General features: G+C 40.7%; 56 protein-coding genes and 1 pseudogene (1 of these 57 only partly in view). 42 read left to right on the top strand and 15 right to left on the bottom strand.

Annotated features, from left to right (window positions below; all coding sequences use genetic code 11):
• Window positions 1–672: 672 nt before the first annotated feature.
• The 7 genes from FW757_RS14770 (at window position 673) to FW757_RS14740 (ending at window position 6,761) form a co-directional block, all read left to right on the top strand.
• Window positions 673–1,443, top strand: a complete 771-nt coding sequence (locus FW757_RS14770; protein ID WP_182784849.1) for a DUF3450 domain-containing protein — start codon at window positions 673–675, stop codon at window positions 1,441–1,443.
• A gap of 6 nt (window positions 1,444–1,449) precedes the next feature.
• Window positions 1,450–2,814 (top strand): MotA/TolQ/ExbB proton channel family protein, encoded by a 1,365-nt coding sequence (locus tag FW757_RS14765; protein WP_182794500.1) that lies wholly within the window; start codon window positions 1,450–1,452, stop codon window positions 2,812–2,814.
• Window positions 2,814–3,338 carry a MotA/TolQ/ExbB proton channel family protein gene (locus tag FW757_RS14760; protein WP_145241564.1) on the top strand — a complete coding sequence of 175 codons (525 nt, stop codon included), beginning with the start codon at window positions 2,814–2,816 and terminating at the stop codon, window positions 3,336–3,338. Before FW757_RS14765 ends, FW757_RS14760 begins: the two co-directional genes overlap by 1 nt.
• Window positions 3,339–3,352: 14 nt before the next feature.
• Complete coding sequence (locus FW757_RS14755; RefSeq protein WP_054205753.1) at window positions 3,353–3,757, top strand: ExbD/TolR family protein; 405 nt, start codon at window positions 3,353–3,355, stop codon at window positions 3,755–3,757.
• Window positions 3,757–4,374, top strand: coding sequence for an energy transducer TonB (locus FW757_RS14750; RefSeq protein ID WP_149982894.1), 618 nt, complete (start codon window positions 3,757–3,759; stop codon window positions 4,372–4,374). Before FW757_RS14755 ends, FW757_RS14750 begins: the two co-directional genes overlap by 1 nt.
• Window positions 4,375–4,385: 11 nt before the next feature.
• Complete coding sequence (locus FW757_RS14745; RefSeq protein ID WP_182717928.1) at window positions 4,386–5,645, top strand: hypothetical protein; 1,260 nt, start codon at window positions 4,386–4,388, stop codon at window positions 5,643–5,645.
• A 66-nt stretch (window positions 5,646–5,711) separates the two neighbouring features.
• On the top strand, window positions 5,712–6,761 hold the full coding sequence (locus tag FW757_RS14740) for a hypothetical protein (protein WP_182767892.1): 1,050 nt from the start codon (window positions 5,712–5,714) through the stop codon (window positions 6,759–6,761).
• A gap of 16 nt (window positions 6,762–6,777) precedes the next feature.
• On the opposite strand, the gene FW757_RS14735 is transcribed toward FW757_RS14740, so the two are convergent.
• On the bottom strand, window positions 6,778–7,122 hold the full coding sequence (locus FW757_RS14735; protein ID WP_149982897.1) for a TraR/DksA family transcriptional regulator: 345 nt from the start codon (window positions 7,120–7,122) through the stop codon (window positions 6,778–6,780).
• A 71-nt stretch (window positions 7,123–7,193) separates the two neighbouring features.
• Window positions 7,194–8,150 carry a tRNA-dihydrouridine synthase gene (locus tag FW757_RS14730; protein WP_149982898.1) on the bottom strand — a complete coding sequence of 319 codons (957 nt, stop codon included), beginning with the start codon at window positions 8,148–8,150 and terminating at the stop codon, window positions 7,194–7,196.
• Window positions 8,151–8,364: 214 nt separating this feature from the next.
• Here FW757_RS14730 and FW757_RS14725 point away from each other — a divergent pair, with 214 nt between their 5' ends.
• The 9 genes from FW757_RS14725 to FW757_RS14685 all read left to right on the top strand — a co-directional run bounded on the left by FW757_RS14725 (window position 8,365) and on the right by FW757_RS14685 (window position 16,884).
• The gene (locus FW757_RS14725) at window positions 8,365–8,871 is read left to right on the top strand and encodes an HvfA family oxazolone/thioamide-modified RiPP metallophore (RefSeq protein ID WP_182830598.1); all 507 of its coding nucleotides are present in this window, start codon (window positions 8,365–8,367) and stop codon (window positions 8,869–8,871) included.
• Window positions 8,872–8,958: 87 nt separating this feature from the next.
• Entirely contained in the window at window positions 8,959–9,813 is an 855-nt protein-coding gene (locus tag FW757_RS14720) for an HvfB family MNIO-type RiPP peptide maturase (protein ID WP_446441367.1), read from the top strand.
• Between the two features lies 1 nt (window position 9,814).
• Window positions 9,815–10,564 (top strand): HvfC family RiPP maturation protein, encoded by a 750-nt coding sequence (locus tag FW757_RS14715; protein ID WP_446441366.1) that lies wholly within the window; start codon window positions 9,815–9,817, stop codon window positions 10,562–10,564.
• A 73-nt stretch (window positions 10,565–10,637) separates the two neighbouring features.
• A complete protein-coding gene (locus FW757_RS14710) occupies window positions 10,638–10,760 on the top strand; it encodes a hypothetical protein (RefSeq protein ID WP_257325665.1) in 123 nt (40 codons plus the stop codon).
• Window positions 10,761–10,897: 137 nt separating this feature from the next.
• Window positions 10,898–11,443 carry an adenine phosphoribosyltransferase gene (gene apt, locus FW757_RS14705; protein WP_149982901.1) on the top strand — a complete coding sequence of 182 codons (546 nt, stop codon included), beginning with the start codon at window positions 10,898–10,900 and terminating at the stop codon, window positions 11,441–11,443.
• Between the two features lie 3 nt (window positions 11,444–11,446).
• Window positions 11,447–13,813: a DNA polymerase III subunit gamma/tau gene (dnaX, locus tag FW757_RS14700; protein WP_446441365.1), complete on the top strand. Its 2,367-nt coding sequence runs from the start codon at window positions 11,447–11,449 to the stop codon at window positions 13,811–13,813.
• Window positions 13,814–13,868: 55 nt separating this feature from the next.
• Window positions 13,869–14,195, top strand: coding sequence for a YbaB/EbfC family nucleoid-associated protein (locus FW757_RS14695; protein WP_149982903.1), 327 nt, complete (start codon window positions 13,869–13,871; stop codon window positions 14,193–14,195).
• A gap of 8 nt (window positions 14,196–14,203) precedes the next feature.
• Window positions 14,204–14,812 carry a recombination mediator RecR gene (gene recR / locus FW757_RS14690; protein WP_149982904.1) on the top strand — a complete coding sequence of 203 codons (609 nt, stop codon included), beginning with the start codon at window positions 14,204–14,206 and terminating at the stop codon, window positions 14,810–14,812.
• A gap of 170 nt (window positions 14,813–14,982) precedes the next feature.
• Window positions 14,983–16,884 carry an MFS transporter gene (locus FW757_RS14685; protein WP_182717932.1) on the top strand — a complete coding sequence of 634 codons (1,902 nt, stop codon included), beginning with the start codon at window positions 14,983–14,985 and terminating at the stop codon, window positions 16,882–16,884.
• A gap of 92 nt (window positions 16,885–16,976) precedes the next feature.
• Here FW757_RS14685 and FW757_RS14680 read toward each other — a convergent pair whose 3' ends face one another.
• The gene (locus FW757_RS14680) at window positions 16,977–17,594 is read right to left on the bottom strand and encodes a LysE family translocator (RefSeq protein WP_182717982.1); all 618 of its coding nucleotides are present in this window, start codon (window positions 17,592–17,594) and stop codon (window positions 16,977–16,979) included.
• Window positions 17,595–17,900: 306 nt separating this feature from the next.
• Here FW757_RS14680 and FW757_RS14675 point away from each other — a divergent pair, with 306 nt between their 5' ends.
• The 5 genes from FW757_RS14675 to ihfA all read left to right on the top strand — a co-directional run bounded on the left by FW757_RS14675 (window position 17,901) and on the right by ihfA (window position 23,497).
• Window positions 17,901–18,956, top strand: a complete 1,056-nt coding sequence (locus FW757_RS14675) for a DUF2066 domain-containing protein (protein ID WP_182717933.1) — start codon at window positions 17,901–17,903, stop codon at window positions 18,954–18,956.
• Entirely contained in the window at window positions 18,956–19,666 is a 711-nt protein-coding gene (gene hda, locus FW757_RS14670) for a DnaA inactivator Hda (protein WP_179959227.1), read from the top strand. The genes FW757_RS14675 and hda overlap by 1 nt, the downstream gene beginning before the upstream one ends.
• A gap of 151 nt (window positions 19,667–19,817) precedes the next feature.
• Entirely contained in the window at window positions 19,818–20,798 is a 981-nt protein-coding gene (gene pheS / locus FW757_RS14665; protein WP_182767895.1) for a phenylalanine--tRNA ligase subunit alpha, read from the top strand.
• Window positions 20,799–20,813: 15 nt separating this feature from the next.
• Complete coding sequence (pheT, locus tag FW757_RS14660) at window positions 20,814–23,201, top strand: phenylalanine--tRNA ligase subunit beta (RefSeq protein ID WP_182717934.1); 2,388 nt, start codon at window positions 20,814–20,816, stop codon at window positions 23,199–23,201.
• A gap of 2 nt (window positions 23,202–23,203) precedes the next feature.
• Window positions 23,204–23,497 carry an integration host factor subunit alpha gene (gene ihfA, locus FW757_RS14655; RefSeq protein ID WP_016707763.1) on the top strand — a complete coding sequence of 98 codons (294 nt, stop codon included), beginning with the start codon at window positions 23,204–23,206 and terminating at the stop codon, window positions 23,495–23,497.
• Between the two features lie 58 nt (window positions 23,498–23,555).
• Here ihfA and FW757_RS14650 read toward each other — a convergent pair whose 3' ends face one another.
• Window positions 23,556–24,356 (bottom strand): DUF2989 domain-containing protein, encoded by an 801-nt coding sequence (locus tag FW757_RS14650; protein ID WP_182740011.1) that lies wholly within the window; start codon window positions 24,354–24,356, stop codon window positions 23,556–23,558.
• A gap of 176 nt (window positions 24,357–24,532) precedes the next feature.
• Here FW757_RS14650 and FW757_RS14645 point away from each other — a divergent pair, with 176 nt between their 5' ends.
• The 10 genes from FW757_RS14645 to FW757_RS14600 all read left to right on the top strand — a co-directional run bounded on the left by FW757_RS14645 (window position 24,533) and on the right by FW757_RS14600 (window position 36,779).
• A complete protein-coding gene (locus FW757_RS14645) occupies window positions 24,533–25,975 on the top strand; it encodes a glyceraldehyde-3-phosphate dehydrogenase (RefSeq protein ID WP_145241596.1) in 1,443 nt (480 codons plus the stop codon).
• Window positions 25,976–26,184: 209 nt separating this feature from the next.
• Window positions 26,185–27,315 carry a M14 family metallopeptidase gene (locus FW757_RS14640; protein ID WP_149982910.1) on the top strand — a complete coding sequence of 377 codons (1,131 nt, stop codon included), beginning with the start codon at window positions 26,185–26,187 and terminating at the stop codon, window positions 27,313–27,315.
• Between the two features lie 369 nt (window positions 27,316–27,684).
• Window positions 27,685–29,190, top strand: coding sequence for an alanine/glycine:cation symporter family protein (locus tag FW757_RS14635; protein WP_182717936.1), 1,506 nt, complete (start codon window positions 27,685–27,687; stop codon window positions 29,188–29,190).
• Between the two features lie 181 nt (window positions 29,191–29,371).
• Window positions 29,372–29,698: a hypothetical protein gene (locus FW757_RS14630; protein WP_149982912.1), complete on the top strand. Its 327-nt coding sequence runs from the start codon at window positions 29,372–29,374 to the stop codon at window positions 29,696–29,698.
• Window position 29,699: 1 nt separating this feature from the next.
• The gene (locus tag FW757_RS14625; RefSeq protein ID WP_016707757.1) at window positions 29,700–29,981 is read left to right on the top strand and encodes a YeaC family protein; all 282 of its coding nucleotides are present in this window, start codon (window positions 29,700–29,702) and stop codon (window positions 29,979–29,981) included.
• Window positions 29,971–32,655 (top strand): DUF349 domain-containing protein, encoded by a 2,685-nt coding sequence (locus FW757_RS14620; RefSeq protein ID WP_182740009.1) that lies wholly within the window; start codon window positions 29,971–29,973, stop codon window positions 32,653–32,655. The genes FW757_RS14625 and FW757_RS14620 overlap by 11 nt, the downstream gene beginning before the upstream one ends.
• Window positions 32,656–32,750: 95 nt before the next feature.
• Entirely contained in the window at window positions 32,751–33,305 is a 555-nt protein-coding gene (locus tag FW757_RS14615; protein WP_182717938.1) for a DUF1439 domain-containing protein, read from the top strand.
• A 253-nt stretch (window positions 33,306–33,558) separates the two neighbouring features.
• Window positions 33,559–34,329: a hypothetical protein gene (locus FW757_RS14610; RefSeq protein ID WP_182784861.1), complete on the top strand. Its 771-nt coding sequence runs from the start codon at window positions 33,559–33,561 to the stop codon at window positions 34,327–34,329.
• A gap of 307 nt (window positions 34,330–34,636) precedes the next feature.
• Window positions 34,637–34,939: an H-NS family nucleoid-associated regulatory protein gene (locus FW757_RS14605; RefSeq protein ID WP_182784863.1), complete on the top strand. Its 303-nt coding sequence runs from the start codon at window positions 34,637–34,639 to the stop codon at window positions 34,937–34,939.
• An 82-nt stretch (window positions 34,940–35,021) separates the two neighbouring features.
• Complete coding sequence (locus FW757_RS14600; protein WP_182784865.1) at window positions 35,022–36,779, top strand: DEAD/DEAH box helicase; 1,758 nt, start codon at window positions 35,022–35,024, stop codon at window positions 36,777–36,779.
• A gap of 21 nt (window positions 36,780–36,800) precedes the next feature.
• On the opposite strand, the gene FW757_RS14595 is transcribed toward FW757_RS14600, so the two are convergent.
• Window positions 36,801–37,136, bottom strand: a complete 336-nt coding sequence (locus FW757_RS14595) for a ribonuclease E inhibitor RraB (protein ID WP_182717941.1) — start codon at window positions 37,134–37,136, stop codon at window positions 36,801–36,803.
• 174 nt (window positions 37,137–37,310) lie between these two features.
• Here FW757_RS14595 and FW757_RS14590 point away from each other — a divergent pair, with 174 nt between their 5' ends.
• The 3 genes from FW757_RS14590 to FW757_RS14580 all read left to right on the top strand — a co-directional run bounded on the left by FW757_RS14590 (window position 37,311) and on the right by FW757_RS14580 (window position 43,900).
• The gene (locus FW757_RS14590; RefSeq protein ID WP_404936145.1) at window positions 37,311–39,026 is read left to right on the top strand and encodes an autotransporter assembly complex protein TamA; all 1,716 of its coding nucleotides are present in this window, start codon (window positions 37,311–37,313) and stop codon (window positions 39,024–39,026) included.
• The gene (tamB, locus tag FW757_RS14585) at window positions 39,026–42,712 is read left to right on the top strand and encodes an autotransporter assembly complex protein TamB (RefSeq protein ID WP_182784867.1); all 3,687 of its coding nucleotides are present in this window, start codon (window positions 39,026–39,028) and stop codon (window positions 42,710–42,712) included. The genes FW757_RS14590 and tamB overlap by 1 nt, the downstream gene beginning before the upstream one ends.
• Before the next feature lie 306 nt (window positions 42,713–43,018).
• Complete coding sequence (locus FW757_RS14580) at window positions 43,019–43,900, top strand: peptidylprolyl isomerase (protein ID WP_182717944.1); 882 nt, start codon at window positions 43,019–43,021, stop codon at window positions 43,898–43,900.
• 54 nt (window positions 43,901–43,954) lie between these two features.
• Here FW757_RS14580 and queF read toward each other — a convergent pair whose 3' ends face one another.
• Window positions 43,955–44,800, bottom strand: a complete 846-nt coding sequence (queF, locus tag FW757_RS14575) for an NADPH-dependent 7-cyano-7-deazaguanine reductase QueF (RefSeq protein ID WP_182717945.1) — start codon at window positions 44,798–44,800, stop codon at window positions 43,955–43,957.
• A gap of 59 nt (window positions 44,801–44,859) precedes the next feature.
• Between queF and syd the strand changes: the two genes are divergently transcribed.
• Entirely contained in the window at window positions 44,860–45,399 is a 540-nt protein-coding gene (gene syd, locus FW757_RS14570; protein WP_182731911.1) for a SecY-interacting protein, read from the top strand.
• 39 nt (window positions 45,400–45,438) lie between these two features.
• On the opposite strand, the gene FW757_RS14565 is transcribed toward syd, so the two are convergent.
• The 3 genes from FW757_RS14565 to FW757_RS14555 form a co-directional block, all read right to left on the bottom strand.
• The gene (locus FW757_RS14565) at window positions 45,439–46,212 is read right to left on the bottom strand and encodes a Zn-ribbon-containing protein (RefSeq protein ID WP_149982924.1); all 774 of its coding nucleotides are present in this window, start codon (window positions 46,210–46,212) and stop codon (window positions 45,439–45,441) included.
• A 17-nt stretch (window positions 46,213–46,229) separates the two neighbouring features.
• Window positions 46,230–46,493: a hypothetical protein gene (locus FW757_RS14560; RefSeq protein ID WP_182784871.1), complete on the bottom strand. Its 264-nt coding sequence runs from the start codon at window positions 46,491–46,493 to the stop codon at window positions 46,230–46,232.
• Between the two features lie 89 nt (window positions 46,494–46,582).
• Window positions 46,583–46,816: a DUF2789 domain-containing protein gene (locus FW757_RS14555; protein WP_145241632.1), complete on the bottom strand. Its 234-nt coding sequence runs from the start codon at window positions 46,814–46,816 to the stop codon at window positions 46,583–46,585.
• Window positions 46,817–46,969: 153 nt separating this feature from the next.
• Between FW757_RS14555 and FW757_RS14550 the strand changes: the two genes are divergently transcribed.
• Window positions 46,970–47,617 (top strand): GNAT family N-acetyltransferase, encoded by a 648-nt coding sequence (locus tag FW757_RS14550; RefSeq protein WP_145241634.1) that lies wholly within the window; start codon window positions 46,970–46,972, stop codon window positions 47,615–47,617.
• Between the two features lie 692 nt (window positions 47,618–48,309).
• Here the strand turns inward: FW757_RS14550 and FW757_RS14545 are convergent.
• Window positions 48,310–48,609: a DUF3301 domain-containing protein gene (locus FW757_RS14545; protein WP_169019573.1), complete on the bottom strand. Its 300-nt coding sequence runs from the start codon at window positions 48,607–48,609 to the stop codon at window positions 48,310–48,312.
• The gene (locus FW757_RS14540; protein WP_182784873.1) at window positions 48,610–49,638 is read right to left on the bottom strand and encodes a DUF3549 family protein; all 1,029 of its coding nucleotides are present in this window, start codon (window positions 49,636–49,638) and stop codon (window positions 48,610–48,612) included. It lies immediately after the preceding gene.
• Window positions 49,639–49,741: 103 nt separating this feature from the next.
• Here FW757_RS14540 and FW757_RS14535 point away from each other — a divergent pair.
• The 3 genes and pseudogenes from FW757_RS14535 to FW757_RS14525 all read left to right on the top strand — a co-directional run.
• A pseudogene (locus FW757_RS14535) lies at window positions 49,742–50,029 on the top strand (YqcC family protein); the annotation flags it as partial.
• Between the two features lie 30 nt (window positions 50,030–50,059).
• Window positions 50,060–50,824: a tRNA pseudouridine(65) synthase TruC gene (truC, locus tag FW757_RS14530; protein ID WP_310736236.1), complete on the top strand. Its 765-nt coding sequence runs from the start codon at window positions 50,060–50,062 to the stop codon at window positions 50,822–50,824.
• The gene (locus FW757_RS14525; protein ID WP_149982930.1) at window positions 50,824–51,273 is read left to right on the top strand and encodes a flavodoxin; all 450 of its coding nucleotides are present in this window, start codon (window positions 50,824–50,826) and stop codon (window positions 51,271–51,273) included. The genes truC and FW757_RS14525 overlap by 1 nt, the downstream gene beginning before the upstream one ends.
• A 50-nt stretch (window positions 51,274–51,323) precedes the next feature.
• Here the strand turns inward: FW757_RS14525 and FW757_RS14520 are convergent, their stop codons facing one another.
• Together FW757_RS14520 and gloB are read right to left on the bottom strand one after the other, a co-directional pair.
• The gene (locus tag FW757_RS14520; RefSeq protein WP_149982931.1) at window positions 51,324–52,907 is read right to left on the bottom strand and encodes a lytic transglycosylase; all 1,584 of its coding nucleotides are present in this window, start codon (window positions 52,905–52,907) and stop codon (window positions 51,324–51,326) included.
• 135 nt (window positions 52,908–53,042) lie between these two features.
• Window positions 53,043–53,828: a hydroxyacylglutathione hydrolase gene (gene gloB, locus FW757_RS14515; protein WP_446441364.1), complete on the bottom strand. Its 786-nt coding sequence runs from the start codon at window positions 53,826–53,828 to the stop codon at window positions 53,043–53,045.
• Window positions 53,829–53,880: 52 nt separating this feature from the next.
• Between gloB and FW757_RS14510 the strand changes: the two genes are divergently transcribed.
• Window positions 53,881–54,639 (top strand): class I SAM-dependent methyltransferase, encoded by a 759-nt coding sequence (locus FW757_RS14510; protein ID WP_145241649.1) that lies wholly within the window; start codon window positions 53,881–53,883, stop codon window positions 54,637–54,639.
• Here FW757_RS14510 and FW757_RS14505 read toward each other — a convergent pair.
• Both FW757_RS14505 and rnhA read right to left on the bottom strand, forming a co-directional pair.
• Entirely contained in the window at window positions 54,610–55,473 is an 864-nt protein-coding gene (locus FW757_RS14505) for an MBL fold metallo-hydrolase (protein ID WP_149982933.1), read from the bottom strand. The two genes, FW757_RS14510 and FW757_RS14505, sit on opposite strands and share 30 nt — an antisense overlap.
• An 85-nt stretch (window positions 55,474–55,558) precedes the next feature.
• Window positions 55,559–56,026 (bottom strand): ribonuclease HI, encoded by a 468-nt coding sequence (gene rnhA, locus FW757_RS14500; RefSeq protein ID WP_145241653.1) that lies wholly within the window; start codon window positions 56,024–56,026, stop codon window positions 55,559–55,561.
• Between the two features lie 68 nt (window positions 56,027–56,094).
• Between rnhA and dnaQ the strand changes: the two genes are divergently transcribed.
• Together dnaQ and FW757_RS14490 are read left to right on the top strand one after the other, a co-directional pair.
• Window positions 56,095–56,808 carry a DNA polymerase III subunit epsilon gene (gene dnaQ / locus FW757_RS14495; protein WP_149982934.1) on the top strand — a complete coding sequence of 238 codons (714 nt, stop codon included), beginning with the start codon at window positions 56,095–56,097 and terminating at the stop codon, window positions 56,806–56,808.
• A gap of 41 nt (window positions 56,809–56,849) precedes the next feature.
• On the top strand, window positions 56,850–57,671 hold the 5' portion of the coding sequence (locus FW757_RS14490) for a TIGR03503 family protein (protein ID WP_404675522.1). It continues 522 nt past the right edge of the window; 822 of the gene's 1,344 nt are visible here — the first part of the coding sequence; it begins with the start codon at window positions 56,850–56,852; its stop codon lies beyond the right edge, outside the window.

Genomic DNA, 57,671 nt, shown 5'->3' with positions numbered 1-57,671 from the left:
AACACCAATAAAGATGATGTTTTTAATTAAATTAGTATTTAATTAGATAGTGCTATTTTGCCTCTGATTGCTCATACATAAGTTCGGCACGTTAGTAATCGGTATAAATAGGAACAGGGGATATCGCCTCAACATGTTTAATGTGATTATTTCTAATATCTTGATAACACTGGCAGTGACTCTTTGAGTCTTACAGAGAAAACGGGTATTACTTTAGGCCTTAATCATACGCCACGCTTTCCTTTAAAAGGTCCAGTTGCTAATTTTTATATGCGATATATCCTAGGTTTGGCTGCATAAAAAGGCTTTTTTACTGAATGATTACGCTTATTCGAAATAATTATGAACTTTTTTTAACCCTCTTAGATTACACATAAAATGTTACATTTATGTTTTGTATTTCATGGCTGACGGTAGAACTGTTGTTAGGTAGCGGCTTTCATCCCAGCTGAAAACTCAGTGGTGTTGCATTTATGTTAATCCTTTGTTTTTTGTGTTTTAGTTTGCAATGATTGAATTAATTTATTTCGATCTAATTCCAAACATCAAGTTGACAGCATGCATTGCATTTAGCATTATTGGAGGGTTGATATCTATTAAAAGATATCAGGGTTGTCTCCTTCGGGAGGTAATTAAATTATAAAAGTAACATTACTTAATTGGTTGGGAACTATGTCTGTTAAAATCAGAAAGAGTCTTGTAGCAACTGCGTTGGTTGGCGCTTTTGCATTCGCAAGCAGCAATGTGATTGCAGATCCTTTGAATGACGTGCAAAAAGCAGGTCTACAAATTCAAACGGCTGCGGTTAAGTCTCAAACTAAAATTGACAATGTATATGGTCAAACTCAAGAGCTATTAGCTGAGTACCGTAGCGTTGTTGATGAATCTGAGCTATTGAAAGTATACAACGATCACGTTGCACGTTTGGTCGCTGACCAAAATGCACAAATTGAATCGTTTGACCGTCAAATTGCTACGATCGACAACACAAAACAAAACGTTGTGCCTTTGATGTATCGCATGATCGATACGCTCGAGCAATTCATCAAAGCGGACGTTCCGTTTAACAGTGACAATCGTTTGGCGCGTGTTGAAAGATTACGTGAAACAATGGTTTCTTCTTCTGTAACGACTTCAGAGAAGTTCCGTCAAGTATTAGAAGCATACACAATTGAAGCTGCATACAGCTCTTTAGTTTCTGCTTCACAAGGTACTTTAGAAGTTGATGGCAAGAGCATTAACGTTGATTTCGGCCAACTTGGTCGTATCACTTACGTTGCTCAATCGTTTGACTTAAAGCACGCATGGGTATGGGATAACAACACTAAACAGTGGAAAGAATTAGGTGATGAATACCTAAAACCTGTTAAAGAAGTTATTCGTATGGCGCGTAAGCAAGCGACATTAGAACTTGTTAAACTACCAATCTTTGGCGCGGAGTAATCAATAATGAAGAAACTATTTAAAGGTTTTGCTGTTGCAGCAGTACTATCTGTTTCTGCAGGTACCGCGCTTAACGCACATGCAAATACTGATGCTTTAGATAAAATCCTTGAGCAAGTTAAGCAAGAGCGTATCTCTGAAGGCAAAATCAATAAGCAACGTGAGCAAGAGTTCTTATCAGATCGTGCTGATAAGCAAGCGTTACTTAATAAAGCGAAAAGCCAATTAGCTGCTGAAAAAGCACGTGGCGATAGCTTAACAAAGCAGTATGCACAAAACGAAAATACAATGAATGAGAAAGCAGCAGCTCTAGAAAGTGCACAAGGTACTTTAGGTGAGATGTTTGGTGTTGTACGTCGTGCTGCGCAAGATGCAATCGGTTCAATCGAAGCATCTCTTGTTTCTGCTGAAAAGCCAGGCCGTGCTGAAATCTTACGTTCATTAGCTGCTGCTAAAGAGTTACCAACAGTTCGTGAACTTGAAGAGCTTTGGATAGCGCTACAAACTGAAATGACTGAGTCAGCTAAAGTTTCTACTTTTGAAACTGAAGTTGCAGGTCTTGACGGTAACGCAACAGTTAAGAAAGTAACCCGTATCGGTAACTTCAACTTAGTAACAGACGATGGCTACTTAATCTATTCGCCTGAAACTAAATCGATTCAGCCTTTAGGTAAACAACCTGATGGTTATATCCTTGCTGGTATTAAAGACTTAGAAAATACGTCTGCTGATAACTATGCTGGTGTATATGTGGATCCGACTCGTGGTGCTATCTTACGTATCAATACACAAAAAGCGACACTTGATGAATACTTCCACCAAGGTGGCGTAGTTGGTTACATCATCACTGCGTTATTAGGTTTAGGTATCTTAATCACACTAGTACGCTTTATTGACCTTACTCTTACTCGTAGTAAGATTAATAGTCAGCTTAAAAACGTGTCTACACCGAATACAAATAACCCATTGGGTCGTATTCTTAAAGTGTACCATGACAACAAAACGCAAGATGTTGAAAACCTTGAGCTTAAACTTGATGAAGCGATTCTTCGTGAAACGCCACGCATTGAAGCTGGTATCAATATCATTAAAATCCTTGCTGCAATCGCGCCGTTACTTGGTCTACTAGGTACGGTAATCGGTATGATCTTAACGTTCCAAACAATCACATTGTTCGGTACAGGTGATCCGAAGATCATGGCAGGTAACATCTCTCTAGCACTTGTAACTACTGCGCTAGGTCTAATAGCTGCATTACCACTTATTCTTCTTCACGCTGTTGTTGCGGGTCGTAGTAAGTCGGTATTACACATCCTCGATGAGCAAAGCGCAGGTATTATTGCTACTCACGCGGAGAAGGAGAAAGCCTAATGCTAGTCCTGATGGAGATCTGGGAATCTATCAGGGATTTTGTTGGCACAGGCGGCCAGGTTTTATACGTGGTCGCGATAGCACTCTTTCTTATGTGGGTTTTAATGATTGAGCGCTATTGGTTCCTACTTGCAGAATTTCCTCGTTTATCGTCGGAAATTGTAGCAAAGTGGGATGCCCGCCAAGACACTACGTCTTGGTACGCACACAGAATCCGTGAAGCATGGATTTCTGAAGCGTCTGAAAAATTAGATCAGCGTATGTTGTTGATTAAAACATTAGTAGCTGTTTGTCCTTTAATTGGCTTACTTGGTACAGTAACAGGCATGATCGCGGTTTTTGAAACCATGGCAAGCCAAGGTACAGGTAATGCACGTTTAATGGCATCAGGTATTTCAATGGCAACAATCCCAACAATGGCTGGAATGGTTGCGGCATTATCTGGAGTATTCTTTAGCTCACGCCTTGAGGCAAGAGCGAGAATGGTGAAAGCCAAGCTTGTTGATAGTATGCCTCATCACTAGAGAGAGAATTAAATATGGCACGTAAACAACGTTTTCGTGAAGAAGAAGATGCAACGGTAGATATGACACCGATGCTTGACATCGTATTTATCATGCTTATTTTCTTTATCGTAACTACATCGTTCGTTAAAGAGGCTGGTATCGAGGTCAATAAACCAAAAGCGGCCCAAGCTACGAAGCAAAAAAATGCTAACATTTTTATTGCAATTCGTGACAACGGCGAAATCTGGATTGATAAACAGCAAGTTGATGTTGAACGTGTTTCAGCAAAAATCGAAAGTTTATTAGCAGAACAACCTACTGAAGTTGTAATTTTGCAAGCTGATAAAGATGCAAAACACGGCGTAGTGGTTAAAGTTATGGACCAGATCAAAGCGACGGGCGACAACCTGAGAATTTCAATAGCTGGAGATCAGTAATGATTCGTTTTCTGTTTTCACTGATTGCAGGTGGGGCAGTTACTTTCGGCTTGTTCTACTTCATGGCCTTCCTCATCTCTGGTGGGGCTGACCGTAATACGGAACAAAAAGAGCAGATCATAGTCGAAATTATGACGAATCCGCCTGAATCTAAGGTGCAGGAACGGAAGCGAGTACCGCCTCCGCCGCCTCCACCGCCAAAGCAGCCGCCTAAACCGCAGCCGCCACAGCCGGAAAATAACAACCCAAATCCAGGTGCTATGTCATTTAACATGCCAAGCATTGATGTGGGAAGTTCGGCAGGTGGTCTAAGTGGTCCAGGGGCATTCGGACGAGACGGTGATGCGACACCAATCGTTCGTATTGAACCAAAATATCCAACACAAGCAGCACGTGATGGCAAAGAAGGTTGGGTACAACTTTCATTCTCAATCGATGAATTGGGTGGGGTTACTGATGTTGAAGTAATTGACGCAGACCCTAAACGTATTTTCGATAGAGAAGCTAAACGCGCCTTGAGCAAGTGGAAATACCGTCCTAAAATTATTGACGGTAAGCCACAAAAGCAAGTTGGTTTACAAGTTCAGCTAGACTTTAAAATTAACCAAGGCAATTAAGGAGGCAAGTAATGAGAAATTTATCTAAAGTAACAGCACTTGCGGTACTTATGTCTTTCTCGGGTGCAGTATTTACTGCACCGGTTCTAGCAGCGCCAGATCCCGCGAAAATTGAAGCGCGGAAGAAAGCAAAAACTAGGATCATGGGTGAGCGCACTGGTAAAAAAGTTATAAAAGCGTTTGACTTGTATAACGAAGAAAAGCTTGATGAAGCTATCGCCATGTTGAAAGAAATCGATGCTTCTGATGATTTCGACAAAGCAACAGTTAACCGCTATTTAGGTAGCATGTATGGCCAGAAAGAGCAGTACAAAACTGCGATTGGTTACTTAAAATTAGCTGTTGCCCCTGATGTGTTAAACTTTGCCGATCAAGAACAAAGTTTAAAAACATTAGGCGATATGTATGCTGGTACTGAGCAGTATGAAAAAGCCAAAGATGCTTATGTTGCATGGATGGACTTTACTGGTGAAGAAGATGCAACGGTTTATACTCGTATAGCCCAAGCTAACTATCAGTTAGGTAAATTCCGTGATGTTTTTACACCCGCTGAGAAAGCAATTAAACTTCAAAAAGAGCCTAACAAAGGCCCTTACCAATTAAAATTAGGTTCTTACTTTGAGCTTAAAGACTATAAAAATATGGTCAAAGTTGGTGAAGAAATTGTTCGTATCTGGCCAGATGATAAAAAAGCATGGGTAAGCTTAGGTAAATACTACCTTCAGACGGAAGACTATAAAACTGGTCTTGCAACGATGGAAGTAGCTTACAAAAATGGTTATTTTGAAACTGAAGTTGATTATAAAGTTTTGTCTAACTTTTATTCATTGAATGAAATTCCTTATAAAGCCGCTAAGGTTTTAGAGAAGTCTATCAATGATAAAATTGTTAAGCGTAATAAACAAAATATCAGCGCAGTAGCCAGTAACTATCATCGCTCAAAAGATATTGAAAAAGCAGCTAAGTACTATGAAGAAGCGGCTAAATTTGATGACGATGCTGAGCTTTATCGCAAAGCAGGTTCATTACTTTTACAATCGCAAAATTATAGTGCTGCCGTTGTTCGTTTGAACAAGGCGCTTGAATTAGGTTCTGATAAGACAGGAACTATTTATTCAGATTTAGCGGAAGCTTATTACTATCAAGAAAAGTATAAGCAAGCTTATGCTGCAATTACTAAAGCAATGGATGACCCTCGCACGCGTAAGTTTGCAAAAGGTTGGTCTGTATTTATTAAAGATAAAGCCGCTCGCAACGGTGTTAAGATTTAACTTTAATTCGCTATAGCAATTTATAAAAAGCCCCTATGGGGCTTTTTTTATTGGATTTAACTCATTATGAAACACCTAATATGGATATGCTTCTCAGCGCTTTTCTTGAGCGCATGTGGTGATACGAATAATCAGTATCAAAGTAAAGAGCAAGCTCAGCAAGCATTGCAAACACTAAATCAATTTTTAAGACCAACAGGTGAAATTAAACAAGTTAACGAGCAACAGTTTCCATTTAGTGATGCATATTTGAAAGAGCGTCACAGCATATATCAAGCCATGCAAACCTTAGACTTCACTCCTGTCGCGCAGAGTTCATTGGATTATCTTATTATTGCAGAGCGCTTTCCGGAGCGCTATTTTACATGGCCGGTGTATATTCCTGTGCTTGATAATATGCTTGCCTATAACCAACAACACGACATTACTGCAAACATAAACAATTGGCTCAGTTTTACTCAGCAGCAGTTGGTGCTTGCTAAAGAGAGTAAACTTAGACTCAACTCAATTGAGCTTAATGCGTTACAAACGCAGGTAACTAAGAATCTTACTCGCGTTGATCTTCCAGCAAACATTAAACACACTCTCAACGAGTTTAATGAGTATTTAGCGCTCTATACACCCCGTGGAAGTGTTGGTTTACATGGCTTATCAAATGGTGGGTCTTGGTATCAAAGTAAGTTAAATTACTTCTCAGGCACTACTAAAGCACCAATAAATTGGCTAGTTGCAGTGCAATCTCAGTTGAAGGAAATGCAGCAAGGGGTATACTCTATGCGTTTTGCAGTTGATCATCAGCACTCAGTCCTTGAGCAGCGTTTTGCATTGTCTAAAGATAAGCAAGTTGGCTTTGATTGGGCGCAAAATTACTTGAGCTTAAGGGGTTATGCAGGGCAAGCTGCAACACAGATAAGTAATCAAGAGCGTACTTTCTGGTTAGCTATGATGGAAACCGATCTTGGCATCCATTACCATGCTTGGACTGTGCAACAAGCGAAAGTTAATTTACTGAAACGATTAAAAATGACGCCACAACAAGTCGATTATTTAGTGGCTGATATCATTTTTTATCCGGCGCAAAGTTTTGCGTTCGCAACACTTTTAACAACTTCGTAAGCTCGCTTGCTGATTTTTATGACCTTGGCTCGCAGTTGCCGCAGCGCTGCGCTGTTGGATCGGCATTTAGCCGTTGCGAGTCAATTTTTTCTTCACAGTCACAGCAATAACCATATTGGCCGATATCGATTTGACAGACTGCCGCTTCAAGTTGTTCTAAGCGTACTATGATATCTTTATATTCAGTGCCAAGTTGCTTCTGCGTAAGCTCTAACCATTGTTCAGGGTTATTTTTGCGCAAGGTTTCAGCTAGCGAGTGATGCAGTAGGTTACATGAACTTGATAGTGTCGTAAGCAAGCACAGCCTTACTTGCTCTAACTCTGTATTAAGTTGTTGAAGGTGATATTGAGCATTGATCATTGTCATTGTCCTCGTTGAGCAATGCTGCAGTATTCATTAATTTAAAAAAGCCGACTATGATGTGTGTCAAATTAAGGTGCGATAGCGTATTTTTTCAAAACATCGGCAACATCTTCTTTTGTTTTAAGGCGTCTGATCTCATCAAACAAAATATCGGCCTGGCTATATTGGCGTTTTAAATAGCCCAGCCACTGCTTAGTACGAGAAGCAAAATACTTTTCATCTTTCGCGGGGTCATGATGTATGGCTGAATGGATCAGATGATAGAGAATATGCTCCCACTTTAAGCCAACATAGTGCTCATCATTAAAGTGTGCTTTTATTTTGCGTGCTAAATCAGGATGCGACAGTGCACCGCGACCAAGCATTAAGTCTTTACAACTACTACGTTGCTGGCAAAGTAGTGCATCTTCTACTTGCCAAATTTCACCATTTGCGACTACGGCGATGTTTTTATCTTTGATCAGTGGTGGAATTTTCTCCCAATAAGCGGGCGGGTTATAACCGTCTCGCTTTGTACGGGCATGTATAGCAATACTATTGGCACCGGCACTAACAACGGCATCAACAATTTCTTGACTGTTACTGTCATCATCAAAACCTAAACGAATTTTAGCGCTTACTTGATGCTCGCTTGGCACGGCATCACGGACTGCTTTAATGATTTCATACATGTGTTCAGGGTCTTTTAACAGCACAGCGCCACCTTTACTGCGATTGACTGTTTTCGCAGGGCAACCAAAATTAAGATCAACGCCGTGAGAGCCAAGCTCAATTACCCTGACAGCGTTTTCAGCTAATGCGTGTGCGACTTGGCCAAGTAATTGGATACGCACAGGAGTGCCAGAACGCGTTAAACCGTTATTATTTAGCTCTGGGCAATAGCGATGAAATACTTTATCAGGCAAGCAGGCATCGATAACACGTACAAATTCAGTGACGCATAAATCAAAACCACCAATTTCGGTGAGTAGTTGGCGCATTTTAAAATCGACAACCCCTTCCATAGGCGCTAAAACTAATTTCATGATAGGGGCACTTTGACTTGATAAAAGGAGACGTAGTTTACCTGTAAATATAACATTGATAAATGCCAATTTTACTCCCATAGTTAACTTCAATTGTTCACTCTTTTGTAGCGTTATTGTAACTAACAAATAAAAAGTTGCGATTAAGTGAAATATTATTTTTGTAGCAAGGTCTACTTAGTACACCCCTTACATGTTTAGAGAGAGTCATAAAATGAATACACTTAAAAAAAATTCAATTGCGTTAACATTAGGCGCGGTAGTTGTAGGCAGCACAAGTTTTATTTCTGCAGATGTTCAAGCGAATCCATTTGAATTTCAACAAATGGTAACGGGCTACCAAGTCGATGCTACAGAAGGTAAATGTGGCGAAGGTAAATGCGGTGGAGATGCTAAAACTAAAGACGACAAAGCTAAAAAAGAAGGTAAGTGCGGCGAAGGCAAATGTGGTGGCGATGCCAAAGACGACAAAGCTAAAAAAGAAGGTAAGTGCGGCGAAGGCAAATGCGGTGGCGATGTTAAACATGACAAAGCTAACAAAGAAGGCAAGTGCGGCGAAGGCAAATGTGGCGGCGATGCTAAACACGATAAAGCTAAAAAAGAAGGCAAGTGCGGCGAAGGCAAATGTGGTGGCGACGCTAAAAACGACAAAGCTAACAAAGAAGGCAAGTGCGGCGGTGATGCTAAAGCTAACAAAGAAGGCAAATGCGGTAGCCATTAATTAGATAAGTTATGTAACCTGCACTTTAGTTAAGTAGTTTGTTTATAAAAGGGCCGCATTGTGGCCCTTTTAAATGAAGGAGTGGATATGACTGTATCTAGTAACAGTGAATTTGGCATGGTAGGGCTTGGGCTGCGTAGAGAAATGCTCGATGAATTATTGACGCAGATACCAAAGCAAATTGATTTTATGGAAGTGGCGCCTGAGAACTGGTTAAAACTCGGTGGTCGCTTTGCTAAGCAGTTTAAGTCACTGACCGATACAAATAATTTTGTTTGTCATGGCTTGTCATTGTCGATCGGCTCACCTGAACCGTTAGATATTGAATTTGTTAAATCCTTAAAAGTCTTTTTCAAAGCACATAACGTTAAGCTTTTTAGTGAGCACCTTAGTTATTGTTCCGGCAACGGCCACATGTATGATCTGATGCCGATCCCATTTACTGAAGCTGCGATTGCCCATGTTGTTGGGCGGATAAAACAGGTGCAAGATATTCTCGAACAGCAAATAGCTATCGAAAATGTGTCTTATTATGCCGCACCTGGTCAGCAAATGAGCGAGTTAGAATTTACCACTGAAATATTACAGCAAGCTGATTGTAAGTTATTACTCGATGTAAATAATATTTATGTGAATTCGATAAATCATGGTTATGATGCAGAGCATTTTTTAGCTAGCTTGCCATCGCAACGTATAGCGTATGGTCATGTCGCAGGGCATTTCAACGAGGCGGATGATTTACTTATTGATACTCACGGTGCTGACGTGATTGACCCTGTTTGGCAATTACTTGACCGTGCTTATCAACATCATGGGGTGTTTGCGACTTTATTGGAACGTGATTTTAATATTCCAGCTATCGCTGAGCTTACCAAAGAGCTGGATATAATTCATCAACTACAAGCCAAGCACGCAATAATACAGCGAAAAGAAAGTGCCTGATATGAATTTTATTGAAACCCAACAAGCGTTTATGGCGCATATTCGAGCGCCAGATACACAACCAAAGCCCGATGACATTGAAGAACGTCGTATGGCGATCTACCGTGATTTATTTTTCAATAATATCAATGGCTTTATTTCCTCAGCATTTCCGGTTCTGAAAACACTCTACAGCGATAACAATTGGTTAAGATTAGTTCGCCAATTTTTTGCTGAACACGATTGTCAATCACCTTATTTTTTGGATATTGCTGGTGAGTTTATTGCGTATTTAAGTAGTGATTACCAATTGCAAGAAATTGATCCCCCCTTTATGCTTGAGCTTGCTCATTATGAATGGATTGAGCTTGATGTCTCGGTTGCGCATGCGGATCCAACTGATTGCATCATTAATGCACCGCTGAGTAATGTGCCTCTTTATATGGGTAGTTGCGCGCGAAATTTAAGTTATCAGTTTGCTGTACAGCATATTAGTGTTGATTTTCAACCACAGCAGCCTAGTGAACAGCCTCATTATTTTGTGGTGTATCGCGATACCGACGACGAAGTACAATTTCTTGCTACCAATGCAATGACCGCATTATTACTGGCGATTATAGATACAACACCGAGTATCAAATTAGCTTCGTTGGTGGAGCAAGTTGCTTTACAAGCGCCGCAATTTACTACAGAACAGCTTGTTCAAGGTGCTACAGTAACATTACATGCAATGGCGGAACGTGGCGTTATCGTGACAAAAAATCACCCTTAAAGTCTTTATTGATTATTTTACATCGTCTATTATGTGCGCCTTAATTCGTCGCGCTTAATAAAAGGTAGTACCTATGTCAGAAGATAAAGATTTTAAAGATCCGTTTAATGCAATGTATTTTCTTGCATTCTTAGCTGTGTTTGCAGGAATTGGCTGTTTAAATGCAATCCTAGGCTGGATCACCACAGTCTCTTAATTTAGCACTGCTAAATTATAATAAGGCTGTATATAGTGCAGTCTTATTACTTAATTATTTAACTTCTTACCGACAACTCATTTTTGTGATGTTATAATTGTCTGCTTTGTAATATTACAGATAAAACAGTTTAAATTATGACTCAAGTAACTCCATCTATCATTAAAGATAGCATAACTACTATTGCAGATTACCCTAAAGCAGGCATTATGTTCCGTGATGTAACTACGCTAATGGCTAATCCCGCTGCATTTCAAGCAACAATTAATGCATTTATTTCAGCTTATAAAGATCAAGGTTTTACCAAGATTATAGGTACTGAATCACGTGGTTTTATCTTCGGTGCACCGCTTTCATATGCATTAGGTATTCCTTTTATTCCAGTGCGTAAACCGGGTAAACTGCCACGTGCAGTGATCTCTCAAGATTACCAGCTAGAATATGGTGAAGATGTATTAGAGCTGCATACAGATGCCATTGTCCCAGGTGACAAAGTGCTTTTAGTAGATGACTTGTTGGCAACCGGCGGTACCATTGAAGCGACCGCTAAATTAGTCAATAAGTTGGGTGGTCATGCGACAGATGCAGCATTTGTAGTCTCTTTACCAGAACTAGGTGGCGAGCAACGCATTGCAAAAATGGGGATTAAAATCCTGAAATTGGTTGAATTCGAAGGCGAATAATTAATGAGTTATCAAGTCCTAGCGAGAAAATGGCGTCCACAGACCTTTCATGAATTGGTCGGTCAGTCCCATGTGAAACAAGCGCTTATTAATGCTTTAACACAAAACAGACTGCATCACGCTTATTTGTTCACTGGGACTCGCGGGGTGGGTAAAACCACCATCGCACGTATTTTTGCAAAAAGCTTAAATTGTGATGAAGGCATTTCGGCGCAACCTTGTGGCAAGTGTAGCAGCTGTATAGATATCGAAACTGGTCGTTATATTGACTTACTTGAGATAGATGCCGCATCGCGCACTAAAGTTGAAGATACCCGTGAGATATTGGATAACGTGCAGTACGCGCCAACTCGCGGTCGCTACAAAGTGTACCTGATCGATGAAGTACACATGCTTTCAAAGCATAGTTTTAATGCATTATTAAAAACCTTGGAAGAGCCGCCTGAGCACGTTAAGTTTTTATTAGCGACGACGGATCCACAGAAACTGCCTGTCACCATTTTATCGCGTTGTTTGCAGTTTAATCTTAATGCGTTATCGCAACCTGAAATACTCCAACAACTTGAATATGTGTTAGGTGAAGAAAAATTAAGTTTTGAAACTCAAGCCCTGCAAATTATCGCCAAAGCTGCTGATGGCAGTATGCGTGATGCATTGAGTTTAACTGATCAAGCGATTGCTCAAACGAATGGTGATATTAGGCATCAAGCGGTGCAAGCAATGCTAGGGTTGATGGACAACCATTATAGCCAGCACTTGCTGGTTGCATTATTAGCCCAAGACGGCCATGCATTGATGGCGCAAATCGAGCAAGTTGCCACCCAAAACCCAAATTATATTGCTTTGTTAGATGATCTAATTGGCCTTACACATTTAGCACAATTAACCCAATTAGTGCCCGATGCCGCCAAGTTAGATGAATATAATCGCGAGTTTATAAGTGAAGTAGCAAAGAGCTGCGATTCACAACAAATCCAAATTTATTATCAATTACTGCTTAATGGCAAAAAAGACTTACAATGGGCGCCAGAGCCTCGTTTAGGTTTTGAAATGGTTATGCTGCGCTTACTGGCATTTCAACCAGTTGATAGCCAAATGCTTGCAAGTACTGCGGCGCAGGCACCAGCGGCCGATAACAACCGGTCTCGCTCAGCAGCATTGAGAGATATTCTCAATAAAAATAAGCCTGCAACACCACAGCCTGTTGATAACCAAGTATCATTGCCTCAAGCTGCACCGGTACAAGCGACCGAGAGTGCGCCTGAACAAGTCGTTGCAACAACTGAACAATCTGTAACCGGTGAGCAAACAGCACATGTCGATACGCAGCCAACTGTTACCACTGCACCACATACAAATTCGGGAATTATGCACGAAGCCGCGCATGGTAATGAGCATGATTCAGATGCTGAGCTTGAGCAACAATTAGTATCCCAATATGATGAGGTAATGAATAACGCAGTGGAGCAGGGCTTTCATAGTGGCTTTGAGCATGCGCCAGGACAATCTTTGCCTGAGCATCAATATAGCGCAGAGCAAACCGCTCCAGCACAAAATAACAGCTCATTCTCAGAGTATTCAGATACCACAGATATTAGCCAAAAAGAAGCACAAGCGCAGTCTGCAATTGCACGTATTTTACGAGATAGAAATATTTCCGGTGCAGGTACGCTCTCTGGTGGTAAAACACCTGTGGCGCCATCAACGAATAAACCAGCTGCGATTGAGCGCGGTACTGCGGTAAAAAAGTCACAGCCCCAGATAACGGGGGCAAGTAGTCAGCCTGAGACTGATGGTTACACGCCGAATATCGCCGCAAATAAGCGTGTGAAACCTGACTTTAAAGAAAAACATCAGACTATTACTGAGAATTTAGCACCGGAATTGCTAGAGCAAATTAATCCACAAAAAGTAGTTGCTGCACCTGAGCCTGAAATAAACATTCAAATACCGGATGATTTTCAAAGCCCGATCAGCGATATTCGTTTTGCACATCAACAAGATGAGTGGGCATACTTAATTAAGCGGATGGGACTTGGCGGGCGGATGCGTCAATTTGCTTTGCATTCAATTTATTCAAAGCAACAACAACAGCTGCACTTAGAAGTGGATGAATCGCAAAAACATCTCGATACCCCGATGTTAAGGCAAAAGCTTAGTGCAGCGCTGGCCAGTATTTACGGGCATAATGTTGAGCTGACAATCAATTTTGCCCCTGGGGTGATAGATTCGCCTTACTTAATTCAGCAAAAGATTGATGCAGGGCGCCATCAGCAAGCAATTGATGTGATCAACGGTGATGAAAATATCGTACAGTTACAGCAGCTATTTTTTGCAATTATCGATGAAAACAGTATTCAGGCATTGTAATTCACTGCAATAGCCCTTATCTTCATGGCAATTAGAAATAGAAAGAGAGAAAGTTATGTTTAAAGGTGGAATGGGTAACATGATGAAGCAAGCGCAGCAAATGCAAGAGCGCATGCAAAAAGCCCAAGACGAAATTGCTCACTTAGAAGTGGTTGGTGAAGCAGGTGCTGGTTTAGTTAAAGTAACCATGCTTGGAAACCATAATGTTCGCCGTGTTGAACTTGATGAAAGTTTAATGGAAGACGAAAAAGATCTTATTGAAGACTTACTTGCCGCTGCGTGTAATGACGCAGTACGCCGTGTAGCAGAAGAAACACAAGAGCGCATGGGTAAAGTAACTGGCGGTATGCAATTACCACCAGGTATGAAAATGCCGTTTTAAGATAAAACATGCAACTTTCAGAGAGTTTAAACCAGCTGATCGAAGCATTGCGCTGTCAGCCGGGCATAGGCCCAAAGTCAGCGCAGCGCATCGCGTTTCATCTGCTTGAGCGTGACCGTAAGGGGGGCACTCAACTTGGTAATGCACTTATCAAGGCGATGACTGCAATAGGACACTGTCAATCGTGTCGTACTTTTGCAGAGCAGCCGCAGTGTGAAATCTGTTTAAGCCCCAAACGCCAAGATAGCGGAATTTTATGTGTGGTTGAATCACCTACCGATGTGTTGGCGATTGAACAAACTGGCCAGTATAAAGGTTTGTACTTTGTATTGATGGGACATTTATCACCTATCGATGGTATTGGTCCAAATGAAATTGGCCTTGATATTCTTGAAAGTAAGTTGCAACAAGGTGGGATAAACGAGGTTATATTAGCGACCAACCCTACCGTTGAGGGGGAAACTACAGCGCATTATATTGCCCAGCTTTGTCACCGCTATAAAGTTGATGCATCGCGGATAGCCCATGGTATTCCGGTCGGTGGCGAACTTGATTTGCTCGATGGCATGACATTAATGCATGCATTTAGTGGCCGACGAGTGGTTAGTCAAAATTAGCTCTTAGAAGCGCATTAATTTAAAACCTGCATTAACGTCTGTTATGCAGGTTTTTTGTTTTTATACCTTGGCGGTAAAAGTTTGATCGTAATTTATCCAATAACTGGGTAATCTATTTTTAGTAGCTGGAGTCTTTTTTTCACCAGTTTGGTTAATTTGTAAGGATCACAATGCAAGATAATAAAAAACATCAGCGTGCTTTACTAAAGAGTAAGCGCTTTCTACCGCTTTTTGTCACCCAGTTTTTCTCTGCGTTAAATGATAATATTTATAAACAAGCGGTGCTACTGTTATTGATTTTTCAAACGGCAAATGTTGCCGATGGCGCTTTTTATGCTAACTTAGCGGCAGGCTTATTTATTCTACCGTTCTTTTTATTTTCAGGGATGGCGGGACAAATTGCTGAAAAAAAGGAAAAGTCAAAATTAATCCGCACCGTAAAACTTGCCGAAATTCCGATTATGCTAGTAGGCGCTGTGGCCATTTCAACGCAATCTGTTTGGTTGATGTTAACCACGGTATTCTTAACAGGGTTACAAAGTACCTTTTTTGGCCCGCTAAAATATTCCATTTTACCGCAGCACGTGGCAGCCGATGAATTAACCAAAGCCAATGGCCTTGTTGAATCTGCGACATTTGTGGCTATATTGATTGGCACAACGTTTGGCACGTATTACATTACCCAAACAGTGGGGCCAACGGTCATCTGTGTGGCAATTATAAGCCTGGCGATTATTGGTTATTTGAGTAGTCGCTCTATTCCAATCAGTGCCGCGAATGATCCTAATTTAGTGTTTACTTTTAATATTTTCTCCTCCACCAAAAGCCTATTTAGGGTACTTAATTCACAAACTGAGTCGGTTGGAAAGTCGGTACTTGGTATCAGCTGGTTTTGGTTTATAGGGGCGATTATTTTAACGGCGCTACCAAATTATGTGAAATATGTCATGGTTGGCGATGAGCTGGTCGTCACCAGCGCTTTGGTGGTGTTTTCATTGAGCATCGCAATAGGCTCGCTGTTGTGTGAAAAGTTGTCTCGCTCGCGGATAGAATTAGGTATTGTGCCATTTGGCGCGTTGTTGATCACATTATTTTTGTACTTACTGAGCCAAGAGCCTGCAATGAGCTTTTACCAGCTACCAAGCGAAGAATTATTTACACTTTCACAAATACTGCATACTGGTGACATGTATTGGCATTTTATTTGGATGGCCGGCATTGGCATTGCCTCTGGTTTTTATACTGTGCCATTGTACGCTTTGATCCAACAACGCACCGTCGAATCAAGCCGTTCACGCATCATCGCCGCTAATAATGTGTTAAATGCGTTGTTTATGGTCGCCAGTGCGGTGTTAAGTATTGTAACGCTATCTATATTTGCATGGACGATCCCACAGTTATTCTTGTTACTGGCAGGATTGAATTTACTGATCTCTGTGTATATTTATACCAAGGTGCCAGAGTTCTTCTTACGCTTTGCTGTTTATTTATTGACCATTTGTATGTATCGAGTGCGTACCAAAGGGGATCATAATATTCCTAGTGAAGGCGCAGCAGTATTGGTGAGTAATCACGTCAGCTTTGTTGATTGGATGTTTATTTTAGCGGCATCACCAAGGCCTATTCGATTTATGGTATTTGCCCCCATTTATTATTCTCCCGCGTTGCATTGGTTATTTAAAATGGCCAAAGCTATCCCAATTGACAGTGAAAAATCTAATCCGCAGGCGTTTCAAGAAGCATTTGATGAGGTTGCTAAAGCATTAGATAACGGTGAGTTAGTGGGTATTTTCCCTGAAGGGAGGCTAACTGGCGATGGTTCGATTGATATTTTCCGCCGTGGTATTGAACGTATTATACAGCGTTCACCGGTGGCCGTTATACCTGTCCATCTAGGCGGGTTATGGGGCAGCATGTTTAGTCGTAAAGCAAAATGGCGACTTCCACGACTGAAATGGTCGCTGGTCGCTGTGACTGTTGGCGAGCCTATTGCTGCCAATGCAGTCACTGCAGATGAATTGCGTGAGCGAGTGGTTGCCTTAAAAGAGCAGTATGAAAAAGGTGCTGTTTAATAGCGATTAAACGCTGATGTAACAGAGATATAAATTTAGCGCGCAATATTCAGTCGTGAATATTGCGCGTGAGTCGTGTGCTTAGTTGGCCGCTAACTAACTGCTAACCAAATACCAACCGCGATCATCAAACTACCAGCGATGCGGTTCATCCACTTGATATTGTCACCTTGGTTTAAAAACAGCCGTAAACTTTTACCGCCAGTGGCATAGAGCATCATGCAAGTGAATTCGCTGAGCATAATGATGGCGACTAACATACTCAATTGTGGCGCAATCGCGTAGTCAATATTTATAAACGGCGGTAGCAGGGAAATCATAAACGCCCAGCCTTTAGGGTTAGCAATCGCGGTGATAAAGCCTTGTGAGAATAGCGCTTGGCGAGATACTTTTAATTTACTGTCTGCGCCTAATTTGATGGTTGCTTTTGCTCGCCACATTGAAATGCCAATGTAGACTAAATAACCTGCACCGAGCCATTTTAATACGTTAAATAGTGTCGGGTAGTTGAGCATGATACTTGCCACCCCTGCGACTGCTGCAACAGCCACAATGGCAACGCCAAGTAATTCGCCAATCATCATCCACATAGTTCTGCGCACGCCAATACTCATTCCTAAGGTCATGGCTAAAGTCATACACATCCCAGGTGTAATAGAGACAAAAAAGAAGGTGGGTATAAATACCCCCAGCACTGCGAAGTCGAGCATGTAAGCATCCGTTAGTTGCTGCAATAGAATGCGCAATAGAATACGCAATAGTAATGGTTTTCGAAAGCGTTAGAAACCAATTTGGGATAGTTAAGCGCAATTATGAGATTGTTAGCACCCGCGATAAAGCTCCGGTTTATCGCTTATTCGTAAGCTAATTGCGATCCCTATAGAGGATGCCGCTGTGATCTTCTGTGTATTGATTACAAACACTTATTTGTAAGTGGGTTTTAACAAATATATTTTTGCTTTGTTGGGTGCTTTGAATTAGGATCAAATCAGTTTAAAACCAAGAACTAATGCCCTGTGTCTAGATTATTTATTGCTATTACCACCATTTTCCTAAGTTTCACTGCAACTGCGGTTGAAGTTACTGATCTATATCAGGACGTATTAAAAGTATCTGACAAATCTCGCGATGCTCGACTAAGCGCCAGCCGCGAAGCGTTGCTAAATGTACTGGTTAAGGTCAGTGGCGATCCAAATGCTGACAAAAACCCAACGGCTCAGCGACGTAGTAAAGATATATCAGATTACATGCTCAAATTTGAATACGACGAAAAAGCCAATGGTCAGCTTAACCTCGTGGTTAAATTTGAAGCAAACAAAATCAACGCACTCGTCAAAGAACTTAATTTACCATTGTGGGGGACGCGTCGTCCGCTGGTGGCTATTTGGCTTGCCATTGAAGATAACTGGCGTCGCGAACTTGTTACCCAAGAAAGCTATCCGCAGTTAGAGCAACTAATTTATAGCACCGCAGCGCGACGTGGTTTGCCTGTCGTGGTGCCATTACTTGATTTACAAGACCGTGCATTAGTGGGAATACCTGAAGTGTGGGGAAATTTCTCTACGCCAGTCGAGCAGGCATCAAGCCGCTATAGTGCAGAGCGCAGTATTACCGCGCGTTTATACAAACAACCTGACAGTGAGGTTTGGCTGTTGGATTGGCGTTTTACTAACGATGAGCTGTTTGAAGCAAACAGAGTAACCGGTGATAAACAACAAGCCATAGCCTTAATGATTGACAGTTTAGCGGCAGGCTTAGCCAATGAATATGCGGTTGATCCAAATTCTACAACGCAGCTTGCCCAAGCGGTGTTTAAATTAAAAGGCACCACTAACTTTGTCGATATAGAGCTTGCTAAACGTCAGCTACAGAGCTTAAGCGTGGTTACCCAAGTGACAATTCGTTCTCGTACCGCTGATATGGTTAGTTTTGCGATAAATCATACTGGCAGTATGCATGATTTACAAAAAGCCTTAGAGCTCGACCGCGCTTTTCAACCCTTTGTTGACCCTCGTGCGTTTTATCCTGTGACAGCGCAAGACGATTTAGAATATCAATGGGTTGGTTTGTAATGCCGGCAATGGAGCCGGTGCAAATGGCATTGCCGGTGACGTTACCGGATGATGAAACGTTTGCCTCTTATTTTGGTGGTGAAAATTCACTGGAAGTGAGTCATTTAAAAAATGCCTTTAAAAGTTTAGCAACCACTTTTCAATATACTTATTTGTGTGGTTTAGGGGATTCAGGTAAATCGCATTTACTGTATGCAACCTGTATTCATGCTCAAGAGCATGGTTTATCAACTATGCTGCTATCAATGCGCGAAGTGATTGATTTTGGTCCTATGGTGCTCGATGGCTTAGATGCCCTTGATGTGCTGTGTATTGATGACGTGCATTTAGTAGCAGGTAACGATGCGTGGGAAAAAGCGTTGTTTAATTTTTTTAATCGTTTTAACGAACCGGGTAAGTGCTTGGTAGTGACAGCGGATCTGTTACCAGATATGCTAAATATTAGCCTGCCGGATCTTGAGTCACGATTAAAATGGGGTACGACATTTCAAATCCGTTCTATGAGTGATGATGACAAAGCCGAAGCCTTAGTAAAGCGTGCCAATATGCGCGGCTTAGAGCTCAGTGATGAATGTGCGCGCTTTTTATTAACGCGTTTGAGTCGTGATATGCGTGCGCTACTTGATGTGCTTGATAAACTTGACCATGCATCGATGGCTGCACAACGTAAATTGACAATTCCTTTCATAAAATCCACTCTAAAACTCTAAATTATTTTACAACATAGCTTAAGTTCCCATTTTACTTAACCAGAATGGGAAAGAATTCAATAAGATTGGTATAAGGTCTGGAATCTAGCCATTGCTTTCAGTTATCATTAGCTATTACTTAAATCACCTTCTGTGACAGATCAGGTATCGAATGAACTTAGAAAATATATTAGCGCAAGCACTTGAGGCGGTCGCCAGTGCCAGTGAAATCGCGCAGCTTGAAGATATCAGGGTTAACTACCTTGGTAAAAAAGGCGAAATCACGAATCTATTAAAAACCCTTGGTAAAATTGCCCCTGAAGAACGCAAAGAAGCAGGCCAAGTAATTAACCAAGCTAAGCAAGATGTACAAGTTGCGATTAACGACAAGCGCGAATTATTAGCAAGCAAAGCCCTTGAAAAGAAATTAGCCGCTGAAACAATCGATGTAACATTGCCCGGTCGTGTTATGCCAACAGGTGGTTTACACCCAGTGACGCGTACCATTGAGCGGATTGAGAGCTTTTTTGGCGAATTAGGTTTTGCGGTTAAATCTGGCCCAGAAGTAGAAGATGATTTTCATAACTTCGACGCGCTAAATATTCCTGAGCATCACCCAGCACGTGCTGATCACGATACCTTTTACTTTAATCCAAAACTGGTGTTGCGTACGCAAACCAGTGGTGTGCAAATTCGCACCATGGAAGCTGAGCAACCGCCGCTGCGTATTATTTCTCCAGGGCGTGTATACCGTAACGATTACGACCAAACACATACGCCGATGTTCCATCAGGTTGAAGGGTTGATGGTTGATACTGATGTAAGCTTTACTGAGCTTAAAGGTATTTTGCACGATTTCTTGCGTAACTTTTTTGAAGAAGATATGGAAATTCGTTTTCGTCCTTCATTTTTCCCATTTACAGAGCCTTCAGCGGAAGTTGATGTGATGGGTAAAGACGGAAAATGGTTAGAAGTATTAGGTTGCGGAATGGTGCACCCTAACGTGCTTAAATCAGTGGGAATTGATCCAGAAAAATACACTGGTTTTGCCTTTGGTATGGGTGTAGAGCGTTTAACCATGCTGCGTTATGGTGTAAATGACTTACGTGCGTTTTTCGAAAACGATTTGAAATTCCTTAATCAGTTCCGTTAAGAGTGAAGAAATAACATGAAATTTAGTGAAAAGTGGTTAAGAGAGTGGGTTAATCCTGCAATTGACACGCAGGCTCTTTCGGAACAGTTATCGATGGCCGGCCTTGAGGTAGATGGCGTAGAGCCCGCTGCGGCAGAATTCTCTGGCGTTGTTGTCGGTGAAGTAGTTGAATGTGGTCAGCATCCTGATGCAGATAAACTTCGTGTAACTAAAATCAATGTCGGTGGCGATGAGCTATTAGATATTGTATGTGGTGCGCCAAATTGCCGTTTAGGTATCAAAGTTGCAGTAGCTATGGTTGGCGCTGTATTACCGGGCGATTTTAAAATTAAAAAAGCCAAACTACGTGGTCAACCGTCTCACGGCATGCTGTGTGCATTCGTGGAGCTGGGTATTAGCGAAGAAGGCGACGGTATCATGGAGTTGCCACTTGATGCACCAGTGGGCACAGACTTACGTGAATACTTAAGCCTTGATGACAACATTATTGATGTTGATTTAACCCCGAATCGTGGTGACTGTTTAGGTATTAAAGGCATCGCTCGTGAAGTGGGCGTACTTAACAGTATTGATGTTAAAGCCCTAGAGATACCAGCGGTTGCAGCAACTATTGATGATAAAGTATCAATTGAACTAGTAAACGATGAAGCCTGCCCACGTTATTTAGGGCGTGTGATCAAAGGTATCAACCTTGACGCCACAACACCACTTTGGATGGTTGAGAAGCTTCGTCGTAGTGGCGTGCGCGCAATTGACCCTGTGGTTGATGTAACTAACTATGTGTTACTTGAACTTGGCCATCCAATGCATGCTTTTGATTTAAATGCGATTGAAGGCGGTATCAAAGTACGTAGCGCCCATGCTGGTGAAGAGCTGGTATTACTAGATGGTAATACTGCTAAGTTAAATGAATCTACCTTAGTAATAGCCGACCATAACAAAGCGCTGGCGATTGCCGGTATCTTTGGCGGTGAGCAATCAGGCGTTACCGAGCAAACAACGGATATTCTATTAGAAAGTGCGTTTTTTAATCCAGTTGCTATCGCAGGGCAAGCCCGTAGCTATGGTTTACACACAGATGCATCGCATCGTTATGAACGTGGTGTGGATTTTGCGCTGCAACATGATGCAATAGAACGTGCAACTGCGTTGTTACTTGAGATTGTAGGCGGTCAAGCAGGCCCTGTAGTTGAAGCTGTTGCAAAAGATAAGCTTCCTAAGGTCACTGAAGTGCGTCTTCGTCGTGCGCGTTTAGACCGTGTTATTGGTCATCATATTGAAGATGCGAAAGTAACCGACATTTTAACCCGTTTAGGGCTTGATGTGAAAATTGTCGATGGTGTGTGGAGTGCAGATGTACCAAGCTACCGTTTTGATATTCGTATCGAAGAAGATCTAATTGAAGAAGTTGCTCGCGTATATGGTTACAACAGTATTCCAAACGTAGCTCCGACTGCTAAATTAAAAATGACCACTCATAACGAAGCCAATATTGCAGTGAGCAAATTTCGCAATACGTTAGTGACTCGTGGTTATCAAGAAGCGATCACTTACAGCTTTGTTGATCCTAAAGCACAGGCTATTTTACACCCAGACAGTGACGCGCTTATTTTGCCACATCCAATTTCGATTGAAATGTCGGCAATGCGTGTGAGCCTTATGCCAGGTTTACTTGCATCAGTAATGTATAACCAAAACCGCCAGCAGCCACGTATTCGTTTATTTGAGCATGGCCTTAAATTTCTACGTGATGAAAACGCAGAGAATGGCGTAAACCAAGTTGCAGTTATCGGTGGTGCTATTACTGGTCTGGCACATGGTGAACATTGGGTTGAAGAAAAGCGCACCGTTGATTTTTATGACTTAAAAGGTGACGTTGAAGCATTACTTTCATTAACCAATGATATAACGCGTTTTGAAATCAAAGCAGAGCAATCAGATGGCTTACATCCGGGCCAATCTGCGGTGATTTATGTTGAAGGTAAAAAGGTCGGTTTCTTTGGTGCTATTCATCCTCAAGTACAAAAATCGTTAGATATCAATAATGCGACTTACGTGTTTGAAATTGAAATGACAGCCATTGAAAAAAGAAATTTACCAGAGGCTGTAGGGGTTTCGAAGTTCCCTTCAAACCGCCGCGACATCGCTATTTTAGTGGAAGATCAGGTGAAATCTGGCGACATTTTATCAGTGATAGAAAAAGTTGGCGGAAATCAATTGGTTGACCTAAACTTATTCGATGTGTATAAGGGCAAAGGTATTGAGCCAAATTATAAGAGTTTGGCGATTGCTCTAACACTGCAAGCGGTTGATAGAACACTCGAAGAGAAAGATATCAATCTAGTAGTTGATAACGTGGTGGCCGCACTGGCTGAACAGTTTAATGCATCGTTGAGGGACTAGATATGGCGCTTACTAAAGCCGACATAGCTGAACACCTATTTGAAAAATTGGGGATCAATAAAAAGGATGCCAAAGATTTAGTTGAAGCGTTTTTTGAAGAAATCCGCTCAGCGCTTGAAAAAGGCGAGCAGGTTAAGCTCTCTGGATTTGGTAACTTTGATCTTCGTGACAAGAAAGAAAGGCCTGGCCGTAACCCGAAAACTGGGGAAGATATCCCTATTTCGGCACGACGCGTCGTCACCTTTCGACCTGGTCAAAAGCTCAAAACTCGTGTTGAAGTTGGTACGAGCAAATAAATTAAAAAAGGCAGCGTCAGCTGCCTTTTTCTTTTCTATAAACTAAGTTTGAACGCGATTAAAAATCCCGTGGTGAAACAAACTGCCCAGCTTGAATACTGTCGTAGGTTTGCTGTGCGAGGGTATCTAATCCGCTGAGACTTTTTCCTGTTGCTGTTAGCTGTTGTTCAATTGGGAATATTTCAACATTGGTTATCCCAGAAAGCTGCGCAATTTTTGCAAAAGTATAGGCATGCTTATATTTTTCCTGCTTATAAAACAAACTGGTCAATGTGGTGAATATTTCGGGGTTTGGAGTTTGCTCAGCTTTGTTTAGCTCTAACGTTTTATACAGTAAGTCTATGGTCTTATCTTCATCAAACTTAATATAGTAGCTGGCTAAGAAAAACTGGATTTCAGCGTCCTCAGTGACACTAGGATCCTTTTCAAGCGCAAGTAATTTAGTCAGGGCTGATTGGTCATTATTGCGTGACCAGTGATAATACAACAACCCAGGGTGGTTAGTATTTTTGGTATCTTGAAATAACCGTGTCATTTCCTTGATACTGGTTAAATGCGCTTCAACGCGTGAGGTGGTTTTTTCTTTTAACTTGATATGCTCAATTTTTGCCGCCAGCGATACGCATCTATCGTATTTTTCAAAACCCTTTAATAATAAATATTTGTTATCGTCAGTCGGTTGTTTGTATTCATGGTAACGCGCCATGATCACATCAGCACGCTGTGCTTTACAGTGACTATCGGTATTTAAATCATTACATAAACCTGGGGTTTCTTTACACACCTTTGCAAGTGTCAACGGTTCTTCACACCCAGTTAATGCCAACAAACTCAGTAAAACACTTGCTCTTAGTAACATCCCTTAACCTCACCTTAATAATTACCTTGTTATTCTAGCGTAATGAATTGATCTCTAACAGTGGAGAATAAAGTTAGTTTAAATTAGAATAGCGAAGCCCACTGAGGCGTGTTGCTCTCAAAATTCAATACGTCTTATGGCTATCCGTTCAAAAATTGTTTAATTAGGTAAATAAAATGACCTCATCTCACGAGTTAGAATACACAAATAGTTGGCAAGAACGCCAAGATTACGCAGAAAGTATGCAACCTATCATTGGTAAGCTTTATCGTAATCGTGGTATTGAAATCGCGGTATATGGCCGTCCTCTCGTCAATGCCAGTACAATTGATATCATCAAATCTCACAAAACAGTGGCACAGTTTGAAGGTACTAAACTACGTTTACGCGAAAGCTTTCCGTTTTTAGAAGCTATTAGCAAAATGGATTTAAACTCTGCCCGTATCGATATTGGTAAACTGGCTTATGGTTATTTATTTAACGATGTTGCAAATGGTCGTTCTATCGAAGAATATTTAAACGACGAGTTAGCTGAAATTGTAAACTCACAAGCCAAAGAGCCACGCGATGTGGTGTTATATGGTTTTGGTCGTATCGGTCGTTTACTAGCGCGTTTGTTAATTGAAAAATCAGGTCCTTATGCGGATTTACGCTTACGTGCAATCGTTGTTCGTGGTGGTAAAGACGGCGACCTTGAAAAGCGTGCTAGCCTATTACGTCGTGATTCAATTCATGGTCCTTTCAATGGTTCAATCACCATTGATAAAGAACGTAATGCAATAAAAGCCAATGGTAGCTACATTCAGGTGATCTATGCTAACTCTCCAGATGAAATTGACTACACAGCATATGGTATTGAAAACGCATTGATCGTCGATAATACGGGGATCTGGAAAGACGAAGCTGGCCTTGGCTTACATTTAAAATCAAAAGGCGCTGCAAAAGTACTATTAACAGCACCGGCGAAAGGCAATATCAAAAACATCGTATATGGTGTTAATAACCACGATATCAAACCGGAAGATAAAATTGTTTGTGCAGCAAGCTGTACTACCAACGCAATCACACCAACATTAAAAGCACTTAATGATAAGTTTGGTATTAACAATGGTCACGTTGAAACAGTTCACTCGTACACTAATGACCAAAATTTGATTGATAACTACCACAAAGCAGATCGTCGTGGCCGTGCCGCAGCACTTAATATGGTGATCACTGAGACTGGCGCAGCTAAAGCTGTTTCAAAAGCATTACCAGAACTTGAAGGCAAATTAACGGGTAACGCAATCCGTGTACCTACACCGAATGTGTCTCTGGCTATTTTGAACTTAAACCTTGCGACCAGCACCACGGTTGAGGAGTTAAACTCGTTCTTACGCCATGCTGCTCTGCATTCAGAGTTACGCGACCAAATTGATTACACGGCCTCTACTGAGATTGTGTCTACCGATTTAGTCGGCAGTCGTTATGCGGGTGTGGTTGATTCAACCGCCACTATCGTTGATGACAACCGTATTGTACTTTATGTTTGGTACGATAATGAGTTTGGTTACAGCTGCCAAGTTGTGCGTTGTATGCGCGATATGGCCGAGGTTTCATTCCCAAGCTTGCCACGTTAATTGGTAATAGCTTAAAAATCTTTACAAAAAGCCAGCATTCGCTGGCTTTTTTAGTCATGAATGTTTTTTCAAAACCCAAGCCATGTGGTAGGCTGTATCCAGTTTGCTACATTTTAATAACAATGCGTCCATTATAGTGAGGCGTTATTTAATTTCTAACTAACAAGCGATGAGTTAGCGATTAATTTTTCATATATAGGTTTAATAAAATGAAAATCACCAGTAATTTTGACAGTGGCAATATCAAGGTCATTGCCGCGACCGATCCACTTAATATTCAGCTTGAGATCAATAAAGATCATTTATCTGATTTTTTTCAGTGGTTCCATTTCCGTTTAGAAACAACACCTTTTCAAAGCCATAAATTACATATCAATAACCTTGAAAATTCAGCTTATCCTGACGGCTGGGAAGGTTATCAGGCAGTTGCATCATATGATCGCCAAACCTGGTTTCGTGTTCCTTCAAACTATGCTGATGGCACGTTATCATTTGAGATTGAGCCAGAATGTGGCTGTGTTTATTTTGCTTACTTTGCACCATATAGCTACGAGCGTCACTTAGATCTAATCACATGGGCACAAAGCCAAGAAGCCTGTCAGCTTGAAACCTTAGGTGAAACACTTGATGGCCGTGATATGAGCGTACTGCGCATTGGTGGCGAAAGTGATGAAAATAAGAAAACTATTTGGATAACAGCCCGTCAACATCCAGGCGAAACGATGGCCGAATGGTTTGTTGAAGGTGTATTACATAAGTTATTAGATGATGAAGATCCACATGCAGCAGCATTGTTATCAAAAGCGGTATTTTACATCGTACCGAACATGAACCCTGATGGCAGTGCTCGCGGGCATTTACGTACTAACGCAAAAGGAGTTAACTTAAATCGTGAATGGCAAACTCCCAGCATGGAAAATAGCCCAGAAGTATATTTAGTGCTAAATAAAATGCGTGAGACCGGTGTTGATATGCACCTTGATATTCACGGAGATGAAGCGATTCCATATAACTTTGTAGCCGGTAGTGAAGGTATCCCAAGCTATGATGCACGCTTAAAAGACTTAGAAGACAGTTTTAAAGCGGCATTGCACATAGTGACTCCTGAGTTTCAAGATGTCCACGGTTACCCGAAAGATGAGCCAGGTCAAGCCAATCTAACGGTGGGGTCATCAGCTGTTGCAGAAGAATTTAAAGCGCTTGCTTATACGGTTGAAATGCCATTTAAGGATAACGATGGTTTACCAGATCCTGATTATGGCTGGTCAGATCGCCGTTCATATCAATTTGGCCAAGACACCTTGGCTGCGATTGTTAACGTAGTAGATAAATTAAGATAACGCGTTTGTACTAAGGGCATCATTCATATCGATGCCCTTAGTTTTTTTAATCGCGATGAATGGCATTAGCGACGCTAATAAAGCGATGATATTTGTTTAATGTGTTACTTAAATCTTTTCCAAGCTCTGTTCGAGCCGTATATTTAAGTTACCTGCATAAAACCACGAAGGGTTAATTAAGTTTTACAAGTAGTTGTTTTGAAAAATAAGTGTTAACAAACTTAGATCGTTTAAGTTAATATTCAAAAAGTTGCAGGGGAGGTAGTAATGTTGTTACCTTATTTCCCATAGCCATATGTCGCGCATTCTGATTAGCTACAGCAGAGTATCGTAACTAGAAAATAATAAATATAACTATAGAGGATATCCATGGAAGCTTTTGTAAGCGCTGTTAATGATGTTGTTTGGAGTAATGCACTCATCTATTTATGCCTAGGCGCAGGCTTGTTCTATTCTGTATTAACCCGATTTGCTCAAGTTAGACATTTTAAAGAAATGTGCAAATTACTATTTAGCCCTAACACCTCAGATAAAGGGATCTCATCTTTTCAAGCATTGGCTGTGTCGTTATCTGGACGAGTAGGGGTTGGTAATATAGCCGGTGTAGCGGCAGCAATTGGCTTTGGTGGCCCTGGTGCTATTTTTTGGATGTGGATAGTGGCTTTTCTAGGGGCAAGTACCGCGTACGCCGAATCTACATTAGGGCAAATTTATAAAACAGAAGAAGATGGCCAATATCGCGGCGGCCCAGCATATTATTTTGATCGCTGTTTAGAACAAAAATGGCTGGCGATTTTATTTGCCGTGTCGGCAATTATTGCATGTGGTGTTTTTCTGCCGGGCGTGCAAGCCAATGCAGTTGGCAACGCGTTTACCCAAGTGTTTGGTGATGGCACTATGGTCTCAACGAGTTTTGGTGAAGTTGGTAGCTTTAAATTGGTTGCTTTGGCAATTATTCTTATTGTTTTAGCGTTTATTATCTTCGGTGGTATTAAGCGTATTGCTAACTTTACTCAAATTGTGGTGCCATTTATGGCGTTAGGCTACATAGTATTAGCTTTAATCGTGGTATTTTTAAATATCGATAAAGTACCTGATATCTTCTCTTTAATCATAACAGATGCGTTTACCGCACAGGCCGGTTTTGGTGCCGCTATTGGTTGGGGTGTAAAACGTGGTATTTATTCTAACGAAGCTGGTCAAGGTACCGGACCGCATGCAGCTGCAGCGGCTGAAGTTGATCACCCAGCCCAACAAGGTTTAGTGCAAGCTTTTTCTGTTTATGTTGATACTATTTTTGTTTGTACTGCGACAGCATTAATGATTTTAATTACCCAGCAATACAATGTAGTGGGTGAATTACCTGCAGGGCAATTTATTGTACAAAACGTTGATGCTGCAACTGAAGTTGGTTCAGCTGCTTTCACGCAAATGGCTTTATTCAGCGTGTTTGGTGGTTTTGGTGAAGCATTTGTTGGAATTGCATTGTTCTTCTTCGCTTTTACTACAATACTTGCTTATTATTATATTGCTGAAACCAATATCGCATATTTAAATCGTTATTTTAAAGGTACTATTCCGCTTGTGATGGTGAAATTTGTGATTATGTTTATGGTGTCATATGGCATGGTAAACAGCTCTGGTTATATCTGGAGTATTGGTGACATTGGTGTAGGTTTAATGGCTTGGATAAATATATTGGGCATTTTATCAATATTCTTTGTGGCTAGACCTGCGCTATTATGTTTGCGCGATTACGAAGATCAGAAGAAAAAAGGCGGGGATATCACATTTGACCCTGTTAAGTTAGGGATCAAAAACGCTACTTTTTGGGAAAAGCGTCTCGCAAAACAATCAAAAGACTCTCAGTTATAGGATTGAGTGGTGTAATCAGAGATGTTTTGGTTATTGTAAAAATTAGATACTCGTTGTTTTTCGGATCTCAGCTATTGGCTGCAATTGAAAAAAGACAACGACAAATAAAACACGTACAATAAAGGGCGCCGCAAGGCGCCTTTTTTATGCGTAGATTTTTATGCGAAGTATGGAGAAAGATATGGCAATTGTTCGTTGTCCTAGTTGTAATAAGTCAATATCCGATAAACACCAACAGTGCCCTCACTGTGAGAATAATGTAGCGCAGCTTGATGATGAACAACGTCAACAGCTAGCGCGCGAAAAACGCATTCAAAAACAACAAATGTTTATGAATCATTCTTTTTTTGCTTTACTGATATTTTTAGGTGGATTCTTTAGTTTATACTTTTTACATCCAGAACCTGAAACTCCATCGTGGTACGCATGCTCCGCAGCCATTGCAATCGGTTGTATTTGGTATTTAATAAACCGCGTTATTTTAGTGACTTTAAAAAAGAAAAAATGACATGAACATCGATAATCTCGTAAAAACAATTACCCCAGAATTATTCGAACGCCTCCAGTATGGTGCCGCAACAGGTAAGTGGCCTGATGGCACGGTACTCAGTGACGAGCAAAAGCAGCAGACAGTGCAATTAGTCATGCTTTACCAAGCAAAAGTAGCGCAAACAAATGAGCAATTCACCATCGGTTCTAATGGTGAAATGGTGCAAAAAACCAAAGCACAATTGCAAAAAGAATTTACCGCAGACAACGAAATAGCAAGGTTTAGTGAACATGATCTTTAAACACCTTTTTACCCCGAAGTGGAAGCACCCGAAGCAACAAGTACGTTTAGAGGCAATTGAAAAGCTAGATGTAGAGCGTGATGCGACGATTTTAAATGCATTAGCTCTGGAAGATAGTTCAGCAGAGATCCGTAAAAAAGCGCTTAATAAAGTCAATGATTTAGTGCTGTGGTGGCAGGCGTATAAACAAGATCAAAGTTTAAAAGAATTAGCAGAACAGCATATATCAAATGCCGTACTGAGTGATGAAAGTAACTTATCTAGCCACATTAAAAACGAATACATAGAGCGTTTTGCTCCGGTAAAAACGCTTGAAAAACTTGCATTTGCAGAAAAAGAACTGCAAGTAAGAGCGAAGCTATTAAAACGTTTGGCTAATCCTAAGTTAGTTGAAAAGGCGTTCAAAGAAGGTTCAAGCGAACTACAAGTGCACCTTGTTGAGCAAGTGATCACCCATCAATTAGTGAAAAGCTTAGTTAAGCATGCACATGATGAGGCAAAATTAACCCTTGAGACGCATATAGAAAATGAGCGTTTAGCAATTGAAATGCCATTAAAAGTACAAAATGATACTCGTGTTATTTTGGCAAAACTTAATGCATTACGTGAAAAACAAGACTATGCGCTTGTTACTCAACAATATGGTGAGTTAACCCAGCAATGGCAGGCACTTGATCTAACCTGGTTAAATCCAGAACAACGCGAGACGGTTGCAAATAAATACATCGTACTAACCGAAAAATTAAATGAGTTAGTTAGTCAATTACAAGCTGTTCATGAGCAGCAACAACAACGGTTAGCTCAGCAGCAACGACAATTATTGGCGTTGGCAAATTTAGAAGCGTTAAGTGATGAAATTGAAAATGCGCTACAAGTTGGCTTAGAAACACCAGAGCAAATACAACAAGATTGGTTGGAAGCTAAAGTTGCACAAGCACAGGAAACACTGACACAAAGCGAACTGCAAGACGGCGGGCAAAAAAACCAAGTGACTGGCAGATTAACAAGTTTGTTTAAGCAAGTAGCTAAATTACCAGAGCTTAGTGAAGCGATCAGGGTTTTTAAAACTTCATTAAAAGAATTGAGCAGTATCAACACTGACGATATTGACCAAGCAAATTATGATGAGGCTAATCGCCAATTTAAGCAGACGTATAAAGCGGCGAATGCATCTTTAGCTCAGTTACCTAAGCCGTTACAAGGGCCTTTTAAAGCACAATTAAATGAGCAACAACAACGCTGGAATAAAGCTGTTGCACCTATTAGTGATACATTAACAAAAAATCAGCAACAAGCTACTCGCAAAGGACGCGATGTTCAGCGCCTTATTGAACAAGGCCGTTTTAATGTTGCATTTGGTGTGTTTAAAGGCTTTATTGAGCTGTATGAAACGTTAACTCCAGTTAGTCAGCAAAGTCTTGAAAAAGTCAAAGCAGATCTTGAGCAGCAGTTAGAAAATGCTCGTGATTGGCAAAAGTATGCGTCTGCCCCTAAGCGTGAAGAGCTACTAACTGAAATTACCAGTTTGCTCAATCAACCTTGCACAGATGCCAAGGCGCGTGCAAACGAAGTGAAAACATTACGCCGTCGTTGGAATGAGCTTGGACGTTTAGATACCGAGCAAGAGCAGGCGCAAGGTAAAGAGTTTGATGACAAGATAGAGCTATTATTTGCACCATGTCGTGAACATTTTGCGCAACTTGAACAACAGCGCGAAACGACGAAACTTGAACGCGAAGCGATTATCACTCAGATGAAATCATTGGCTGATACTGATACGACGAGCGATGAGTTTGATTGGAAAGAGTTTGAAAGCCAATACAATCGTATCAATAAAGTATGGCGTAATGCGGGTAATGTAGAGCCAAAAGTATACCGTGCTTTGCAAACACAATATAAAGCGCAGCAACAGCAAGTATTCAATGCGTTGAATGCGTTTCATAAAAGCAACGCGGCAGCAAAAAATGCACTCGTTGAACAAGCACAGCAATTATCAGTAAGTGAAGACTTAGCTGATGCTTGTCAGCAGCTCAAAGAGCTGCAACAGCAGTGGCAGGGAATAGGCTTTGCGGGTGTAAAAGCTGAAAATGCATTATGGCAAAAATTCCGTCAATACAACGATGTGACATTTGCTAAACGCAGTGAGGAGTTTGCTCAGCATAAACAGCAACAAGCCGCCGACAACGCAGTTATCGCAGCACAACTGAGTGAACTTGAAGACGCATTACCAGCGGTTAATCAAAAAGCGCAATTACTAGATTTACGCACTAAGCTAATTGTGCTTGAAGGGAGCAAAGAATTAAATAACCGCATGCAAAAGCTATTAGCTAACATTGATGGTAAATTAGCCGTGCTGACAGAACAAGCAGCACAGGCTGATTTTAGCGCTTTATTTAGTGCGCTTGAAAACCAGCAAGCAATACCTGCACAATGGCAAGGGTGTGCTGATACGCATTTAACCATTACGCAACTGATGTTAAGAATGGAAATTCTAGCTAATGTTGCCAGTCCTGAGGGAGCACCTCGTATGGCTGAGCAGGTTGCAATGCTTGACGATAAGCATCGCGGTGAACAAGCTGATCTACATTATTACTTAAAACAGTTATTGGCTCTGGCTCAAGGTTCAGTTGATGCTGACACACTAGGACGTTTAAAAGCGGTATTTAGCATTTAAATAATCTAGGGCGCCGCAGATTAAATAAAGCCGCCGTTGTGCGGCTTTTGTTTTTATTTGGTTTTTGACGATAATATTATAGTAAAGGAAAAACAATGAAGTATATTTTATTAATTAGCTGTTTATTACTCTCTGCTTGTAACACCACGAACGGCGTATCTGTTTATTCATTTACTAGCAGCGAAATTGAAACAGCACTTAACCAGCAATTACCAAAACTTAGTGAAGAAGTCAGCTTGATGGGGTTACCTGTACAGTTTAATGTGAATGATTTAAGCGTGAATGTCGGCCCTGATAATCGTGATGTAATCGTATTAGGTGCAGATTCGAGTGCTGTTATAAATGCTTTCGCACTTAAATACCCAGTGCGTCTGAAGCTGCAAATAGAAGGTGCGCCATTTTATGATAGTGAGAAAAAAGCGGTATTTCTACGGAATGTAAAATTGCTTGATTCAACTATCGACGCGGGCGGTTTTAAGGGAAACCTAGCGGTGCTTGATGATGAAGCAATGAAAGTTATTAACGGATTTTTAGCTGTAAACCCAGTCTATAGATTAAATATGAATGATCCTAAGGTTGCGCTATTAAGTAAATTACCTTTAGATATGAAAGTAGAGCAGGGCGCAATTAAATTAGTACCTAGCATTTAAACTAATATTATTCAGATGGTTGAAGCCCTGCACGTACAGGGCTTTTTTGTATCTGTTTAAATATAAGTAAGGTGGTTGTTGCTTAATTTAAAAGGGGAGGTACACGCTATAAGGGCTGCTATTTATAACCGTCATCGAGATATAAATTAAAAGAATAATTTTATTATATAGGTACAAGTTGTGTGTTTAATCGACTATACTGATTGTTAGTTAAACACCCTTAATTGCCTTCTTTATGGATAAAGAGCCTATTATGAAAAAATGTAACGTGATATTCAGTGCAACGATGATAGCTGTATTCTCGGTTGTAGCTTTTGCTAATGAGCCCGATTTAAATTCTAATCCTTTTCTTGCAGAACATGCAGCGCAACCGCAGGGCGCTCAGGTGTTTTCTTTTACAGAAACGCCAATTGAACTGCACGAACATGATAAAATTAATACTGCCCAAGATACAGGCTATTTACGGCTTGCTTTAGAGACTAAAACGAATGGGTTTGCGTTAGTCGACACATCTCAGATCAAAGATATTGAAAAAGTGATTGCAGAGCACAAAAATGGCCATGAACTATTTCTGCGCACCTTAAAACCTGAAATCATGGCGGCGCAATCAACCGCAGACCAAACTAATTTGTCGCAGCAATTTGCAGGAGACACAGTTGCTTTAGATAATATATTGTTGCAACAAGAATTTACTGTTATGAGTAAAACCGTTGGCGGAAATTTTATTGCCGGTAGCGGTTGGGATCAGTTAACTCAGATTGTCAAGAATGATACGTTTGGTACTGTGATTATAAAAATGTTTAGTTTTAGTCAAAGCAGTGGCGTATATATTGATGCGGACGCGGTGAATTATTATGTAAATAGCAACCCTGGGGTCCTTTATGTACTTAAAGACAATAGCGATAATGTGTACACGAGTTTATCTTGGGCTGACCAAAAGCAATCCTATTCTATTGGTCTTGAAAAAAACATTAATGATATTGGTTTAGCGGGGCGGTTTAAAACGCTAATAACGTCGATGTAGTTGTATTATAAAGTGATCAAATGAATTTATGTAATTGCGAAAATATTGAGATGAACGTTCGTTTTTAAATAAAAGGATTGCATACTCTTTAGGTTAATTAAGCATGTTAAGTATATTTTTCAGCGCTGATAAAGTGAATAATAAACCACTTAACTTTAATAAATGACTATACTAATCTTATTGATTAATCTTAGTTTAAATAAAATCCTTAAAAACTGCTTAATCAGCTTGGCCTATTTTAAAGAATAGGCTTATAATTTAGTTGAATCATATCTAATTTATAACTTTACAACTTAGTGAGTAAAAAATGAAAGAAGTTAAAGCTTTTATTAAATCAGCGAGTCTATCAGACTTAGAAAAAGCACAGGCATTACTTGGCGATGCGATTGCAAAATATACGCAGCAGCAGCAAGCGAAACAAGAAGTACTTGATCTGTTAAAAGCAAAAGGTCTTACTCTTGATGATCTTCAAGACGGTGCCCACGATAAACGCACAAAAGTAATGCCTAAATACCGTATTGAGTTTGAGGGTGAAATTGTTGAATGGACTGGCCGTGGTAAACGCCCTAAAGCATTTCAAGGTGTTGAACTTACCGACCACTTAGCTTAATACTGTAGGGGGTATATACCCCCTCTTTATTTATAAAATAGTTATTCCCCCATTATTTGTTGACCCCTTCGAAGTTGCCACTATGACGTATGTACTACGACCCTATCAACAAGAAGCGGTTGATCGCACTGTCGCTCATTTTCGTAAAACCTCAGATCCTGCTTTAATTGTATTACCTACGGGTGCAGGTAAAAGCTTGGTGATCGCTGAGTTAGCGCGAATTGCCAGAAAGAAAATTTTAGTACTTGCCCATGTCAAAGAGCTTGTTGAGCAAAATGCTGAAAAATATAAAAGCTTTGGCCTTCAGGCGAGTATTTTTTCTGCGGGTTTAAAACAAAAGTCATTGCTACATCAAGTAACGTTTGCCAGTATCCAATCGCTGTCACGCAATCTTGAGCAACTTAACGAACATTATTCGTTAGTGATCATAGATGAATGTCACCGTGTCAGTGGTGAGCAAGATAGCCAGTACCAAAAAGTGATCGTTGCGCTAAAAGCATATAATCCGCAGTTAAAAGTACTTGGGCTTACCGCTACGCCTTATCGTATGGGAATGGGCTGGGTTTATTATCGTCATTATCATGGTTTTGTTCGAGGCGATAAAGCGAGTCCATTTCGAGAATGTATTTTTGAACTACCCCTACGTTATATGATCAAGCATCATTATTTGACTGCGCCAAAGGAAGTGGATGCGGCGATCAGTCATTATGATTTTTCTTCTTTACAAAGTGATTCCTTCGGACGCTATACAGCCGATGATATGAACCAGTTGCTAGAAAAGCATAGCAGAGCAACCAAAGCTATTATGCAGCAAGTTATTCAGTACAGCGAGCAACGCCAAGGGATCATGATTTTTGCTGCGACTGTAATGCATGCAAAAGAAGTCTATGGTTATTTGCCTGAACAACAAACGGCTTTGATCACCGGGGATACTCCTAACGCTGAACGTGACCGTATTATTATGGAATTTAAGCAGCGCCGACTAAAGTATTTAGTCAATGTATCGGTGCTCACCACTGGGTTTGATGCGCCTCATGTTGATTTTATTGCTATTTTACGCCCGACAGAGTCGGTTAGTTTATACCAACAAATTGTTGGTCGAGGCCTGCGTTTAAGCGAAGGGAAAACCGAGTGTTTGGTAATTGATTATGCAGGTAATGGCTTTGACTTATTTTACCCCGAAGTAGGAAGTAAAAAAGGCGATAGTGATAACGAGCCTGTACAAGTACTTTGCCCGGGTTGTGGTTTTGCCAATATATTTTGGGGAAAAACCGATACACAAGGTAAAGTGATTGAGCATTTTGGCCGTCGCTGCCAAGGTTTACTCGAAGATGATGATGGCTCAAAAGAGCAATGTGATTACCGTTTTCGCTTTAAAGAATGTGAAGCGTGTGGTGCGCAAAATGATATTGCCGCACGTCAGTGCCAGTCTTGCCATGAGGTAATGGCTGATCCTGATGATAAACTACGTGCTGCATTAAATTTAAAAGATGCATTGGTATTACGTTGCAGTGGTTTAAGTGTTGTTAGCCTTGCAAATAACGAACATATTATTAAAGTTACTTATTATGATGAAGATGGTGCTAGTTGCGATGAAATTTATGATTTCTCAAAGTCCGGCGCCCGTTATGCGTTTAATAAACAATTTGCTCAGCGTACTGCTAATGGTCAAACACCCACAGAATATAAGTCAGCTGGACAAGTTATTGCTGGACAGATGCAGCTTGTTGCACCGGATTTTGTTATTGCTAGAAAGAGTAAAAAATATGGCTGGAAGGTTGCCGATAAACTATTTGATTATCAAGGTAACTTCAGAAAGGCAAATCAGCTAAGCTATTAATAAGCTTAACTGATTTTAGACTTAGGCGTCGTCGCCATCCATTAATCCCCAGCCATCACCATAACCGTTATAGCCATTTGCAATACTTTCTAAATATTGCTCTGTTTGGCCAAGTAAAGTGTGATCTGGCACCATCTCTACCTGAGTTACCACTTCCCAAATACCGGTGTCTGTGCATTGCACTAATTCGGTGGCAGGGGAGAGTTCATCTTTGGCTATCGCGGTGGCAAACTTTTCGGCATCTACTTTTTGCTCAAATAAAATATAGAAATCAATTTTGTGCATTTGGGCCAAATCTATACCCGCAGCGGCGATTTCAGCTAAAAGTTGGCCATTGTCATCATCAGGAAAGTGCATTTAAAAACTCAATAAAATTATTTCAAATTAGTATCGACTATTGTAACCAAAATAAAGCACATAAGCGTACTAATTTTCACATTTGAGTTACTGCGTGAAGTGACTTCAATATGGTACTATTTCAATAATTATCGGTAAATTGTTTTTAAGTAAGGAAATTACTTGCCTAGTTGGATATTAACTCGCTTTGCGGTTGGTTTATTTTTATTTTTTTCGTTTCATGTATTTGCAGCTGCGCAAGTGGTAACTAGTTATGAAATTAATGGTATTAAGGGCGATCTTGAAAAAAACGTTGCGCTGTACTTAAAACAATTAGAAGGTGACAATGCAACCAGTACTTTGTTAAGTCATGCAAAAAAACAAGTGGCGAGTAGTTTAAAAGCACTTGGTTATTATAAACCGACCATTAAGTTAAATTATAATAATGAAACACAAACCTTAGTGGCCACTATTGAGCGCGGACCTGTAACACGAATTGCAGACGTACGTATTACTGTCCAAGGTGATGGTAAAGATGACCCTCTACTCAAGCATAGCATCAACACTATTAATTTAAATCAAGGGGATATTTTAAATCACAGTAACTATGATGCGGCGCGTAAAAAAATTGAAGGGCAATTGCTTGAGTTAGGATATTTTGATGTTAAATGGCTAGCACACCAACTCGCAATTTCATTAAAGAATAACAGTGCTGAAGTGATCCTAACGATCGACACCGGTGTTCGTTATCAATTTGGTGAGTTAGTTTTAGGTGAAGAAACTCGAGCTGAAAAATACATCCGTTCTATTGCAAAATTTCAGCAAGGTGAAGCTTATAAAGCAACCTTGGTATCTGAGTATAACTTAGCGCTTTCAACCACTCCTTATTTTGCCAGCGTACGTGTTTACGCTGATATTTCTAATCGTGCAAATAAGCAAGTGCCTATTAGGGTTGACGTGCTACACAAACCTGCCAATAGTTATGAAATAGGCGGCGGCTACAGTACAGATCTGGGGCCCAAAGTGCGTTTTAAATGGTCTAAGCCTTGGATCACTGAAAATGGCCACTACCTTGAAAGTAACTTAAATGTGTCACAGCGTCAGCAAGATATTTCACTTGGTTACACTGTCCCTGTTGATGATCCAAATGATGACTTATGGCGTTTTTCTGTTGGTTACAAGTTAGAAGATGAGTTAACTAACGACGTATACAGTAAAATTCTCACAGGGCAACTACAACGGCAATGGTTGACCAATGATAACTGGGTTCGTACCGCTTTTTTACGCCGCGATCGTGAAACATACCGAATTGGCGATACAGAGCAAAGCTCAAAAATGTTAATGCCCGGGCTCAGTTACGCTAAAAAAGTTACCGAGGGAGGCACAACACCATCATCAGGATATCAATGGCTGGTGTCGGCAGAGTTTGGCTTAAAGGACATGTTTTCAACTACTAATATCGTCAGAATGCAGATACAAAATGCTTGGTTGCAAACATACCTTGACCGACATTTGATTTTTTTAAAAGCAAATATTGGTGCAATGTTGGTTGATGATATTGATAACGTACCATTTTCACTGCGTTTTTATGCTGGTGGTGATCAAAGCGTACGTGGTTTTGCATATCAATCAATATCACCTGAAGATGAAGCCGGTCGTTTGATTGGTGGTAAATATCTAATTACAGGTACTGTTGAATATAATTACCAGTTTGCAGAAAGTTGGCGAGCAGCCTTATTTGTAGACAGCGGTACAGCGACCAATGACTTTACTGACCGTGTAGAAGTGGGGGCTGGGTTTGGTATTCGTTATTTAACACCAGTAGGCCCTGTGAGAATTGATCACGCGTGGGGACTCACTAAAGAAAGTAACAGTACACGATTAAGTATTACCATAGGGCCTGAAATTTAATGTCAAGAATGAAAAAAATCATCACCGCACTCACAGTGTTTCTTGCCTCGGTATTCGTGCTGGTATTTTGTTTATTATTTACAGCACCGGGTAATCAGTTGATTGCCTATACCGCAAACAAACTAGTCGATGGCTTACACATAGATATTAACAATGGCCGTTTTTTATATAACGATTCATTTGATGTGCGGTTTCAACAAGGTGGCTTAGATTTTAATGCTAAAAACCTAAAAATCGATCTATATTGGTGGGGATGTGAAGGTATTTGCATCGAAAATATAAGTGCGCAGAGCATGGCACTGGTATTGCCCGATACTTCACAAAATTTAGCTGATGATGAAGCGACTGTTCCAGAGCTGCCAGTTGCCAGTAGTACTGATGAAATCAGTTTACCGATAGCAGTTTCGATTAAACGTATCGCAATTGCATCGTTTAAGCTTGCTCATCCCAGCGCTGATGTCACAGTGACAAAATTTGCGCTGTCAGCCTCGGCAGAGCAATCCCTGGTGACGTTAAAATCACTCTCAATTGCTCAAGTTGATGTGCTGCTCAAAGAGACTCAATCACCTCCTAGCGAACCACTAACTGCACTTGCGGCGTTACCTGACATCCATTTTAGCTCGCCGCTTGCAGCAACACTTGAGCAATTATTGGTATCGAAAGTAACGATTGTACAGGGTGAGCAAAGTCATGAAATTACAGATATTAAAGGTGCTTTCTCAATTGCAAAAAATCAACTGATATTACCTTCATTCAGTGCTGACTATTTGCAATGGCATTTGAGTAGCCAATTAAAAGCCTCCTTAGTTGATGATACGCCGGTTACGGCAAAAATAACTCTTAACAATCCAGAGCATCAGCTCAGTTTGGCTGTGGATGGTGATTTACACGATTTGCAATTAGATGTAGTCACCCAAGGGCAATATCCGCTAAGTGCAAAAATAAACGCAGATTTAAAAACGATAAACTTTCCTTTTTCAGTCAATGCAAATATTACTCAGTGGCAGCTTGAAGTAGATAACAACGCTTTAGAGATTAGTGATGTGCAGTTAACCGGCAAAGGTAATGCTGATGATTATAAGTTACAGCTAATAGCACAAAGTCAGTTGGCGGCATACCCTAAGGTACAGTTAAAATCCTCTCTTAAAGGTGGCCTAACCCAGATCCACGTCGATGACTTGTCATTGTTAGCGAACGAGAGTAAAGCCACTATTACAGCGTCTGCGCGTTGGGATAAAGGTATTCATAGTGAGTTTTCAGGGCAATTAACTCATTTGAAAGCCCAGTACCTAACAGATGCGCTAACAAGTGATCTTTCAGGGCAATTTAACGGTGTTTTCAGTGCTAAGCAGCAGCAATGGCAGCTGAAAATGACCAATACTCAGCTAGCTGGTACGCTGAACGATATACCATTTAGCTTTGCCTCAGACTTTGATTTAAATAACTCACTGTATGCAAGTATTGATAAGTTTGAGCTTGCCAGTGGTGAAAATAAACTTACATTATCTGGTGATATCACTAAGCAGTGGAATATTAAAGGGCTGTTACATTTAAATAAAGCGCAGCAAAATGAACTCGAATTTACCGGCGTTGGTGAAGGTAAGCTTGCGATAACTGGGCAACGATTGGAGCCGATAGTTAATTTAGATGTTGGCATCAGTCATTTAAGCTTTGCTGATATTGCGATTGAACATTTAGCGCTCAAAACAGACTTTAATTATGCCGCTGATTGGCAAACCAATGTGAGTTTAAAACTCACCGATGCGAGCGTATCTGGTCGTCATATCAACAGTTTTACTATAGCAGCTGCAGGTGATAAAGCTGATCATCAACTGCAACTTAATTTAGATGCCGCTGACGGAGAAGCTCAATTTGAAGTTGCTGGTAAATTTATTAATCAAGTATGGCAAGGCCGTGTCAGTGATGTATTACTTACTGATAATGTTATTCGTGTTAGCACACAACCGGCGGTTGCAATTGAATTTAATATCGACAATGGCGATTTTTCGGTGCAGCAACATTGCTGGAAAAGTGACAATAGCAAACTTTGCGTTGAGCAGCTTAGCCAAACTAACCAACAAGGTCAGTTTAAAGCGCAACTGGATAATTTTGATCTAGCCGAAATAAAACATTTATTACCTGAGAATATTATTACCGAAGGGGGCTTGAACGGCCAACTAAATGCGAATTGGCAAAACACTCAATTACAAACTTTAACAGCAGCAATTAGCTCACATGATTTGGCGGCTACGCTTATAAATGAAGATAAGCGCTATCGTTTACCAATAGAAACGTTTTCGCTTAACGCGACCGCGGATCAACAAAATACACAATTGCAGGCTCGTCTAAGTTCTAGTGTGATTGGTGATATCAGTGCTGACCTCAATGCTGAAGATTTAACTGGTCAGCAATTGCTTCGTGGTCAACTTATGATTGATAAGATTTTATTAACCGATTTACAGCCTTTTATGGGTACTCTAGAGCAATTAAAAGGCAGTATTAGCGGGCAAATTGCGTTAGCTGGCACGCTCAGTGCGCCATTGTTAAATGGTGAACTTGAGATTTCCGACGTGAATTTACAAGGCGAGCAACTTCCAGTCGCGATTGTGGATTCAAATATTAGTATCGCATTTGATAAAACCAAAGCGACCTTAGAGGGTCAGTTAAAAGATGCTGAAGGCGGTGACTTAGCACTGACCGGTGATATTGATTGGCAAGGGACTCAACCTGCAGTTAACTTAGCGGTACTTGGTGAGCAGTTTTATGTGCGTGCGCAGCAAGGAGTGATTTTTAAGATCTCCCCAGACTTAAAAATAAGTTTAGTTGATAATGCTTTTAAACTAGCAGGGCAAGTGGTTGTTCCGTATGGTCGAATAGAAATCGAAGAGTTACCAGAAGGCGCTGTGCGAGTCAGTGATGATGAGATTATTATTGATAAGCAGACTAAGCAAACGCAAGCAGTGCCTTTTGATTACGATATAAACTTAAAGCTAATTGTTGAAAACGATGTGCGTATAAAATCTTTTGGTTTGGAGTCAAAAATTGAAGGTGATTTAGCGATTAAAATGGATCAACAAACGCCAATGATCACCACCGGTGAATTGAATTTACGACAAGGGACATATCGTTCATTTGGTCAAGATTTGATAATTCGCACCGGGCAAATTGGTTTTAGTGGCCCAATTGATAAGCCGTACTTAAATATTAAAGCGATCCGTAATCCAGCCAATACAGCTAATGATGTTATTGCCGGGATCACTTTAACAGGCAATATCGACCAGCCTGTATTCAAAGTGTTTTCAGAGCCTGCAATGGATCAAGCACAATCACTCGCTTACTTGTTAAATGGTCAACCATTAGGTGAAGGTGATAGCTCAACCGATGCGATGTTAACTCAGTTGTTGCTATCGCAAGGGGTGAGCCGCAGCGAAGGAATGGTTTCTAAAGTTGGTGAAACGTTTGGTTTATCTGATGTGAGTTTGAGCTCTAAGGGTAGCGGCGAGGAAACCAAAGTTGAAATTTCGGGTTACGTTGCGCCAGGCATTCAAGTGAAATACAGTGTGGGGATTTTTGACTCCCTTAGTGAAGTGGCTGTACGCTATCAGTTACTGTCGCAGTTATACATTGAAATCACCAGTGGCCTGTATCAAAATGTTGATATTCTTTATAAATTCGATTTAGATTAATGGTCATGATGCATTGAGAGCCTATATTTTAGCTTATTTATTTTGTTTTTTTAGTGGCTTAGCTAACACGCAATTAAGTGTTAGCTAAGCCGAAGGTCATCCTTATCCTGCTGAGTTACTCGCACTGGTATTAAGTAAGTCTGCTATCACTATTGCGCAAGCTAATTTAAAAAATCGTCTAATTGTTCAGCTTCGCAATCCCTTATTGCCGCGCAGTGCGCCGATTCAGCAACAACAATTTTGGCTTGATAAAAAAACCTTAACCCAATAATGTAGCACCACTAATAATAAAAAAAGTTGTGGGATATGTTGAAAAAATCATGCTTAGCTGCGGTTGCGTTAATCTTGAGTCAAACAAGCGTGGCAAACACGGTTGAACAACCAACAGTCAGTGATGTAATGAGTAATGTAAGCGCATCAGAATGGCGAATGGTAGACACTGATAATATCATTAAAATTACTCTACCTTCGGGCGCGGCGTATATTGAACTTAATCCATTACTTGCACCAAAACACACACAGAATATAAAAAAACTTGCTCGTGAAGGCTTTTATAGAGGTTTGAGTGTTTACCGTTTTGTGGAAGGTTTTGTAGCCCAAGGCGGTGATGCCAGTGGTAAAAAAGTAATTAACACTGCAAGTAAAGCTGTACCTGCTGAGTTTTATTTAGCGACTAAAATGGCACTTAAAATTACCGAACTGGATAGAGAAGATGGTTACGCTGCAATCACGGGGTTTTTAAATGGCTTTGCAGTGGCACAAAATGAAGCGCAAACCCAAACTTGGCAAGTACATTGTAACGGTATATTTGCGATGGCAAGGGATAATGATATTAACAGCGGTGGCACTGAGTTTTATGTCACATTAGGTCATGGACCTCGTTACTTAGATAGAAATATTACCGTATTTGGCCGGGTGCTAGAAGGCATGGCTCATTTTAATCTGCTCTCACGCATAGAAACAGCAGGAGAGAAATTTAATCCAATAACGGATCTGCAAGTTTTAGCTGATATAAGCAAAGAGGACCTGAGTCAATTTAAGATGCTAAAAACAGATTCTAATAGTTTTAAAATGTTGATTAAAGCGCGTCAAAATCGCAGTGAAGCATGGTTTGTAGAAACGCCTAATTATGTTGATGTATGCGGTATGTCAATACCAACTAAAAGAGTTAGTGAGCTAGAAAGTTAGCGAGTTGAAAATTAACCCCGAGCGGGCTCGGGGTTCTATACAATAAAATGACTATTATTGGCGGTTTATTTTCACGTTAAATGGTATTGTATCGTGATCTGTGGATCGATATGGGTTGATATCAAGGCCACCACGTCGGGTGTAACGGGCATAAACTTCAAGCTTGGTAATCTTCAATTGCGTGATTAAGTCACAATAAATACGCTCAACACATTGCTCATGAAACTCATTATGAGTACGAAAAGAAATCAAATACCGCAATAAAGACTCTTTACATACTTGCTCACCGGTATAGCGAATAATAATACTCGCCCAGTCAGGTTGTGAGGTGATCAAGCAATTAGATTTTAATAAGTGACTGTGCAGTGTTTCAGTCACTGTATTTGTCGCGACCGCTTGTAAAGAGTTAGCATGTAAATGGTAGTTATCAATTTCAATGTCTAAGTCGTCAATGCACTCACCAGGCAACGGCGTACAGGGTAAACAGTTATAATCACTCGGGCTGTACAAAGTAACATTGACGGGCTTTGCTACTGCTGTCGATAGATCCGCAGTTAGAATAGCCTGTACGTCATCAATTGAATCAAAACGGCTTTGATTAAAGCTATTTAAATATAACTTAAAAGACTTTGATTCAATGATATGGCTACTTTGACAAGGAAATTCAAAGGTGGCCACGGCAACCACAGGTTTACCTTTTGCGTTTAACCACGACAGCTCATAGCCAGTCCAAAGATCTTGACCTTTAAAGGGTAAGGCACTTTCATCAATGTTTAAATCATCGCGGTTAAGTTTACGTGCGATCGGAAACAATAAGCTCGGTGTGTAGGTATCTACATACTCGGTTGACTGGCCAAGTACGCTGCCTTTTAGTTCAGGTGAATTGCTGTAATCTGTCATGTTACGTCTTTTATAGTTACAATAGCGCCATTATACCTAAAGCTTATGAGTTTCACAGTATGAGTATTGCTACAGAATTAGAACAACTTCATCAACGATTTGCCCAGCGCCAGTTAGAGCAGACAGATTCATTACCATGTATTGAGCACGACAGTGATTGGTCAAGCCCTTGTGAGGTTGGCAGTGCGGATGCAAATGGTATGATCCAATGGCAGGCGACGCGTCGCAGTCCTACAGGCTCTTTAACTGATTTAGCAGCAGCCCTTGAGGTTGAATTTCCACAAGCACTGAATGAGTATTATGGCGCGTTTTTCGCAGGAGCAATTACTGCCAAAATAAACCAACATAGCGTGGAGTTACTGCAAGCTTGGAATGAAGATGACTTTGATTTACTGCAGCAAAATATAACCGGGCATGTATTGATGAAGCGTAAGCTTAAGCAAGAGCCAACGGTATTTATAGGCTTAACGGATCAAGACGATTTATTAGTATCAGTATTAATTTCTTCAGGTGAAGTATGTTTGGAGTATGTCGGAAAGAAACCGCATCATACCTTAGCGGCTAATCTTGGAGAGTTTATTGCAGCACTTGAAATATAACAATGCTAAAAAAGGGAACTGCAGTTTCCTTTTGTTTTATTACTGAAAATCCCACGATATATTAGACACTAAACCACATGGTTCACATCTAAAATCAAATAAGCCAAACCATGATTCAGGTAACTTCCACTCGTTATTACAGCCTGGGCATTTACGTTCAAGCTCAGATGCTTTGTCTTTGCCACCAACCCGATACAAATAATAATAAACTGGCTTTTTAGTTAAAAAGCTAACACGTTTGGCAATATCTTTACCGCGACGAGAAAGATCGCTATCAATGTTTGATATTTCATCTAATGCAGGAAATTCACAACGCGTTGCACCATTAATTTGAATTTGGTCGCAAGCTTGCCAGTCTTCTTGCCATTTTATTAAAGTTTTATAATCACCATTGGCAATCGCGGGTATTTTAAACAACGGAACGGGTAAAAAATCATCACCGCAATACAGCGGACTACATGTATGCACATAGGTTGTATATAAAATATAGCTGGACGGCTCATGACACTCATCTGCACCATTAGAGTGAATATCTTGGCCGATCACTTTTACTTTTGGTGCCAGCAATCCAGCGCTATGTAATTTATCAATGCTGTGTTTTACAAATGGACTGTTGTTGAGCGGGTGCATTGCATCATCAGTTGGACACATAACACGCGTTACAAAGTAGCCATCTTTTAATACTGTTGGGAATTCTTCTCCCATTATTTGCCCATTAAAGCGCAGTGCATTAACTAAGCGGTTTATCGCTTGTTCGGCATTTTCAAGGGTCGTATCTTGGTAACAATCAAACGTTAAATCAACAACAAACATGATGGATCTCTAATTTATTATTTTTCAAGTAGTGCCAGTAAGCGGTCTAGTTTTGTTTCGATGCGATCAAGTTGACTAGAGTTGTCTACAGTCTCACTTTTTTGCTGAGGTTGTTTTGCTAAATTATGGATAGAATCAGGGTTATTTTTATATTGGCTAACAGCAGCAATAATAACAGGCAATGGAATAGGTTGTGTCAGTTTACTTTTAGTTAAAGCTACAGTAGGAATTTTGCCTTCATCAAGAAGGGCTTTAATTGCATCAAAAACAACAGCATTCATTCGATTTTTAAACTCTTTAAAGTAAGGCATAGCACTAACATGTGCTGCGCCGGGTATAATAACAGGTGGTTGGCCGTAGCCAAATACTTTTACTGCTGACGTAAACGTACATCCAGTTCGTCAATCACTTCACTCCAATCACCATCTTCTGCTAATGATTCAGCAATAAAATGTTGTTGTGCTTGATCCCAAAAAGGGGCGTCTTGTAATAATGTTGTGGCGGGTAATGAATGAGCAGCAATGAAAGTGTCAATCTCAGCCTCTGAACTTGGTAAGCCGAGTTGTTTGAATAATGTATTGATATCGTGTTTAGTGGTATCCATGTCATGCCCCTTGATGGTAACGGTAAAACAGTTATAGAACTTTATGATGGGTTGTTAGAGTTTAACACCCGCTGAATTTGCCTTTTAACGCAGATAGGAATATACCTATAGTTGTTGATGTACAAAAAATCAAAATAATAAAAAGGACTAGCTATGACAGTTGAGACTGAAAATGAGACATTTCGAGTTCAATATATCGCTGCAGAAGACATTAGTATTGCTGCGAGCTTAATCTATCAAGCTTATCATGATGATCCGCTATTGCAACCAATGCTCAATTATAGTGAGGCGAATAAAGCCGTTTATGAAAAAAAATTACGTGCTCTGATCCGTGAAGAGCTCAGTACTTTTTGGCAAGAAAAACAGCCGCTGATTGGTTTATATAAAAATGATCGTTTAAAAGCGGTTGCGTGTGTATTCGAATCATCAAGTCAGCTGCAAGCACAGCGCTATTGGCACTGGCGTTTAAAGTTAATGCTTAGTGCTGGCTATTTGCAAACAAATCAATTAATTGAAAAAGAGCAAACGATCCGTAATGCGCTCGCAGCACAAGGAAATTACTATTTTTTAGCCTTTATCGCAGTTGATCCTCATTTTCATGGTGAAGGCCTCGGCCGTCATCTACTGCGTGGCTTGAATGATTTAGTTAGCGGTAATCCAGCTGCATCGGGTATGGCTGTATTTGTAACCCAAGATAAACATACCGCGTTTTTTGCCAGTGAAGGTTTTGTGCACTTACAACAACTGACTTTTAACAATGTACAAGGTGAACTGCTATTTAAATCAGCTCAACAGCATTGATTTAAGATAAAGCGCCATAATGGAAATGTCACTGTAGGAGATGTCTCACATTATCGTGCGCTTAAGCCTTTTATATCGCTGTGATCATGATTGATTTCATCGTAACAAACTGTTTTATAGTGAAAAAATTGTTTTGGCAAATTTGTTACATGAAAATTATTATTATTTATGACTACCGCTGAGTCCACTTTGCTTTAAACTTTACTTTGTCAAGACGACACAGACTCAATGAATGAGCTGCTGCCAAGGAAACGGATTATGGCAATTAAGCAAGATGCTTAGCAGGAAGCAAATGGACAAGTTAACACGGATGCAAGGATGAGTTAGGACACTGCGAGGATGCGGTACATTAGCGGAGCTAATGATAAGGATAGCCCAAAGGATTATATTACAGGAAGTAATAGGAGCGTTTGGAAACGCAGGACGGCCAGGTAGGCAAAGAGGATAACACTAGGATGTGTAGGATATTGCATAGATGCAATGTGAGGGTGTATTTGGATATATACCCGTTCAGGGGATAGATAAAAATGGTAGCTTCGGCGTAGGTATGGATGCCTTATTATGGACGAAGTCAGATTGGGGCGTAACTATATGTTACGCCTTAGTTTTTTATAGTTAACGTGAAATGATTAAATATCAGTGTGCGCTGCTAACTCGCTAACTCGCTAACTTGCTAACTCACTAACTCACTACTAAATCTTATGCGGCGGCACTAAAACGCTTTTCAGCATTTCATTTTCCATAAATAACACCCCTTGATAAACGCTTTCACCATCACTGGAAAATTCAAAAATAAACTCGCTTTTGATACCAGGTTTGCCGCTTTTTAAAAGGCCAAAGCGGCGTTTAGTGCAGGCGACACTCATTAATTGCACTTGTAGCTGGTCGCTTTGACGTTTTGCGTGTGCGTTGGCAGCTTCAGCAACTTTACGATTAAGCCAAAACAAATAAATTACACTACCAATGATAATGAATGTCCATAAACTTGCCATTTACGAGAATAACCTTCCAATTGCTCGCGCGAGGGTTTCGCTGCGATTTTCTTTACGAAGTAAACCTAATAAGTGTGGTCGAATACTCGGTATTGCAACTAAGTCAGCAAAAATACTTGGGAAAAGCTCTTCAATTTGCTGATGATGGGCGCAATTGTCCATAAAAATATGTAACCGCTCAGGATCAGTGAGCAAGTTAAAACAACGTCCTGCTATGGTCAGTAAAACATCCGATTCTGTGGCAATTTCTGAATCTAAAATAGTATCCACTAATTGTGCCGTAAGTGTTTGCGCTTGTGCTTTTGACATTGCACGTAGGGCACAACACAGTGCTAAGGTATCTTTTTGCGCAATGGCTTGCTGGGCGTAGCTTAACAATTGTTGACTAAATATCGACGGTATTTCAACATGTTCAAGCATTGCGCTGAGCGGTTGTAATACTTCAGCTGGCAGTTGCTCCCAGGCTTGTTGTAATGACGCTAGATTTTTATCGCTATCTAAGCGTAATGCAAAATCAGCAATACCCTGTACTGCCACACTTTGCCAATTATCAAACCCTAGTTTGCCACTAAAATACAGTTGGGTGTACTCATAATATTGTGAGGCAGGTTGTTTTAATAACACTTTTAACTGTGCATTAAATGTAGCTAGTTTATTTGCGTTAGGTGTAAACACATACGGGTTATTATCAAGCTTCCCGTCAGCTTGCTCGCCGGTCAAATCATTGCCAAGTGCTTCTATTACCATATTGGCAAAGTGATCGCGACTGGCGCATACCAGTTTGCTTTGCTCATCAACTGGAAACTTTAAAAACCACACGTAGGGCTCGCTACTGGCTTTGCTATCCCAAAACTGAATAGCTAACCATGCATGGCCTGCGAGCGGGAAAGGATAGGGGATCTGTGCTTGCTCAATGGCTAAAAATTGCTTTTTATCTAGCTTGGTAATATGTCTGCCAATATCAAAAACGCGCCAATTTGTGCCTGCGCCATCAAGTAATTGCCCTAAGGTTGCGATCTGCTCGGTCATAATGATCCACTGATTTTTACTGCAAAATTCGTTAAATTATACGCCATAGCAGGCCATGTTGGAACAGGGTATAATCAAGCAATGATAATCAACAAGGGTGGTTATGTACCAACAGACCCAAACTTACTTAACGCAACTCGAAGACTTATTAAAACAGCATCAACTTTGGCAAAATACTCCAATTGATCCGCAAGCGTTAAACTCAACAGTGCCATTTTGTCACGATACTATGGCGTTTGAGCAGTGGTTACAATTTGTATTTATTGAAAAAATGCAAATGTTAGTCGCTCAACAACAGCCGTTACCGAGTAATTTTGCCATCGCGCCAATGGCTGAACTCATGTTAGCGCAAAAAAATGGTGGTGCAGCTGTGATGCAATTATTAGCTCAGCTTGATAAGTTATTAGGAAGAGAAGTAATAGTGAATGAACGTCCAGCCCCCGTTGAGTTTGGCGAGCTTGAAATTTTGTACCGTGATGAAAACTATATCGCAATTAATAAGCCTTCTGGTTTATTAGTACACCGATCATTTTTAGATAAACACGAAACACAATTTGCGATGCAGATGCTGCGCGATCAAATTGGCCAGCATGTGTTCCCTGTGCATCGTTTAGATAGGCCAACATCAGGTGTGTTACTGTTTGCATTGAGCTCTGAAGCTGCACGGGACATTAATCAGTTATTTATTGATAATCAAATCTCGAAACGTTATCTCGCGTTAGTGCGTGGTTTTGCTCCGGAGTCGGTGTTTTTAGATAAACCACTAAAAGAACAGCTGGATAAAATTGCGGATAAGTTTGCTGATCAAAATAAAGCCCCACAAGAGGCACAAACTCAGTTTAACTGCTTGCAGCAAGCAATGTTACCGATACCAATTGATAAATACCCAACAGTGCGCTATTCGCTGGTGGAGTGCTTTCCTAAAACTGGTCGTAAGCATCAAATCCGCCGTCACTTAAAACATTTATCACTGCCTATTATTGGTGATGTTAATCATGGTGATAATCAGCATAACCAATTTTTTAGAGAGCATTTTGCATTACGTCGATTAATGTTATTTGCAACTGAGCTTAATTTTGTGCACCCTTATACTCAACAACAAATCAATATTAAAGCGCCGCTAGGTGAAGCAATGCTCACTATTTGTCAACAGCTTGGCTGGCCACATCAAGAGAAGGATTATTAATGGCAACTATTAGCATATTTGTAGGCAGTGTTTATGGTGGTGCCGAGCGTTTAAGTGACGACGTTATTGACGCAATAGAACAAGCAGGGCACAGCGTAAATTTAGTTGATCAACCAACCATTGCAGATATTCAGCAAGCCACACATATTTTAGTGATCACCTCGACCACCGGACAAGGTGATATTCCTGACAACCTTGCTGGTTTTTTTAACGAGTTGAATAGCACTTTTCCTATGTTAACTGCTAAGCCATACGGTATTATCGCCATGGGCGACCGAAGTTATGGTGATACGTTTTGTGGCGCAGGGCGAAGTTTTGATGAGTTATTTCGTGACTTACAAGCACAACCTATCGGTCATCGTTTAGAAATCGATGCCTGTGAAGATTTTGAACCTTGGCCAGTAACTCAGCCATGGCTCCAAGAGTGGTTAGCTAAGTTACCTCAGTAGATAATAAAAAAGAGCGAAAACGCTCTTTTTTATTATCTGTATAACTTCGTTTAGGTGCTTTTCACATCCACTTTAAGCTTTAACTTTTGTCCTGGTTGTAAGTATTTTTGTCCTGATAAGTCATTCCATTTGATAATATCGTTGACTGTTAAATTAAACTTAGCTGCGATGCGAGCCAGAGAGTCACCACGGCGAACTTTATAGGTGATTGTTCGATTGGTACTGGCTAACGCCGCCTGAGGGGTCTTAGGGCTCTGATAAACCGTTAACTTTTGTCCTAAACGTAACACACTATTCTTTTTAAGTTTATTCCAGCTAGCGAGTTCATTAATGGTTACATCGTACTCTCGGCTTATATCCCATAAAGTATCGCCATTTTTAACCGTATGCGAGAGCTTCTTTTGACTATTGTTATTCACCGCCATACGCATTTGCTTTGGTAAGTGTTTACTATTGATTGCACCGTCACTTAACGGCACTAATAATTGCTGACCAATACGAATGGTATTTGACTTTAGTTTATTGAGTGATTTGATAGCACTGGTGCTGGTGGCAAACTTTTTCGCAATCACCGATAAACTGTCACCGCTTGCGACAATATATTGTTGCCAACGCAGACGATCTTTCATCGCTGTTTTAGCTAATAATTGTTGAAACTGCTCAACTTTATCTGTTGGTAATAATAAAAAGTGAGGACCATTTGGATCCGTTGCCCAGCGATTAAAACCTGGATTTAAACGATATAATTCAGTCAGGCTAATATCAGCCATATCCGCGGCCAGTGCTAAATCAATTTGTGAACCTACATCAACCGCTTCAACAACTTGTGCATTGATAATCGGGTTCCACTTTATCCCAAAGTCATCTTGGCGTTTTAATAAGTCTGATAATGCTAATAGTTTTGGTACGTAGGTGGTGGTTTCACTGGGTAAATCAAGAGACCAAAAATCAGTAGGCAAGTGCTTTTTACGGTTCTTTTTTATGGCGCGTAATAAACGCCCTTCACCTGAGTTATAGGCCGCGATGGCGTTGAGCCAATCACCCTCTAAGGTTTTATGTAAATAAGATAGATAATCAAGCGCCGCACGGGTTGATTGTACAATGTCACGACGACCGTCGTACCACCAGTTTTGCTTTAAATCAAAACGCTCACCAGTTTGTGGCATAAATTGCCAAATACCTGATGCACTGCGGTATGAGTAGCCAAATGGATCAAAGGCACTTTCAACAATCGGCAGCAATGCAATTTCGATTGGCATATCGCGTTTTTCAATTTCTTCTACAATAAAATGTAGATAAGGCTCAGCACGTTTTGAAATACGGTCTAAATAAGCTTGGTGTCTTGCGTAGTAATTACGCTCAGTGACGACAGGGCGATTTTGCGGGACTTCAATCGATAGTTGATAACGAATACGCTCCCATACATCATCAAAAATAGGTGCTTCATCTACATCATTTACTTGGTGATATTGCGCATTGATCATCAACGCTTCGCTAATATCATTTGGGCTTGCGCCTTCAAGTTGCGATTGTTCTGGGTGATTAGCAACTAGGTCATCAGGTTGTGTTGATGTTAATGTTTGACATCCACTTAGCACTAGTGCTAAGGCTAAAACAAGGGGGGATTTATTCATAAATACCAATGCATCAGGTAAAAAACTCGGCGAATACTACCTGTAATGAGATAACATTGCCACTTTTTGACTATCTAAAATCGTAATAATCAACTATCTAAAAATTTAATTGCTTGATTATTATTAGATTGTTTTTTAAAAATGGTCTTTCCAGATTCTAAGACCTGCAAAGTTTTGCCAAGGTTCATTATTTTGTAAGGTGTTTTTTGTACTCGGATTATATGTTTCAGGTAAGCGCTTTAGTATTCCAGTAATATCAGTTCGCATAAATGGGTTTATTTTTAGCTCTAATGCGAGTGTACTTGGTAAGGTAATTTGATTATTTTGACGCTGAATATCTACCCACTGTGCGTACTCAATTAAATCGCGGTTGCTAGGTTCCACCGCCAACGCAAAAGCTAAATTTGCCTGCGTGTATTCATGGGTACAATAAATTTCACATTCAGGCGGTAATTTTTTTAATTTATCAAAAGAGTGCTGCATTTGCTCAGCGGTTCCTTCAAATAAACGCCCACAGCCACCGCTAAATAAAGTATCACCTGTAAAAGCAAGCACAGGATTAGTGTAACAAATATGATCTAAGGTATGTCCAGGTGTTGTTATGATGGTAAATTCCGTACCAAGTACGGTTATCTTATCCGCGTCCATTAATGGTTTTGTGATCCCTTTAAATGGACTATTGTGTGGGCCGTATACATCAATACCTACAAATTTTTCACACAAAGTGGCTACGCCATCAGTATGATCATAATGATGATGGGTAACTAAAATACCCGCTAAGGTCAAACCTGCTTGGTTTAAATAAGTTAACACTGGTTCAGCTTGACCTGGGTCAACTACCCATGCTTGCGAACTTGTAGGGTCGCTAAGGCACCAAATGTAATTATCAGAAAAGGCTTTAATTGCTTTGACTTGCACCATGTGACATTGCTCTATAAAGTGACGATATCAAACAGTATAACGAGCTCAGCGTATGAAACCAGCCCTTAGTTTTCAAGAAGGACCCAAACCACTGTCGTGGCAAGAGTTTCCTCATGGTGACTATTTACGTAGTGATATAGAACGTAAAATGGCCAAGTGGTTACCGCGAATGTTTGGCTATCACATGTTAAAACTCGGTAATCTCAGTGGCGAACTTAATACCAGTAAAAGCACCATTAAACACCAAGTCTGCGTAGCAGAGTCAGGACCATTTACAGGTGTTGTTGCCGATATAGATGAGCTCCCTTTTTACGAGCACAGTGTTGATGCCTGTATATTAAGCCATTGCTTAGAGTATCACACCGATCCGCATCATATATTACGTGAAGCACATCGCACCTTAATACCAGGTGGCTATATGGTGATCACCGGGTTTAACCCATTTAGTTTATGTGGACTGGCGCAATTGTTGCCCTTTAGCGGTCAAAAGTTGCCATGGACGGGACGCTTTTTTACTCCCGCACGAGTAAAAGATTGGCTTAACCTATTAGGTTTTGAAATAGTCAGTGATGAACGTTTTATTTATTCGTCATTAGCACGAGGCAACCGTTTATCGCGGTTTGCGCCATGGCGACGTTTTACCAAGCAATATCTAAAACCCATGGGAAGTGTGTATATGTTGGTCGCTCGTAAACGAGTTGCGCCTTTGACACCCATAAAGCCTAAATGGCACGCTCGTCCACAGTTTGCTCCAGTAAAAGGAGCGGGTTTACGGCAAACCTCAAAGCAACACTGTGAGCGGAAGCGTTAAATAACGCTGACTGTTTTGCTGTGCTTTTGGTAATTGGCCTGCGCGAATATTCATTTGTATTGCTGGGTGCAATAATTTAGGCGCACTGAGTGTTGCATCACGGGCGCTACGGGTTGTTATGTAATCTTGCTCAGAGGCTTGTAGATGAATATTACTGGTGCGCTGCTCGAGTACCGATGTTTTGTTGGCAAGCGGGCGATCACCCGGCTGATAGTCGTGGCACATCCATAAAATAGTTTCATCGGGCAGGGCTAAAATACGTTGCAGTGACTGATAAAGCGTTTTGGCACTGCCACCTGGGAAATCACAGCGTGCAGTACCGCTATCGGGCATAAAAAATGTGTCACCAACAAACAAGTTGCCTTCAATTAAATAACACACACTGTCTGGAGTATGACCTGGTGTCGCTAATACAGTAACCTTGTGTGCGCCCAGTGCAAAATGCTCGTTATCAGTAAATAGCTGTTCAAATGGGCTGCCATCACATGGCATATCAATATTATACAGGCGGCTAAAATGCTCCTGCACTTGTATTATTTTTTTACCGGTTGCTAACTTGCAAGGATGATATGTCGCAAGTTGCTGCTTTATATAACTGGCGGCAGTAATGTGATCTGCATGGGCGTGGCTTTCTAAAACCCACTCAAGAATAAGTTGGTTATCGTTTATATGGGCAATGATCTCGTCGGCGGTCTGAAAACTTAACGTACCGCTAGCAGCATCAAAGTCAGCAGGGACATCGATCAACATGGCAGATTTAGTGGTTTGGCAAGACACTAGATAAGTAAAGGTAGCACTTTGCTGATGAAAAAAAGACTCGATCGAGATTGCCATTTAACAACTCCATTATTTAATATATCCAAAGCTTATATCATATAACTAAGTTGTTAAATGGTTTATGATGAATTACCTACTAATATTATTCAGGGTTGTAACCTTCATCGACTAATAAATCTTTACTGCCAGCGGCATCACGCGCCAAATCATCAACAATTTCATTGTATTTATTGCCGCTATGACCTTTTACCCACTTCCAAGTCACATTATGACGGGCGCAGGCTGCATCAAGACGCTGCCATAAATCGACATTTTTAACTGGTTTTTTAGCAGCCGTTTTCCAGCCTCGCTTCTTCCAGTTAGCAAGCCATGATTCAATACCTTGTTTCACGTATTGGCTGTCGGTGGTGAGGTTTATCTCACACGGGCGGTTTAAACTCTCAAGAGCAACAATTGCTGCGAGCATTTCCATTCGGTTATTGGTGGTGAGGGTATAGCCTTGGCTTAATTTTTTTTCGTGGTCATTATAAAACATAAAAATACCATAACCGCCGGGGCCCGGATTACCTAAACATGAGCCATCGGTGTAAATCTCTACGGTTTTTTGCACTGTTTTCCCTTGATCTTATGTACAATAAAGTGATTATAGAAAGATACCAGAGTCAGGCTAAATTCGATATGGCACGTAGACAAATAGTTTTAGATACAGAAACCACCGGCATCGACCCTAAACAAGGGCATCGTATTATTGAAATTGGCTGTGTGGAATTAGTGAATCGTCGTTTAACCGGCAATAACTTTCACGTTTATATCAACCCACAGCGCAAAAGTGACGAAGAAGCCATTGATGTTCATGGTATCACTAATGAGTTTTTACGTGATAAACCGTTATTCCATCAAATAGCTCAAGAGTTTCTCGACTATATTAAAGGGGCGGAGCTGGTAATTCATAATGCGCCGTTCGATGTCGGTCATATGGATAATGAATTTGCGTTGCTCAATCAAGGTTATCAAAAAACCCATGATTACTGCCAAGTTCTCGACACCCTCAAAATGGCGCGTGACTTGCATCCAGGACAGAAGAATAACTTAGATGCGTTATGCCGGCGTTATGATGTAGATAACGCTAAGCGTACCTTACACGGCGCACTACTGGATTCTGAGATCTTAGCTGACGTTTATTTAGCGATGACGGGGGGGCAGGTAAAGCTCAATCTTAATCAAAATAAAAATCAAGGCAGTGAGCAACAACAAAAAGAACTGCGTCGTTTAGATTCAAACCGTCCACCGCTGGTGGTCTTACAAGCCAACAATGATGAGCAACTCGCTCACGAAGAGCGATTAAATATAGTCAACGAAGCCGGTGGTCAATGTATATGGCGCGCCGAATAAGGCAAAACATGAGAAGCATAATGTTAGTTGTGTGTTTGGTTATGATGTTACCAAACACCAGCAGTGCAACAAATGAAGATAAAATAACCTTACTGCAGCGCGATGGGCGGCAAAATGAAATTCCTTTACTGGAAAATCGTTTTCGTATTGATTATAAAGTTGACGAAATCACCTTATTATTTTTTCGCAAGCCCGGTGCACCAGCAGTGGTATTGGTAAAACCCGATGGCAGTAAATATTATGCAACCTCGGCGAGAAAAGATGACAACCTACAATGGTTTGATGAGCTAAGTTATGATCTGATTACTATTAAGCAGCCAATGCCTGGGCCTTGGCAGGTCGTTGGTAGTATTTTGCCGAAAAGCCGGATTGTGGTGTTAGGAGAAGTAGAATTACAAGCCGAACCATTACCCCCATTACTGTTTCGTGGCGAAACAGTTAAAATTACAGGGCAAATACTAAATGATGGTGAGCCGATTCAAGTGGGCTTGTTTCGGGATGTGGTCAGTTTAAATGTTGACTTTATTAGCACCAATAACAGTGACTTTGCAAACTTTGGCGCTGGCACTCAGAATGTTGCTGAATTTAAAGACGATGGCCGTGGTTTCGATGAGCGCCCTAAAGATGGTATTTTTACCGGTGAATTTAAATTAGTTTTCCCAGCCGGACAATGGCGACCAGAGCTATATATTGAAACCCCATTATTAAAGCGCACCGTGGTGCAAGATCTTATCGAAGTTAAAGAACCCCCCTTTAGTTATGAAATCGCCTTAGCCGAAGATGACCTGCAAGAACATCATTTAACTATTACCCTCGATAACCAAATAGTGCAACCAGAGACGGTATTGATCCAAGGTAAAATT

It is taken from the genome of Pseudoalteromonas sp. 1181_04 (assembly GCF_052850545.1).
This window is presented reverse-complemented; position numbering and strand designations above follow the sequence as displayed.

Excerpts from the sequence above, each read along its gene's own strand:
- FW757_RS14640 (WP_149982910.1), top strand. The coding sequence starts at position 26,185 with ATGAAAATCACCAGTAATTTTGACAGTGGCAATATCAAGGTCATTGCC.
- FW757_RS14645 (WP_145241596.1), top strand. The coding sequence starts at position 24,533 with ATGACCTCATCTCACGAGTTAGAATACACAAATAGTTGGCAAGAACGC.
- FW757_RS14750 (WP_149982894.1), top strand. The coding sequence starts at position 3,757 with ATGATTCGTTTTCTGTTTTCACTGATTGCAGGTGGGGCAGTTACTTTC.
- FW757_RS14610 (WP_182784861.1), top strand. The coding sequence starts at position 33,559 with ATGAAAAAATGTAACGTGATATTCAGTGCAACGATGATAGCTGTATTC.
- FW757_RS14520 (WP_149982931.1), bottom strand. The coding sequence starts at position 52,907 with ATGAATAAATCCCCCCTTGTTTTAGCCTTAGCACTAGTGCTAAGTGGA.
- FW757_RS14720 (WP_446441367.1), top strand. The coding sequence starts at position 8,959 with ATGACTGTATCTAGTAACAGTGAATTTGGCATGGTAGGGCTTGGGCTG.
- FW757_RS14565 (WP_149982924.1), bottom strand. The coding sequence starts at position 46,212 with ATGTTTGTTGTTGATTTAACGTTTGATTGTTACCAAGATACGACCCTT.
- pheS (WP_182767895.1), top strand. The coding sequence starts at position 19,818 with ATGAACTTAGAAAATATATTAGCGCAAGCACTTGAGGCGGTCGCCAGT.
- FW757_RS14635 (WP_182717936.1), top strand. The coding sequence starts at position 27,685 with ATGGAAGCTTTTGTAAGCGCTGTTAATGATGTTGTTTGGAGTAATGCA.
- FW757_RS14735 (WP_149982897.1), bottom strand. The coding sequence starts at position 7,122 with ATGATCAATGCTCAATATCACCTTCAACAACTTAATACAGAGTTAGAG.
- FW757_RS14715 (WP_446441366.1), top strand. The coding sequence starts at position 9,815 with ATGAATTTTATTGAAACCCAACAAGCGTTTATGGCGCATATTCGAGCG.
- FW757_RS14630 (WP_149982912.1), top strand. The coding sequence starts at position 29,372 with ATGGCAATTGTTCGTTGTCCTAGTTGTAATAAGTCAATATCCGATAAA.
- FW757_RS14550 (WP_145241634.1), top strand. The coding sequence starts at position 46,970 with ATGACAGTTGAGACTGAAAATGAGACATTTCGAGTTCAATATATCGCT.
- pheT (WP_182717934.1), top strand. The coding sequence starts at position 20,814 with ATGAAATTTAGTGAAAAGTGGTTAAGAGAGTGGGTTAATCCTGCAATT.
- FW757_RS14625 (WP_016707757.1), top strand. The coding sequence starts at position 29,700 with ATGAACATCGATAATCTCGTAAAAACAATTACCCCAGAATTATTCGAA.
- FW757_RS14650 (WP_182740011.1), bottom strand. The coding sequence starts at position 24,356 with ATGTTACTAAGAGCAAGTGTTTTACTGAGTTTGTTGGCATTAACTGGG.
- dnaX (WP_446441365.1), top strand. The coding sequence starts at position 11,447 with ATGAGTTATCAAGTCCTAGCGAGAAAATGGCGTCCACAGACCTTTCAT.
- FW757_RS14555 (WP_145241632.1), bottom strand. The coding sequence starts at position 46,816 with ATGGATACCACTAAACACGATATCAATACATTATTCAAACAACTCGGC.
- FW757_RS14710 (WP_257325665.1), top strand. The coding sequence starts at position 10,638 with ATGTCAGAAGATAAAGATTTTAAAGATCCGTTTAATGCAATGTATTTT.
- FW757_RS14760 (WP_145241564.1), top strand. The coding sequence starts at position 2,814 with ATGCTAGTCCTGATGGAGATCTGGGAATCTATCAGGGATTTTGTTGGC.
- FW757_RS14730 (WP_149982898.1), bottom strand. The coding sequence starts at position 8,150 with ATGAAATTAGTTTTAGCGCCTATGGAAGGGGTTGTCGATTTTAAAATG.
- FW757_RS14695 (WP_149982903.1), top strand. The coding sequence starts at position 13,869 with ATGTTTAAAGGTGGAATGGGTAACATGATGAAGCAAGCGCAGCAAATG.
- FW757_RS14755 (WP_054205753.1), top strand. The coding sequence starts at position 3,353 with ATGGCACGTAAACAACGTTTTCGTGAAGAAGAAGATGCAACGGTAGAT.
- FW757_RS14545 (WP_169019573.1), bottom strand. The coding sequence starts at position 48,609 with ATGGCAAGTTTATGGACATTCATTATCATTGGTAGTGTAATTTATTTG.
- syd (WP_182731911.1), top strand. The coding sequence starts at position 44,860 with ATGAGTATTGCTACAGAATTAGAACAACTTCATCAACGATTTGCCCAG.
- FW757_RS14525 (WP_149982930.1), top strand. The coding sequence starts at position 50,824 with ATGGCAACTATTAGCATATTTGTAGGCAGTGTTTATGGTGGTGCCGAG.
- gloB (WP_446441364.1), bottom strand. The coding sequence starts at position 53,828 with ATGGTGCAAGTCAAAGCAATTAAAGCCTTTTCTGATAATTACATTTGG.
- FW757_RS14595 (WP_182717941.1), bottom strand. The coding sequence starts at position 37,136 with ATGCACTTTCCTGATGATGACAATGGCCAACTTTTAGCTGAAATCGCC.
- FW757_RS14770 (WP_182784849.1), top strand. The coding sequence starts at position 673 with ATGTCTGTTAAAATCAGAAAGAGTCTTGTAGCAACTGCGTTGGTTGGC.
- FW757_RS14560 (WP_182784871.1), bottom strand. The coding sequence starts at position 46,493 with ATGAATGCTGTTGTTTTTGATGCAATTAAAGCCCTTCTTGATGAAGGC.
- FW757_RS14765 (WP_182794500.1), top strand. The coding sequence starts at position 1,450 with ATGAAGAAACTATTTAAAGGTTTTGCTGTTGCAGCAGTACTATCTGTT.
- FW757_RS14615 (WP_182717938.1), top strand. The coding sequence starts at position 32,751 with ATGAAGTATATTTTATTAATTAGCTGTTTATTACTCTCTGCTTGTAAC.
- FW757_RS14510 (WP_145241649.1), top strand. The coding sequence starts at position 53,881 with ATGAAACCAGCCCTTAGTTTTCAAGAAGGACCCAAACCACTGTCGTGG.
- FW757_RS14505 (WP_149982933.1), bottom strand. The coding sequence starts at position 55,473 with ATGGCAATCTCGATCGAGTCTTTTTTTCATCAGCAAAGTGCTACCTTT.
- apt (WP_149982901.1), top strand. The coding sequence starts at position 10,898 with ATGACTCAAGTAACTCCATCTATCATTAAAGATAGCATAACTACTATT.
- FW757_RS14745 (WP_182717928.1), top strand. The coding sequence starts at position 4,386 with ATGAGAAATTTATCTAAAGTAACAGCACTTGCGGTACTTATGTCTTTC.
- FW757_RS14580 (WP_182717944.1), top strand. The coding sequence starts at position 43,019 with ATGTTGAAAAAATCATGCTTAGCTGCGGTTGCGTTAATCTTGAGTCAA.
- FW757_RS14605 (WP_182784863.1), top strand. The coding sequence starts at position 34,637 with ATGAAAGAAGTTAAAGCTTTTATTAAATCAGCGAGTCTATCAGACTTA.
- queF (WP_182717945.1), bottom strand. The coding sequence starts at position 44,800 with ATGACAGATTACAGCAATTCACCTGAACTAAAAGGCAGCGTACTTGGC.
- hda (WP_179959227.1), top strand. The coding sequence starts at position 18,956 with ATGCCGGCAATGGAGCCGGTGCAAATGGCATTGCCGGTGACGTTACCG.
- FW757_RS14600 (WP_182784865.1), top strand. The coding sequence starts at position 35,022 with ATGACGTATGTACTACGACCCTATCAACAAGAAGCGGTTGATCGCACT.
- ihfA (WP_016707763.1), top strand. The coding sequence starts at position 23,204 with ATGGCGCTTACTAAAGCCGACATAGCTGAACACCTATTTGAAAAATTG.
- FW757_RS14685 (WP_182717932.1), top strand. The coding sequence starts at position 14,983 with ATGCAAGATAATAAAAAACATCAGCGTGCTTTACTAAAGAGTAAGCGC.
- FW757_RS14620 (WP_182740009.1), top strand. The coding sequence starts at position 29,971 with ATGATCTTTAAACACCTTTTTACCCCGAAGTGGAAGCACCCGAAGCAA.
- FW757_RS14680 (WP_182717982.1), bottom strand. The coding sequence starts at position 17,594 with ATGCTCGACTTCGCAGTGCTGGGGGTATTTATACCCACCTTCTTTTTT.
- FW757_RS14740 (WP_182767892.1), top strand. The coding sequence starts at position 5,712 with ATGAAACACCTAATATGGATATGCTTCTCAGCGCTTTTCTTGAGCGCA.
- FW757_RS14725 (WP_182830598.1), top strand. The coding sequence starts at position 8,365 with ATGAATACACTTAAAAAAAATTCAATTGCGTTAACATTAGGCGCGGTA.
- FW757_RS14540 (WP_182784873.1), bottom strand. The coding sequence starts at position 49,638 with ATGACCGAGCAGATCGCAACCTTAGGGCAATTACTTGATGGCGCAGGC.
- recR (WP_149982904.1), top strand. The coding sequence starts at position 14,204 with ATGCAACTTTCAGAGAGTTTAAACCAGCTGATCGAAGCATTGCGCTGT.
- dnaQ (WP_149982934.1), top strand. The coding sequence starts at position 56,095 with ATGGCACGTAGACAAATAGTTTTAGATACAGAAACCACCGGCATCGAC.
- tamB (WP_182784867.1), top strand. The coding sequence starts at position 39,026 with ATGTCAAGAATGAAAAAAATCATCACCGCACTCACAGTGTTTCTTGCC.